A 56,688-nucleotide genomic window follows, 5' to 3' on the forward strand; every position below is an offset into this window, starting at 1 on the left:
CGAAAGATCAACAGACCCTAGTTATCGCAAATATGACTACACTTTAGTCAGTGACTTAAGACCTTATTGGCAAGCCTATGTCGTTGCGTGAAACCAAAATCACCAACCCTTGTGTGCGAAATTGTTGTCTCGATGACGATGATGTTTGCCTTGGCTGTTTTCGTACCCTAAAGGAAATCTTGGGTTGGAATCAGATGACTCAGGCTCAACAAAAGCACACCCTGTCTTTATGTCGACAACGACGTCAAAAATCACGCCCTTTCTCTTAGCCTACTGTGACGATGTCGCCGCCAACAAAAAAGCAAAATAACGCTTTACCTAAAGTTAACTTGAGGTTTTATCCTGTTGTTAAATCAACAAGGAGTGAGAATTATGCAGAACAATTATGTAAAAGAGTTGGCGATCAAGAGCTATCAAGAAGAAGCGCAAAAAGAGTTCTATCGAACATCCTCGGAGTCCTTTCATACCCCAAGTTTTATGATTGGAATTATAGTTAGCTCGATACTGATGGGTTGGTATTAATCTGATTTGCGTAGTTTCTCTACATCCCTGACTTTCTTGGGGTGTTGCACTCAATAGACACTTCTATTAATCTGGAAATATACGATTATTTGGAGTGACTATGGAACTCGACGCTGTCGCGAAAGCATTAAAAGAGCTGGGCCACCCAACGCGGCTATCTATCTATAAAACCGTCGTCAAAGCAGGCCATCAAGGTGTTGCGGTTGGTGCAGTGCAAGAAAAAATGGCCATTCCAGGCTCTACCCTTTCCCATCATATCTCGAGTTTGGCGTCAGCGGGTTTAATCAGCCAGCGTCGCGAAGGTCGTACCCTTTATTGCGTTGCAGAGTATCAATGCCTTGAGGGTGTGATTGGCTTTTTGCGCGCCGAGTGCTGCGCCGATGCAAAAGGAAAGTAACCCCTTTTAGACAACGGTGGAAACAGGCAAGTATTTGATACTTTGTGGCACTGAGTGTGATTAGTTTAACAAGCTACCCAGTAACGCCTCGCTGTTCAGCGAGGCGTTTTTGTGATTTATTGGACACTCACACAACAGAGGACGTTGACCATGGTTACAGCACTTTACGCTTCAATATTGGCTGGTTTGATGATTTGGCTTTCGATTGAAGTCATCAAACAGCGTCGCAAAGCACAAATAAAATATGCCGATGGCGGTGTGGATGCGTTGCAAGTCGCACGCAGTGCTCATGGCAATGCGGTTGATTATGTTCCCATTACCTTAATACTGATGGCTATGGTCGAATACAATGGGGCGTCTGTTTGGCTCATTCATCTATTTGGCACGCTCTTCATTATCGGGCGCATCCTTCACGCGAAAAGTATTCTTGCCGACAAATTGAAAGGACGCATCACTGGTATGAAGCTCACCTTTCTTGTCATTGTCGGCTTAATCATACTTAACTTAGTCTACTTGCCATATGAGCGAATTATCTAAGTAACCAGCGATAAAGCGGTGTTTTTGATAAGCCAACCACCAAAATGAGCGTTGTGATGAGCGTCCCGAACAGCACTAAGCCATCTTTGGCAAGGTCGGTAATCTCATAGTATCGTGCAACGTTCATCATCAAGATTATGACAGGTAAGTGCGCTACATAGATGGGCAGTACGAACTTTGACAGCGACGTGATACGTCCATCTTTCCCAAGCTCAGGCTTTGCCAATAACCAAAGAAAACAGCCTGTTCCCCACAAAGCTGTACCAAAAAGAAAATCGTTGGCGTTGAACGGTTGATCAAACTGATAGAGCCACGCTGCCTCACCAAAATGAATCATCATGCCGACAAATGCCAAAAAGGCGGCGTGTCTTGCGCTAACGGATATGCTGTGTTGACGGATGGCAAAACCAATGGCGAACAACAATGAACTAAAGAATGGGCCGTTACGAGTAAAGAACGGGGTCCATAGTTCGGTCAGGTTTTGATAGCTACCGCCGAGCACGCCATATACGTAAAGGATTGCGCCGATCGGCAATAACCACGTCGTTTTGTTTAACTTGGCGAGTACACCTGCGATAAGCGCGGCAAACATAAGAGCAGGAATAAACCACAGGTGAACCAATCCCCCTTCCAAAACAGAATTGAATGGCGTTGCCGCTAAAAATTGCCAATACCCTTCACGCTCTGCTAGATAGCCTTGCTCTGCGACTAGCTGAAGGTTGAACGGCATCAGCAAACAAATGATGCTCCAAACAACAAAAATCCTCAGTAATGGGGCGAGGTACTGTTTCAACGTCGAGATAGGGTCTACGATTAACTTAGGTTGAATCAAGTAGCCAGAAATTAGAAAGAAAAGGGGTACCGCAAATCGAGTGGTTTGGTTGAAGATGAAGCCCAGCCAAGGTGTGCCGTCAAACTGCCAATAAGTGAGAAACATTTGGCAGTGCATTGCAACGATCGCGAGTATAGCGACGACGCGGCCAAACTCGATACTGATGATTTTATCGTTATTCATAAGTGACTTTTTATGGAAACAGAGTGGCGAAAGATAACAACTCTTTTGCCGAAAAATCATGATTTGGATGAGGTTTTATGTGGATGCAAACAGCACTTCTTAGCGGATTTGAGAGGCGTATCCCTTTTTTGTAACCGACCTCATTATCAATAAAATATTGTTGTTAATCATTGTGATAAGTGGCGTGAATGCTTTTGTTGAAGGTATTCATTAATTGGTGGGGTTGACATAGGAAAAGGCAACTTGGAGAGCAAGATGGTAAACGGAATTAAGATCAGTACAAAAATCATCATCGCGTTTTTGGCATGTTTTATCTGCTTTGGTATCTCGGCGTATGTCAGCTATCAAGGCATGCAAAATGCCAGTTCAAGTTTTAAAACCTTTAGCAAATTATCGAAAGAAACGACACTCATTGGCCAAGTCCAAGCGAATATGTTGCAAACGCGCCTAGGGGTGAATGAGTTTCTTGCAACCCACGATGATAAGTACATGCAGGCATTTAACAAACGCTTGGATCGGACCAATACTCTGCTTTTTGACTTGGAAGCGTATCTGCATGATGAAGAGAGCTTGCGCCATTTAGCAAAAATTAAAGTCGAAGTGGCGGATTACGCCCGTAACTTCGATCTGTTGCAGAGGGAAGTCCATGAGTTTGATGTTTCTTTGAATGGCACGATGCGTGAGCAAGAAAAAGTGGCTCTCATTGTCATCGAGTCGTTGCTGGAAGACGCGCACAACAGCGGTGATGCTGATATTGAGTATTACTCGGCGATATTGATGGAGACCTTCTTGTTCGCCAAAATTTCCGTATCAAACTTCCTTCAAGATCCGCAAAAAACACCGTTAGAGACTCCTCGTCGTTTTCTTAATCAGCAGCTCCCTGAAGCGGAGGCCGCGCTCAAAAAATACTTAGTGACCGACAAGCAGCAATCGTTATTGTCTACTTATCAGGACGAGCGAGAAAAATACAACCAAGATTTTGAGCATGTCGTGATGCTTAAGGAGCAAGAGCAAGTCTTGAGTCGAGCATTGATTCAACTCGGAGAAGATATTTCGCAAGAGCTTGAAGAAATCAAATACACCGCGATCGCTCAGCAAGATAAGCTCATCCCTCAATTGCAAGAGCGAAAAGAGCAGACAGTGACAGCGATTTTCCTCGCATCTGCCGCTGCCATTATGATTGGGGTGGCGTTTGCTGTGTGGGTCCGTCACTCCATTTTGCAAGGCATTGCACGGGTGAAGGTGGTGTCTCAGCACTTATCCAATGGCAACTTGGCGATTAAGATAGAAAGCAATAGCAAAGATGAGCTCGGCGAATTGCTCAATGATATGCAAGTGACGATCCTCTCGTTGCGAGACATCATCAGCGAAGTGGCGACGTCTAGCAGTCGCGCGGGTGTTATGTCAGAGGAGTTATCCCAAATCACCAGTACCACGAGTGAGTCTTCTCAGGCATTGAAGCAGGAGATGGATTCAATCGCGACCGCAGTGGAGCAACTGTCCGCAAGTACGCTAGAAATATCAACCAGCGCACAGGGCGCCGCAAACTTTACCCAGCAAGCCACATTTAATGCCGAAGAGAGTTTGAGTGTCGTCGGGCAAACCTTGCAAGATATTCGAGTCATAGAGAACGAAATGACAGCAAGTGTTGAGCAGATTCAAGGGCTCTATCAGGAGTCAATCAATATTGGCTCGATTCTCGAAACGATTCGAGGCGTTGCTGAGCAAACCAACCTGCTTGCATTAAATGCTGCTATTGAAGCCGCGAGAGCAGGAGATCAGGGAAGAGGTTTCGCCGTTGTTGCAGATGAAGTTCGAACGCTGGCGCAGCGCACACAAGAAGCGACCCATCAAATTGAAACTTTGATTACCAACTTGCAAGCGGGTGCAGAATCCGCGACAAATTCGATTACGGGCAGCCACAATCGAGTACTTGAAACGTCTCAGCGTGCGATTTCAGCGACCGACAAGCTCCAAGCGATCAAAGACTCCATTTTTGAGCTTAACGAGCTGAACTTACAAATTGCGGCGGCGGTTGAGGAGCAGAGCTTGGTGGCGAACAATGTCAGTGGCAGTGTGCAAGAAACCAATGAAATATCCACTCAGAACAGCCAATCAGTGGGGGAAGTGTCGGTGGCCGCCAACGAGCTAACGGAAGTGGCGCAGAATCTCGATCTGCAAGTGAAACGCTTCACGCTAAACTGAGTTGGGTGTATTCAGGCTATTTGGTTTTCGCTGTTGGAAAAAAAGTACGAGTGTGCTAAAAAGAGCAAGTGGTTGTGTAAGAGTGTTCTATGAGTAAAGGCAAAGTTACCCGAGAAAATATTTTGACCAAGGCGTTTGAACTGGCAAGTGAGAATGGTTTAGAGAGTCTAACGATTGGTGAATTGGCCAAGCAGTGCGGGATGTCGAAAAGCGGTCTGTTTGCTCATTTTAACTCTAAAGACAACTTGCAGATTTCGGTTTTAGAGCATGCAAATCATATCTTTACTCAGAGAGTGATTGCACCGGCGAGAGAGCATAACGCCATATCGATCGAGCAGAAATTAAAGATGCTGCTTGATAACTGGCTAGGCTGGAATCACTCTTTTCAAGGCAGTTGCATGTTTCTCGATGCATGGAAAGAAACGGGGTGCGAGACACCTCCGACTCAACAAGTCCTGAAAAAAACCATCGCGACGTGGGTTGAGTACTTGCGTATTCAGGTGGCGAAAGGGGTGGAGAATGGTGAATTTGATTCGCAATTGGATCCTAAACAAGCCACCTTTGAACTGTATGGGTTGTATTTAAGCGCTCACCTTTTCTACTCATTGCACGGAGAAGAGGCGAGTTATCAGCATTTCTGGCAAGGCGTTAACCGTCTGATTGAAAGCTGGAAATAGAACAAAGTAAGCTGAGTATTTCTACTTGGCTTATTATTTAACTAAAAATAGCACGGTCGTTCGCTTTTGCGAGAGGTAAGGACTGGCAACGAAAGGAAAACAAAATGAGTGAGAAGATTTACTTTAACACCTCGCAGAAGTTCAGCGTCAAAAAGAGCCTAGTCAACTTGACCACCCGTCTGCATCATACGTTGGCGCCAAGTCATGCAAAAAATACCGCGCGCAAATTGCTGCTTACTCCTGCTCGCACGCAGCCAAAAAACGCAGAGCCAACGGGCTTAGTTAAAGGCGAAGTCAGCTCAAAAGAAGGTGTGCTCAAGACGTATCAGCTTGGCTCTGGGCCTGTGTGGGTGTTGACTCATGGTTGGTCAGGCAGTGCGAGCCAGTTCTACCCATTAATGGAGCACATCGCCAGTCGAGGCTATACCGCATTGGCTTATGATCACCCGGGCCATGGGCAAAGTGGTGGTGTTTATGGTCATATCCCCGCTTTTGTTCACGGCTTGGAAGCGATACTGGATAGCGTTGACGAAGTTGCTGGGTTAGTCGGCCATAGTATGGGTACCGCTTCGTCGATTGAATGCCATCACCAGAAGTTGGCAGATAAGCCATTTTTGCTGATCGCACCTGTCCTCGACTATCTGGATAACCTATTTGGCAGCGTCGCTCGCTCTGGCTATTCAATGCGCTTGTTCAATGCGGTGGTTTCTGAGGTGGAAGAGGAATATCGCTATCCGATTCAATCAGTCGATCCTTACAACAAACTCAAACTTCGCTCTGCATCGACTATTATTGTTCATGATGAAGGCGATAAGTTTACCAAGTTCTCGGTCTCTCAACGCGCCGCTGAAGAGATGCCAAATGTCACATTAGTTGCAACCCAAGGTCAGGGCCACGGCAGAGTGATGAAGTGTGCAGAAGTGATGCAGAGTTTTGATAAATTGAACGGTATTTAATCAACAGAATTGATGGGAACTTATCAAGTGTATTCATTAACTTAACATTGTTAACCATGATTTTGATGTGGTTAACAAATTCGCAATAAAAAATATTTCCGAGCAGGGTTGTGTGGGATCATTTGCTATGCCACAAGGCCCTCATAAGGAAATATAATAATGAATAGAAATGATAGTGTCCCTTTACCTAGCAATACCCGAGAATGGTTTTTTAACCGCAACAGCATGATTATTTTGGCGAATATCGCGTTGTTTGCGGTCATGTATTTTTCCCTCCCGTTTGATCCCCAAGTGGTACTTGGGATCTGCATGCTGACGTTTGTGGCCATTTTGTGGTTGACCGAAGCCTTGCATGTCACCGTCACCGCTATCCTAGTTCCCATCATGGCGGTATTGTTTGGTGTGTTTGATACCCAAACTGCACTGAACAACTTTGCCAACTCGATCATCTTTTTGTTCCTTGGCGGTTTTGCTCTCGCTGCGGCTATGCATCGCCAAGGGCTCGACAAGGTGATTGCTGACAAAGTACTCATTCTTGCCAAGGGTAAGATGAGCGTCGCGGTATTTATGCTGTTTGGTGTCACCGCTGCGCTTTCGATGTGGATCAGCAACACTGCAACCACGGCGATGATGCTGCCACTGGTATTAGGCGTATTAAGCAAAGTGAATTCAGAAAGCGGCCACAAGACCTATGTGTTCGTGCTGCTTGGTATTGCTTACAGCGCCAGTATTGGTGGTATAGCAACTATCGTTGGTAGCCCACCAAATGCCATTGCTGCTGCTGAAGTCGGCTTAACATTTACCGAATGGATGAGCTTTGGTGTGCCGACAACATTAGTGCTCTTGCCTGTTTCGATTGCGGTGCTGTTCTTCGTACTCAAGCCAGATTTAAATGGCCAGTTTGAACTAAACCGAGAAGCGGTCAACTGGGATAAGGGCAAAGTGGTGACCTTAGCGATCTTCGCTGCGACCGTATGTTTATGGATTTTTAGTAAGCCAATTAATGCTATGTTGGGCGGCTACGCCAAGTTTGATACCGTTGTGGCGTTAGGCGCGATCGTAGCGGTGAATTTTGCACGCGTTGTGCACTGGAAAGACATTGAAAAAACCGCTGACTGGGGTGTGTTACTGTTGTTCGGTGGCGGTATCTGTTTGAGCAACGTATTAAAAGCGACAGGAACCAGTGTATTTTTGGCGAATGGCTTAAGTGAAATGATTGCTCACTTAGGCATCTTCTTTATTATCGCGGTCATCGCTGTATTTGTCGTCTTCTTGACCGAGTTTGCTAGTAATACTGCCAGCGCAGCATTGCTGATTCCGGTATTCGCAAGTGTCGCTGAAGCTTTCGGCATGTCGCCTGTGGTCCTATCGGTATTGATCGCTGTTGCGGCGTCGTGTGCCTTTATGCTGCCCGTTGCCACACCTCCTAACGCGATTGTGTTTGGCTCTGGTCACATTAAGCAAAGTGAGATGATGCGAGTCGGGATCATTTTGAACCTCGCGTGTATTGGCGCACTAACCTTCATCGCGTTGAGTTTGTGGACTTAACAACACGCAATAAAAACCAAAGCGAGGCAAATGGCCTCGCTTTTTTACGATTAGATTCGTACGATGGCTCAATGCAGTTGTCGCAACGACAAAGATAACGGGTTAAGGAAAGCCAATGAAATGGAGTGTAGGGATACTGGTCGCGGTTTGGAGCAGTTTGCTGTTTGCTGAAGTGGTAAAAGAGGAGCCGGCTGAGTCGTTCATTAAGGTCAACATGACGCTAGAGCTTGATGGTGTTGAACGGTCGATTGATCAAACGCGTGAATCGCTGGACCAAATTGGAGTGGCGCTCGGCCAAATAGCTCAAAGTGACAACCTTAACGCGGATCAGCAGCGAATGCTGGGCGATACGATTGAAAATCTAAATCACTTGGTGCACTTATCGAAAGCGTCGGTAGAGTCATTGCCTCAAGCATTTGAGCGATCTAAACAGACGATCTCTGATGAAAGTAAGGTATTTATGGATGACCTGCGCTTTAAGGTATTGCTTGTTGTCGCGGCGATCGGATTGGTGGTTGTATTAGTGATTGCTGCGATAGGCTGGTTTATTCTGCGGCCGATGCAGTCGTCATTGGTTGCGGTGACTCAGAACATCGCTTCGATGGCGGGGGCAATCAAAACCACTGCGGATGCGCTAGACTCCATCTCCAACCAACAAGGAGAGATTGCAAAGCGGTTAGAGCGTCATGTTGATTCCGCCGACAAGTCTTGATGATGGTTCGAGCGCGCCAAAAACAAAAAAGCTGACGTATTAACGTCAGCTTTTAGGTTGCAAGGGATTACTCGCTTTCTCGATTAAACGCCCAAGCGTACATCAATTCCAACGCGATGGTGGCGCCTGCAAGCGCTGTAACGTCGCTGTGATCGTACGGTGGTGAGACTTCGACAACGTCCATACCCACAATGTTAATTCCGGCAAGAGCACGCAGTATTTTAAGTACCTTGTCCGAGTTAAGGCCGCCGCAAACAGGAGTGCCAGTGCCCGGCGCAAACGCTGGGTCCAGACAATCAATATCGAAGGTGACGTAAACAGGTTTGTCACCAATGATGTCTCGGATGCGTGCCACGATATCTTCAGCGCTTAGCTCGTTCGCTTCCATCGCATTGATCACGTTGAATCCGTGTTCGTCGCGTTTGTACTCTGTACGAATACCAATTTGCACTGAATGTTTTGGTGAAATCAGCCCTTCATTTGGTGCATGGTAAAACATAGTGCCATGATCGTAACTGCTGCCATTGGCATAAGTATCGGTATGAGCGTCAAAGTGAATCAACGCCATTTCTCCATGATGTTTCGCGTAGGCGCGCAAAATAGGCAGGGTGATGAAATGGTCACCGCCTAACGCCAGCATGGTTTTACCGCTTTTCAGGATTTCACTGGTGGCCGCTTCTAAGCGGTAAGTGAAATCTTCGGCATCACCACAATCAAACACCAAATCGCCTGCATCAATGACTTTTGCTCGGTCGAATACGTTGAAGTCCCATGGAAATTTCTTTCCTTCCCACGCCAAGTTAACCGAAGCGCGGCGGATCGCATCTGGCCCCATACGCGCGCCAGGGCGACCTGATGTTGCCATGTCGAGTGGCACGCCAAGTACCACGAGATCAGCGTCTGATGAGACAGGGTTGCGCAGATATGGTCTGCGCATAAAACTCATGGAGTTTGAGTAGAGTGAATAATCAGTCTTGGTAAACAAATCATTCATTTAGAAATCCTCTAAGTAGGTGTAACCAGACAGGCCACCCTCTAATTCTTCAAGTATGGTTTGCTGTTCGCTTGCGTCAACACGTTCTGCCACCAGTTCGCGGTAGTTGCTGCGAATATTATCTACATCAATGTGCACGTAACGCATCATGTCTTCTACCGTGTCGCCTTCATCGATGCGTTCGATGATCGCTTCTCCGCTCTCATTGACGGTCACCACAGCACTATGGGTATCACCAAATAGGTTGTGCATGTCACCAAGAATCTCTTGATAAGCACCGACCAAGAAAAAGCCCATTAAGTACGGCTTGTCTTTCGTCCAAGCGGGTACTGGCAATGTGGTCTCGATACCTTGGCCTTCAACGTATTGCTCAATTGCACCGTCGGAGTCACAGGTGATGTCGAGCATCACAGCGCGGCGATCTTCCACATTTTCCAACCCTGACAGTGGCAACACAGGGAAGACCTGATCAATGCCCCATGCGTCTGGAAGCGATTGGAACAACGAGAAGTTAACGAAAAACTTGTCGGCTAAACGCTCGCTCAGCTCATCCAAAATTGGACGATGGAAACGGTTTTTTGCGCTGAGTTGTCCACTCAGCTCGTAGTAAATACGCAGCGACAGTTGTTCTGCCCACGCTCGTTGGTACAAGTTCAACAATCCCATTGCGAACTGAGAATGCACCTCAGCTAAGTCGCTTTGCGTGTCGTTGTAAATTTCAATCAGTGCGCGTGCATTACTGTCATTTTGTAACGTTTCCCAGTTCGACCACATGTTTTGTAGCAAAATTGGGTCATGGGCGTCAGGTGCACTCACACTTTCAGGATGGTACGCCTCTGTACCGATAACGTTTGTGATCAGTACAGCATGATGAGCAGTCAAAGAACGGCCAGACTCAGAAATAATGACTGGTTCTGGTTGCTCATACTGCTGACACACATCGCCCACGGTACTGACGATATTGCGAGCGTACTCAATCAAGCCGTAGTTCATTGAGTTTGATGACTGGCTACGAGTGCCGTCATAATCAACCGCAAGACCGCCGCCGATATCAAAGAACTGGATGTCGGCGCCCATGCCACGTAGTTCGCAGTAGAATCGTGCAGACTCATTCACACCATTGCGAATATCGCGAATGTTGGCCATTTGAGAGCCTAGGTGGAAATGCACTAACTGCAATGCATCGAGCTGGTCTTCTTCTCTTAAACGGTCAATAACAGTCAGAACTTGAGACGCGGCCAAACCAAATTTGGATTTTTCACCACCGCTGGATTGCCATTTCCCTGCACCTTGTGACGCAAGGCGAATACGAATCCCCATACGCGGTTTCACGCCTAGGCTTTTCGCTTCTTTAAGCACAAGATCAAGCTCGGATAGCTTCTCAAGCACGATAAAGACCTTATGACCAAGCTTTTCACCAATCAGCGCCAAGCGAACATATTCACGGTCTTTGTAACCGTTACACACGATGACGGAGCTCGCTTTTTGTGCGAGAGCCAATACCGCGAGAAGCTCAGGTTTGCTGCCTGCTTCCAGTCCTAGCTGTTTGGTTTCTAATTGTGCTTGGCTTTCCAAAATCTCATCGACGACTTCTTTCTGTTGGTTCACTTTAATTGGGTAAACCAGCAAGTAGTTATTCGTGTATTGATACTCGTCGATCGCTTGGTTAAACGCATCACAAATGCCATGCACGCGTTGGTGCAAGATCTGAGGGAATCGAACCAGTACAGGCAAGTTAAGTTGCTGCTCTTCCAGCTTTGAAACGATATTACTGAGCGGAATCTGGTGCGATTGGTCGCAACGAGGCGATACATACACTTCGCCCTGATTATCAATGCCATAGAAGCCTTGGCTCCAGTAATGTACGTTGTAGTCCGCGCGAACACGATCGAGTTTGGAAATATTTTCCACGTCTAGTCTCTCAAAGAATAAGGAGAGTGAAACATGAATCAGAAGAACCTGAAGTCATACCTAACACGGCAGGAGTCATGGGACGCTTTTGGCCGGGTTGAGCGCATTAACGGACAAAAAGCCGTCAGAGTCTAACAAATTAATTTTGTCGAAAAGATAGCCAAGCTTATATAGATAAAAATTATGATTGAATCGGCATAAATCAGAGGTGGGAATGCGGCTATCAATCTTTATTTGCGTTAGTTGAACCGCTAAAATGGACGCAAATTGATTACCTTTGGAAGAACCATGGCAAAACTGACACTTCAAGAGCAGATGCTAAAAGCAGGCTTAGTGAACGAGAAAAAACTCAAAAAAGCGAAGAAAGGCTCGAAGAAATCTCGTGTCCAAGCGCGCGAAGTTAAAGCAGCTGTTGAAGAAAACAAACGCTTACAGCAAGAGCGTGATAAGGCGCTGAGTGAAGAGCAGAAAGAGCTGCGTCTATCCAAAGAGATCAAAGCGCAAATTAAACAGCTTATCGAAATGAACACCATTGAACAGAAAGAGGGTGAGATCAAATACAACTTTACCGATGGAACACTTGTGAAAGCGCTTTACGTTGAGCCATTGACGCGTGATCAGCTAGCGAAGGGCATTCTATCGATTGCGCGTACAGACGATACCTATGTCGTTATCCCTAGCAGCGTAGCGAAGAAGATTGCTCTGCGCGATGAGAGTGTGATCATCGAGCAAAACGCCCCAGCGGAGGATATTCCTGCGGAAGATGACCCGTACGCAGATTTCGTCGTGCCAGATGACCTGATGTGGTAATAGCAGAAAGATAGGTTTATACAGCGCTCTGCATTGGCAGGGCGTTTTTTTTGCCTAAACATGGATAAAGTGGAGCGAGGGATATGAGCTAGAGGTTGGTAGAATGCAAAGCATAAAAAAACCAGCCACTTGGCTGGTTTTTGAAATCTTAGAAAATTGACGCTTGAGTCAATCTAAAATTATAGTACTTCAACGTTAGCAGCTTGAGGACCTTTTTGGCCTTGCTCAACTTCGAAAGCAACCTTTTGGCCTTCAGCTAGAGTTTTGAAGCCTTCGCCAGTGATAGCGCGGAAGTGTACGAATACGTCAGCACCGCCGTTTTCTTGAGTGATGAAACCGAAGCCTTTCTCTTCGTTAAACCATTTTACTGTGCCAGTAGTTTTGTTAGACATGATGTGTCCCTTGTATAAGTTTAATTAAATGTTTGGTGCGCTGAAAAATTGAACTATTAAATGTAACTATGAAGCTAAGGGAAAATCTAACTGTACTGCAGCAGAATGCGAACATTCTGAATGATTTACTTTTACTTGAGTTTCACTAATAACCCTGAATAACAGAGCGACGCAATAGTATGTCAGCGCCTCAGAGGAGTAAAGGCTTATTTTCCAGATTGACCATATTCGTGATCGAATTCGGTAATAAGCCCCTTCCTCTATAAGTACGTCATCAATAAGAAAAAGTGAGCTATCACGCTAACTTTTTAAAGATGATAGACGTATTAATACCACCAAAAGCAAAATTATTGCTCATGAGGTATTCGACCTCTAATTCGCGGCCTGCACCTGTAATATAGTCCAAATGACCGCATTGTTCATCCAATGTTTCGAGATTTAATGTTGGGCTAAACCAACCTGTGTGCATCATCTCTAGGCTCAGCCATGCTTCGATTGCGCCGCAAGCTCCCAACGTATGGCCAAAATAACTCTTCAAAGAGCTGATTGGTACTTTACCTAGTGCATTAGCGGTGGCATTGCTTTCTGCAATGTCGCCACGATCGGTTGCCGTGCCGTGGGCAGAGACATAATCAATTTTTTCAGGTTCGATGCCCGCATCTTGTAGCGCCATTTCCATACAGATTTGCATGGTTTCCATTTGAGGCTGTGTCACGTGGGCGGCATCGCAATTGCTGGCAAATCCGACGATTTCAGCGTAAATCTTTGCCCCGCGCGCCACGGCATGCTCATATTCCTCGAGCACTAAGGTTCCTGCGCCTTCACCAATCACGAGACCATCTCGACCTGCGTCGTACGGACGTGGGGTCGACTTTGGAGATTCGTTTTTCAGGCTGGTAGCAAACAGCGTATCGAAAACGGCAGATTCTGTTGGGCAGAGTTCTTCGCCACCGCCGGCAACCATCACCGTTTGATAACCGTGTTTGATCGCTTCATACGCGTATCCAATGGCTTGGCTACCAGAGGTACACGCGCTGCTGGTCGGAATCACTCGGCCTTTTAGACCAAAGAACAAGCCAACATTCACCGCGGTCGTGTGCGGCATCATTTGTACGTAGGTCGTTGCGGTGATTGCTTTGGTGGTTTTCTCATTGAGCATGACACCAAAAGCGCCGATCGCATCGGTACTGCCCGTTGATGAGCCGTAAGCAATACCCGTTTGGCCATTGGTTAGCACGTCGTGACCGATTAACCCTGCTTGGTTCAGCGCGTTTTCTGTCGCGACGGTTGCGAGTTTAGAAACGCGCCCCATTCCACGGACTTGTTTTCTTTTGTAGTGTTTAGGAAGCTCAAAGTGGTCAATGGGGGCAGCCAATTTGGTGTTTAAACCTTCGTACTGCTCATAAGAGGGCATGTATTGAGTGGCATTTTCGCATGCGCGCAGCTTTGGCTCGATGCTGTCCCAATCATTACCGAAGGCCGTGACGCCCGACATGCCTGTCACTACTACGCGACGACTCATACTAAGCCTCCATTTACAGAGATGACTTGGCGCGTCACATAACTAGCAATGTCAGACATCAAGTAGCTCACAAGGCCTGCGACTTCTTCCGGCTCGCCCATTCGACGAAGCGGGATTTGCGGCATTGCGTGTTCTTTGACATGCTCATCGACCATTCCCGTGTCAATGAGACCGGGTGCGACGCAGTTGACGGTGATTTTGCGTTTAGCCAACTCTAGGGCGAGGGATTTGGTCGCACCGATGACACCGGCTTTCGCGGCGCTGTAGTTGGTTTGACCACGATTGCCCATAAGACCAGACACGGACGCAAGCGTCACGATTCGTCCGCCTTTGCGTTTTTGCACCATTGGCATTACGCATGGGTGTAAAACGTTGTAGAAGCTATCCAAGTTGGTGTGGATCACGCCATCCCACTCTTCTTCTGTCATCGCTGGGAAGGCGGTATCACGGGTAATGCCTGCGTTGTTAACCACACCGTAGTATGCGCCATTTTCTGCGATGTCTGCTTCTAGCTTTTCGCGGCACTCTTCACGGTTGCTGATATCAAACTGAATAAGACGACCGCTACCGCCATTTTCAATAATGGTATCTAAGGTCTGCTGCGCACCTTTCTGGTCGCCCATATAATGAACTGCAATAGTAAACCCATCCTTTGCAAGTTGGATGGCAATTGCCTTGCCGATACCTTTACTGGCACCGGTGACTAAGACATTTCGGGTCATAATTGACTCCTAGTTTTCATTTCTTCTAATTTTTCTTGGGATGGAACATAAACGTTAAGCTGACAACTGGCGACAACTTGGCTGTCGATTTCTATACGAGCGGAGAATACCGCCATGCCGTTGTCTTCCATCAATTGCTCAGCGTACATGTCCAAACGTGAACCTGCTTGAAACGTGTCACAGTGAGAGGTGTAGCGACGGCTGCCGAGTAAAAAACCGATCGGCGGTTGCTCGCCTTTCTTCATGGCGTGATATCCAGACCATGCGGCGATAGACTGCGCCATAAACTCGATACCAACATAAGCTGGAACCGTCTTTGACTGAGTATCAAAGAAGGGATTTTTCGGTCCAATGTCAACTTGGCAATGAATGGAGTCTTGCTGAATATCGATAGCCTGATCAATCAAGATCATGGGCTCATCATGTGGGAGTAGTTGCGAGATACAAGGATAGCTAGTCATGGGTGTAACCGAATATGAGACTAATATTGTTACCGCCAAAAGCAAAAGAGTTACTTAAGATGGCTTTGCCTTCGAGTTTAGCCAAACTTTCGACCAATGAAACGTCGATATCGGTGGCTTTGTCTTGGCAGTGCTGTTTTGGCAGTGGTAGATCGTATTTTAAAAGGTGCCATGCGATGGCGGCTTCCGTTGCACTTGCGGCGCCTAGAGTATGGCCTGTCAGCGGCTTGGTGGAACTCACCGGTACCGATTGGCCAAATAGGCGATAGATGGCTTTGCTTTCCATGCTGTCATTGAGCGGAGTCGCTGTGCCGTGAGCGTTGATGTAACCAATGTCATTGGGCGTAAGTCCTGAGTCTTTTAGGGCTTTGCTCATGGCTTGTTCTGCGCCATTGCCTTCTGGGTGCGGCGCAGAAATATGGTGAGCATCAGAGCTGTCACCGACGCCAAGTAAGGCGATGTCTGTAGGTTGGCGACTTAGCAATATAAAGGCCGCCGACTCTCCGATATTAATGCCGTTACGCTGCGCATCAAATGGACGACAAAGTTGGTCTGACAGCGCTTCTAGACCATTAAAACCGTTTAAGGTGAGTTTGCAGACGGTATCGACACCACCGACGATAACAGCATCGACAATGCCGCTCTCAAGCAGTTGTTTTGCGCTGATGAAGACGCGGCCACTCGACGAACACGCCGTAGAGATCGAGTAGCATGGGCCTTCTAAACCAAAGTAGCGCGCAACAAAATCACTGCTGTTGCCCAGCTCTTGTTGGCTATAGTGGAAATGGTCTGGGAACTTGCCATGTTGCCCTTTATGCGCGATTGCCCTTTCACCGTCTGAGATGCCTGATGTACTTGTGCCCACCACCACGGCAACTCTTTGCTTGCCGTATTTCTCAATTGCGCGTTTGACACTTGGCTCAATCTGCATAAGCGCAGAGAGGGCGAGACGGTTATTTCGAGTGTTGTATGTGCACAGCGACTCTGGAAGGGGCGGAAGCGACTCTGCCACTCGTCCTACGTAGGTTGAGCGTTGAGTATTCAGGATGTCGTCATCTCGCACCATATTGGACGCTCTTTCGCCCAATAGACACTGGTGAATGTGCTGGTGCTCACTTCCCATCGCGGAGTGGAAGCCACAGTCTTGAATATAAACAGGTGAGGAAGCGCGTGTTGTCATGCTAACTATCTATGGTGTAAATGGCGTTTTGCGGTATTGCAGCGTTTTAATGATGATGGTGTAGTCGTCAGATAACTGATGGAATCGGATGTCTCCATCAAGCCGTTCGTCACTGCCATATTGAATATCAATGACTTTTTCACCTTGGCTATTGAAGATGCTTCTTGAATTGCCCTTATCAATAAGCTGCCACCTTACCTCATTTAGAGGGCCTTCCCAAGCAGAACCCGGCCAGAGCGTGATCATCAGGTTAAAAAGCACCTGTTCAGGCTGAGGCAGTACGCCTTGTAATCCTGCAAGCACATCGGTGGTGATCATCTCGGATTGATAATTTAACGACAAAATTCTGGTGCCCCAAGATGAAAATCCGGCTAACACTAGCTTGTCTTGATCAACTTGAAGTTGAACGGGCAATTGTTCGCTGCGCGCAGAAGTGGATGTGGTCCAAGTGGCGCTGATTAACTGACTCGCGCTTAAGGTGTAGCCCAGTTGTTCTGGGGTCGGCAAGGTCACCGCAATCTCATCACTGATTTGGACTTTTGGCGTCACTTCTTTTGGCGCAGATGCGCAGGCGGTAAGCACCAAGGCGATGGCGAAACTGCTGGCCAACTGTTGAAACGATCGAACGCTCATTGTGTCTCATCCTTTAGGTTGATGGCTAGTGGTGAGAGTAGCCAAGCGACAAAAATACCACTCAGCACGGTAATCCCAAAGCTATGAATCGCATGGGTGTCACTCAATGCCAATAATCCAAACGAGAGCAGGGTGGTAATGGCTGATAAGGTAATGGCGAGCAAGGTGCTGTGGCTGCGTGATTTCTCGGCAAAAAACAAGGTGTAATCAATGCCGATACCGATGATTAAAATTAGCGCCAGTAGGTTGAATAAGTTCAGTGTCGAGCCCAGAGCCGATGCTGCCGCGAGCCCTGCAATACAGGCGATCAACGAAGGCAATACAATTCTGATGGCATGTTGAAGGCCGTAGCGTTTGATAAGCAGTGCGCTAATAATGATGATTGCGAGGGCAAGTAACTCCATCACATGGGTTCGATACTTGGCAAACAACAAGGAGATCTCTTGCGCCTTATTGAGATAACTGATGTTGTTATTCTCTTGCGCCCAACTCATCACAAGCTCGGGATTACTGAGCTCGGTTAAGACAATCACACTGGCGACGCTGTCATCGAATTGGCCAATGTAGAGGAAGCGGATTGGCTCCGAGACAGGATTTGCCAAATACGCCTGGAGCGAGATAGGCGAAAATTCCGCTGCAAAATCAGGCGTCTCGACTAGCCCCAAACTTGCGGCTAAGGTCTTCGCTTGAGTCTTATACAACTGCGCGATCAAGGTGAAATCTTGCTGCTGCAACAGCTCGGAGCTGAGAAATTGGTTCAAACTTTGATACTGCTTTATGACGCCTTGTTGTTGCCACTTGTCGAGTTGAGGCGTAATCGCTTCGAGTTTTTGCATCAAAGATTCATCATCATGCGCCGTTACCACAAGCATCTGCTGAGAAGACTTTAATCCACTCACTTCGCTTATTTGCTGCTCTTGTTGCTTTAATGAGTCAGGCATGGCTTGAAGTTGGCGAATATCATCGTCGTAGCGAAGTTGGCTTAACGGATAGGCCGTGGCCACGAGACAAACAATCGGTAGCGCAATGCGATAGGTCGGTTTAGACCACAGGTTGAGCCACCACCGCCAAAGGGACTCTCCGGGCAATGGACGTGAAGGGCTGGTTTTTTTCGCCAGAATTGGGTACCAAGCGACGACGGTAATGTAGGCGGCGATCAATCCAATGGATGAGAACAGCGCAAGTTGCTGTAAGCCAGGGAACGGTGCAATCAGCATCCCCAAATAGCCAATCAAGCTGGTTGCCAGACCCATGGTGATGGCGGCAAAAATGTGGGTGAGACCTTTGCGACTGTCCCACTGCTTGCCCTCCGCTAAGCGCTCAGTGAGGTAGTGAAACGCGTAGTCAATCGACACCCCAATCAAACTTGCACCAAACACAAGACTAAACAAGTGAACGCGTCCAAACAGCCAGGTTGTGACGGCCAGCGCGGCAAGCAGACCAATAGAAATTGACAATAGTGCCAAAGCCAAGGGGGTGACGCTGCGAAAGACAACGACAAACAAGCCAATGACGCCTAGCAGTGAGAATAGGCCGATGGTGCTGATCTCTGATTTGGCACTTTCTGTGCCAAACTCGGCGTAAAACAATACCCCCGTGTGGTGGATGGTTGCTTGGAAAGTCTCTTCGATTTGCTGTTCAATCTGTTTGATGTCAGCAACGCCCTGCTGCGCCGCCAAACTGTATGGGGAATCCGTCAGCGAAGCGGTGACCAGCACATACTCTTGACCCTGAAAATTGGTCGTTAGGAAGCCATTTTTTAATGTGAAGGCACTATTTTGCGCAGACACTTGGGCTAAATAATCACGAAACAGAAGAAAAGGGTCATTTTTCAGCTCTTGTCCTGTCACGCCAGAGAAAGGGTTGTAGATGGACTGAACCACAAGCTGTACTTGCTCTTGAGGCGTGTTGGTCAGTCGTTGCCTTTGTTCAGGGGTTAACTGCTGGTAACGGTGTTCAAAGTAGTACGATGCCCACTGTTTTTGTTGTTCTGTGCTGATCTTGCCTGTCACTTGATCAAATAGCTGCGTGCCTTGTAAAGCCGTTGTGAGTTCGGTGGCTGCGGAGAATACAGAGTCCTCTTCCGGCGCCGTCAGTAGGAAGACAATTTTATCGCTCATGCTGTTGGAAACGGTTTCGAACGCTTGTTCAGCCACAGGGTTTTGTTGGTTTTTGGGCAACAGCTTAAGAATATTGGTTTCTATGGGCGCGTGCTCTGAGTAGAGCCATTGCTTGCCAAGCATAGCGACGAAAAGGGCAACCAATACCAACCAAACCAACGCGATAGCACGCTGGTTCAGTGTTAGATTAGAAATTAAATTGCGCTTGTTCAGCATCGGTCAGACCTTGTGGCTCTGAGGTTTGGTTCGAAAAGAAGATGTCCGTTTTGTCGCCGCGCAGCTCTTGCAACTCTAAATGCTCGATGTCGTCGAGCCCTGTCAGTGTAATTTGCTTAAATACGGCGTTCAGTGGCGCCTTACTTGGGGTGAGCGCAATCGTCCAGTTGCCAGTCTCCACTTTGAAATCGATGGTGAACTGCTCCTCAAGCGCGGCGGTATCGCCATGAAAGACGGCTAAGAACACGTGGCTAAAGTAGAACGCCATCGGGTTATCTTTTGCGGTAATGGTCTGGGGCGCTTGGCCAGCAAAGGTTTGGCGTAACTTATCTTCGGTCAACACTAAGCTGACGGGAAAGGGGCTCGCTTGTTGCCACAGCAATCCACGAGATTTGCTCAATGTAAACTGACCTTGCGAGCTTAGCGGTTGGTCAAACATCTCTAGGTGGCGTGACTGAACAAAATCGCCACGTACCGTTTCATTTTTCGCTAGCTGCTGTTGCAGTGAGTCTAGGTCTGTCACCTGCGCGGTAACGAACGGCGAGCAGATGAGTAGCGCAGCGGATAAGCACTTCTTAATCAATGTCATGCGAGCTTCCCATGTTGATGCCACTGGTTGACCTTATCGATAAACACTTTAGGAGAAGCAAAGCACATCTCTTGCTCTTTGATAGAGACCGCAACTTGGGTGGTGTGAGCCTTGCACATCCTTTGGTTGGTTTGGGCATCATAGATGATGTAATCGACACGCAGGCGGTTTTCCCACTCGGTCAATTTTGCATGGACACGTATTTGATGATTGAAAGGGATCGCTTTCACATACTTCACGCGCGTGTCGATGATAGGCCACATGTAGCCTGATTCGTTCATCTTGAGGTAGCCGTAATCAATCTTGTCCATTAACACTCGGCGAGCTTCTTCAAAAAAGCGGAAGAAGTTACCGTGATAAATGACGCCCATAGGATCGGCATCTTGGAAGGAGGTGATCAGTGTCACCTCCGATTCCAACGCAAATTGAATCTCTGGATTCATTAAGCCTCCGCGTAAAGTGGCCAATGACGCTGTTGAATACGACCGATAAAGTGACGTAAATCGTGCTCGAGAGGGCGATCCTCCGCGACAAATTCAAACTCACTCAATACGGCATCACGAATCATCTTGAGGTTGTCACTCATATGATGTTCATCCAGTTCGTTATGACGACGACGGATTTCGATTGCCTGAACGCTTGCCAGTAGGGATGCCGCTGCGACTTGCTCCGTCAGCTCCAAAACACGCAAACAATCACGGGCTGCGATGGTGCCCATGCTGACTTTGTCTTGGTTATGACACTCAGTTGAACGAGAAAACACGCTAGCAGGCATGGTGTGTTTCAGCGCTTCTGCTGTCCAAGCGGAAATACCAATCTGAACCGCTTTAAAGCCGTGATTGATAGGTTTACGTTCGCCTTCAGCGCCAGTCAAGTTGAAAGGTAAGCCATTGTTAAATTTGTAGTCCATCAGCTGCGCCATTTGACGGTCAAGAAGATCCGCCAAGTTAGCGATACCGGTTTTCAGTGTGTCCATCGCCATCGCGATATGGCCGCCGTAGAAATGCCCCCCGTGCAGTACACGTTCGTTATCGCCATCGATGATTGGGTTGTCGTTCGCACTGTTTAGCTCGTTTTCAATCATTGAACGTAACCAAGGCAGTGAGTCTTGTACGACACCAATAACGTGTGGTGCACAGCGCAGCGAGTAGCGATCTTGCAGGCGATCGCTGTTGCGTGGTGGGCGCTCTGCGTTGAGGTCATCGCGCAACCAAGCCGCAACTTGCTGTTGACCAGGGTGAGGTTTCACAGCAAAAAGCGCTTCATCAAAGTGGAAGTCGTTGCCATGCATGCCCACAGAAACCATCGCGGTGATCTTGGTACACAATTGAGCAAGGTATTCCGCGCGTTTGTATGCCAAACAAGCAAGAGCTGTCATCACAGATGTGCCATTCATCAGTGCCAAGCCTTCTTTCGGCTTTAGTTGAATAGGGTTGATGCCAAGCTCGGCATACACTTCCGCCGTTGGGCGTACTTCACCTTTGTACAGCACGTCGCGTTCGCCGATGAGTGCGGCTGCTAAGTAGGAAAGTGGTGTTAAGTCGCCACTAGCACCCACAGAACCTTCTTGAGGGATACGCGGCGCAATGTCTTGATTGATCAAGGTAACGATTTGATTGAGCAAATCGTGAGTGACTCCCGAGACACCCTGAGATAAAGAGCAAAGGCGAGTCGCAAGTACGGCTCTTGCTTGTTCATGGGTCAGAATGTCACCCAAGCCACAGCCATGGAAGCGGGTTAAATGTAACGGCAACTCATCAACCAGCTCTGGTGGAATCGCAACGGTGCAGGAGTCGCCATAGCCCGTCGTCACGCCGTAGATAACGCCTTCTTCTTTAAGCAAGCGCTCAAGAAAAGCGACACCACGATCAATTTTCGCGGTAAATTCAGCGGAGTTATTAAGTTTTGCGTTCGAGCCTTGCGCGATGGCTACAACGTCTTCGATCGTTAATGATTGCGCGCCGAAAGTAATGGCGTTATTGGTTTGCGTTGTCATCTTGCTGATTACTTAGAGTCCAGAAATTGAAAAAATTATACCACTGCAAAGGTGCTTGCAGGGTGTAGTGTTCGAGTCGGTTTGCGTAGTTCTGAACAACCTGTTCTAAAGCGTGTTGGCGCTCCTTGCGCGGCAGAACGATCTTGTCGCTGAAATGCTCGAAATAGACGTTAAAATGCGGTGTCTTGCTGGTGTCATCCCTTAGCCCGAAGAGTAAGTACACTGGCGCTTTAAGCACAGAAGCCAGCATAAAAGGACCTTGCGGGAAGGGGGCACGCTTACCAAGAAAGTCGGCCCATACCGAACGGCTTTCTTTGCTGGTGGAGGTTCTGTCACCGACGATGACCACCCACTCACCTTGTTCGATTTTTTGCTGCAGCAAAATGGCCGTATCTGGCCCCATCGAACTGACTTGAATTAAGTTGAGTTCTGAATTTGGGTTGACCGCTTTCATGACCGTATTGAAGCGTTCGGCATGCTCTGTAAACACCAGCGCATTGATTTTGACATGCTTATGGCGTCGGCCGAGTGCACGGCATAGCTCGATGTTGCCAAGGTGAGAGCCCAAGATGAGTACACCTTGCTTATTGTCGACCATGTCTTGAAATTGGTCTTGACCGTGAATGGTTAGGTTATCGACGTTAAAGTCGCCTTTCCATGCCGCCAGTTTATCTAACATGGTATGGCCAAAAGAGAGCAAGTGTTGGTAGCTATCTAGGTTTGATGGCAGTTCAATCTTTTGTTGTTTGGCGTAGCTTTTAAGTTGCTGCAGATAGATCTCGGATGCTTGTTTTGCGTCTTTGCCTGTGTAGTGGTAGTAACGCATGACCAGCTTCAAAATGAGGTTAAATGCGCCCCGACCCAACAGGCTATAGACTGCCAACATCAGCTTAATGCCAATGATGGTGCCTTGCTCCTGACGTTTAGACCAGTGAGCGTTTGAATTACTGCGTTTCTTTCTTGCGATGAGCTTCGGAATGCGCGGCAACATGCCAAAGAATAAGCGTGTATGCATCCAACTGATTTTAACGTTGTCCCATAAGGCATCGAAGTGAGAAATGCCGCCCTCAGGGTAGATAACGCGAGTTTCCACAAAATCGATTTCGACACCTTCCCAGTACATCCGCACCAGAATTTCGATGTCAAAGTCCATACGTGTACCAATGCGGTACTGGTTGAGCACCTTGATGGTGGCGTCGACAGGGTAAGCCCTGAAACCACACATGCTGTCCTTGATGGCAAAAGAGAGAGTTTCAATCCAAACCCAAATATGAGTCGCGTATCGACCATATAAACGAGATTTAGGCACACTGTCATCGTAAACCGGTTGACCTGAAATAAGGTGAGTCGGGTTTGCCTGTGAGGCTTCAATCAGTTTAGGCAGAGCGTCCACATCGTGTTGGCCGTCTGCATCGATTTGGATGACATGGCTGTAGCCAAGCTCGTGGGCTCGGCGGATACCCGCCATGACGGCGCCACCTTTGCCTTGGTTTTCTGCCAAGCTAAGTAGTGTGACACCTTGGCAATCAGAGAGGTCGTTTAGCGCTTGTTTGGTTTGGTGATTGCTGCCGTCATCTACAATGATAAAAGGGATGTCAAAAGGGGTCAGAGACGACACCACGGCTGCGATGGTACTGCCGTGGTTGTAGCAAGGAATCAGGAAGCAGGGTTGGTAACTACTCACTTTTTTCACCCAATTTCATCTTGCCAGAAGAGTGAACAATGGTTTGTTCATCTCGTGTCGAAGCGTACTTAAAGGCAAGTTTTTGTTTCGCGCTATCCCATGTTAACTCGAGTGTCACTAACATGTTGGGACGAATGGGCTCTTGGAATTTGATCACTTCCATGCCTTTAAATACCCTTGGCGCATTGAGTGTTTCAATGGCGTAATGCAGCGCCCAATCAATCTGAGTCACGCCTGGGAGCAGGGGAAAATGAGTGAAATGCCCCTGAAAATCTAACAGATCAGCATCCACCTTAAGCTCGAGAGTCGCTTGGTGCTCTTTGATATCCGTGCGGATGATGGTTGGTTTTCTTTTTTCCATATAACGGTCAAACTTGCTTATTGGAATTGTTTTTCAATCTCGGCAACCTGTCGTTTGCCTTGGCTGTTTAATGGTATCTCTTTTACCAAGCGAAACTTTCTTGGAATTGCAATGGGTTCGAGCCAATCACGCAGTGCTTTACGCAATGCCAGCCAAAACTTACCCTTGCCCAGTCGCTCGATTTCCATTTCGCCAGATGCGGTCAAGACGATGACGGCATACAAAGAGAGGCGATTTCCTTCCGTCATAGTAATGACAGCGCTTTCACTGATCCAGTTCAGCTGATCTAAACGTTTTTCAACTTCGACTAATGAAATTCGTTTTTCTTCGACTTTAACGACTCGATCGGTGCGACCCAGTAATTCGAACGTCATACTATCATGAAAGCGACATTCATCGGCGGTTTGATACCAGTTGTCCCCGTCGATGTGTGGTGACTTAAGTCGTAGGCAGCGTTCACTGTTTAGTTCAGCTGTAACGCCGGGAAAAAGCTGCCATGGCGTCGAAGCGGACAGCTGCTGACGGTGAGCGATGCCCCCTGTTTCTGTGCTGCCAAACACCTCAATCGGACGTTGGTTGAACAAAGCTAAGCAATGCTCAGCAGCGGTCGTTGGCAAGGGGCCACCTGATGAAAACACCACACGTATCTCGGCGCTCTGGTGCTCTTGAGTCAGGCGCTTTAACAGGGCGGGGCTGCTGATTAATGTGGTATTTGGACTCGCGTGATGAACAACTTGTTCCGGAAACTCTAAGTTGCGCGTCGCAAAAGGGCGTCCTGCGCACAGTGGCCATAGTACGCGAAACAGTAATCCATAGATATGCTGATGAGAAACCGTGCTTTCGATGTTTGACGCCGCCAGCTTTTCACCCCACAAAGAGTCGAGTATCGCTACTTCGGTTTCCAGTTGATGCAGGGTCTTCGAGATCGCTTTTGGTTGACCGCTTGAGCCAGAGGTAAACAGCACCAAGGCGATTTCTTCGCTAGCTAGGGTTGTTTTTTCTAGCTCGACATCAGTGGGTGCAGGCTCGATTTGGCTTGTCTCAATCCCAGACTCAAGGGCAATCACATCATCGTGTAATAAGAGATCAAAATGCTCGCTGAGTTCGCGTACTGCTTCTGGCTGGTAGTTTCCTGGTAACACGAGAGATTTGTTCGCCAGACACGCGGCAAAAAAGCCAACGGCGAATAGATAGCTGTCTTCGAAGCACAGAGCGATGCGTTGAGCACGGTTGGCTTTCATTCTTGCGCTGTTGTACGCAACATCACTGGTGAACGTCTGCCAAGAGATCGCGCTGTTAGCCGTGAAAGCCACTTTACTACGGCCGCTTCTATCGGTGGTAAAAAGATCGCTAATGGAGGTAAATGATGTGGCGTTTAAGCTCATTAACTATGGATTCCTACGAACAAACTGGCGAACGATCCACTCGACGACAAACAGGCTGCCTGCAAGTAGGTAGCTGATCAATCCGTTGTACAGCGTCCAAATCTCCAGTGGCTGAAAACAGGTGTAAAGTGCGATGAGTGCATTGAATGCGAAAAAGACGCACCATATCTTTGTCACGCTGCGTGTATAGCGCACCCCACTTTCTGGTAAATCTGGCTCTTGGAGTCGAGCCAAGCGCTCAATCAGCGTTTGAGGCTGTCTTAAACTGCCAGCAAACAAAACAAGCATACACACGTTGACCACAACAGGGTAAAACGTTAGCCAGCCGTGCTGCCTGAACACAATGCCCAAGCCGACCAAAATGATCCCAGTTACGGCGCTGATCTGTGCGATTTGCTTGAGTTCTTTGACTTTGCTTCGTTGAGCGGTCAGTACCCGCAAAAGTAAGGCGGAGATAAGTATTATCCCCACCAGAGAGAGCCCGAATTTATCGATGCCGAAGTAAACGGCGAATGGATAAGCGAGTAAGACAACTGCAGACAGAGCTGTCAGCAATTGGCGCATTATGCTTCCTTAAGAAGCTCTGCGACTGCGTTTACAACGTCATCAACGGTGCGTACGGTGCTAAATTCTGCAGGCTTAATTTTTTTGCCAGTTACATTTTGCAGGTGTACGACAAGATCAACAGCATCGATGCTATCTAAATCCAGATCTTGGTAAAGGTGCGCTTCTGGAACAATATCAGCAGAATCAATCTCAAATAATTCTTCAAGTGCTTCTTTAACTTGGTTAAATACTTGTTCTTTGTTTAAATCTGTCATGAGAAAGTACCTAAGAATTACTCGCTAACTTGCGAAGAGATGTATTTTGCTAAATTGCTTACGGAAGCAAAGTGTTCACGCGTATTCGAGTCATCCGCGTCGATCACAATATTGTATTGCTTTTTGATAGCTAAACCCAGTTCTAGCGCATCAATCGAATCCAGACCTAAGCCATCACCAAACAGCGGCGCTTCAGTCTCTATATCTTCTACGGTGAGATCTTCAAGATTCAATGCATCAATAATAAGTTGTTTAATTTCGTTGTGTAATGTTTCCACTGGGACCTGCTTGTAACTATTGGTTTTCTGGGAAGAGAGCTTCGCTTAAATGTTGCTGCAAACGTCGTGCAGCAATATTAGGGGACGTAGTTTGCTCTATAAATGGCTTAACCTCAACTTTATCCTTAACTTCGACAAGGAAAAAAGGTTTAGTTGGGGGAACTTGATACCACTTTTTCTCTTTTGTGAGAAAACTAGGAGTTACCGTAATATGTACTAGACGTAGGTCCGTTTCTGTTCTAACAGCAATTTGGGCAGAACCGCGTTGTAATTTGGATGCTTTACCTGGCGTAGTGCGTGTGCCTTCGGGAAATACCAACAAAACGTTGCCTCGATCAAAACGCTCAGAACACATCGTGAGCAAATCATCAGGTGTTTCGTTAGGGATATAGCCCGCCGCTTTGACAATGTGCTTCATAAAAGGATTGGACCAGATGGCCGATTTTACTAGGCAGTCGCAACGTTCGAGTTGAGAAGCGATTAGAACGTAGTCTATTAAACTGGGGTGATTGGCAACGATGAGGCAGTTGCGGTCAGCCTTGAGTTTTTCAGCGCCCACGATTTTGTAGTCGATAGCGCCCGTAAATTTCATCAGACGGCAAAAAAGGTCAAAACTACGCTGAATGGCCCCTTGAACTCGGTACTCTCGCTCAATTTGGTTTTTACTTGTTAGGCGGATGTAGGGATTGGCTAAAAAACTGAGCCCTAATCCACCTAAACCAAAGACCGAAAAACAAAAACCAGTAGCGACGACTCGCCAATATTGATTCAGTTTGTTCATTATCGCTGCCACACCCAAGATTGAGTCCGCGAGTGGGTCTGCCATGATGATTCATCAGAAACATAGTGCCGGATAAAGTCCAGAGCCTGCGGAAATTGTGGCTTAAAGTCTGAACCTGATTGACCTGCCACACGAATCTCATCGCCAGCAGAGAGGATTAAACCTAACGCGTAGCCTCGGTATTCAAACTCTTCATATTGATTGTAAACCTCTGGCAGGGGTTCATCGAAATCAACCAACATCACCTTATGCTCTGGATTGCTCTTCAAATACACCCAAGCTTCTAACAGGGCACTTTGAAAGGTATTGTCGCCAGCGGCAATGGAGGTAAGAGGAATCGGCTTTTTGGTTGCAATCGTCGCAAGGCCGGCCGCTGTGTTGTGCACTGACTGCGAAAACGCCATGGGTGAGGCTTCTTCTCCCGCCACCACGTCTTGAATGAGTTGAGCGCTTCGTGTGAGTTCTCCATGACGGCTAGCAAAGACAAGGTAGTCCACTTTGTGTTGCTCTAGCAGTTCGATACTGGTTTGCACTGCGAGTTTACTCAAGCTGCTCATGCGTCGTCGCATCATTGGCGGAATTGCGTTAACTGGCGCTTTACCATCTTCGGGCCATGCGAGTGTTTTTGACCACTGCTGCCAATCGCTGGGCTGAGAAATGCCATCGGAATGGGCAAGCCATGCATCGATGTTAAATGAAAGAATTATGTTTGAATCGGGCATAAGATATTGAATTGTTGTTGTTGCAGCGAAATACTAGTACTGAACTACACATAAATTAAAGGAAACATTACTATGTCACCATTAAAATGGCTAAGCGCTTCGTTGTTGGCACTATTACTTGTTGGCTGCGGCCGTGTACAACCTGTATTGAACGTCGAGGATACTCCAGTTGGGTATAATCTTCAAAGTAAACAAGTTAAGTTGGCAATTATGCAAGCGGCATCCAATCGAGGTTGGGTCATCGAAGAAATCAGCCCAAGTGAGCTTAATGCCAAATTAACGGTACGTAGCCATTTCGCTGAAGCAAAAATTACATATAACGACAAGTTTTACTCCATTACTTATCTCAACTCAGTAAATTTAAAAGCGAGCGATGGCAAAATTCACCGCAACTACAACCGTTGGGTGAATAACTTAAACGTTGATATTAAACGTCAACTGTCTGTTATCGCTGCGGCGCAGTAATTTTTACTCTTACTATTAATTAGGAATTAGGTTTTTTCCGTGTTACATAAAAATAATGACCCGTTTAACGCTCTAGAAGCGAAAACAGAAGCTCAAAAACTCTCTTTTGCACCTATCGTATTTCATACGGCACGTACATTGCGTGATTTGGGTGTATTAGCTGTGTTAGATAAAGCTGGAAAAGAGGGCTTGAGTGCACCTGAAATTGCAGAGCAAACAGGGGTGTCTGAATATGGCGTCAAAGTCTTGTTAGACATGGCGATTAGCGCGCATATTGTGATGTGGGAAAAACCTAATTATTCACTTGCGAATCTAGGCTTCTTTTTGCTCCACGATGGCATGACCCAAGCGAACATGGATTTCACTGCGGATGTTTGTTACGCCGCGATGATGCACCTCACAGAATCGATCACGGAGGGAAAACCTGCCGGTTTGAAAGAGTTAGGTGACTGGGAAACCATCTACCAAGGGTTATCTACTTTGCCTGAGAAAGCAAAAGAGAGCTGGTTCAAATTTGACCATTTTTACTCGGATCGCTCTTTTCCGATTCTGCTAGAAGAAGTGTTCAAATCAGAGCCAAAAACGATCGTCGATATTGGTGGCAACACCGGCAAATGGGCGATGCAGTGTTGTGGTCATAATCCGGATGTTGAGATTACGATTGTTGATTTGCCGCAGCAACTTGAAATGGCCATGCAAAACGCGAAGGAGAAAGGCTACGCGGATCGTGTCCACCCATACCCTGCCAACATGCTGGATAAGTCTCAATCGCTTCCGGAACATGCCGATGTCTGGTGGATGAGTCAGTTCCTTGATTGTTTTTCACCGATGGAGATTCTGAGTATTCTGAAACGCGTGAAGCAACAGTTACGCGCGGGTGATGCGGTCTACATCTTGGAGCTGTTCTGGGACGCACAAAAGTATGACGCCGCATCATACAGTTTGAATGCGACATCGCTTTACTTTACGTGTTTGGCGAACGGAAACAGCCGTTTCTATCGCAGCGACGATTTCTTAGAAATTATCGAAGCCGCGGGATTAGTGATTGAGGAGCGAACCGATAACATCGGCCTAGGTCACACCTTACTTAAACTTAAAGCGCAATAGTACGCAGAAAGAACAGTCATCATTATGAAAACAGAATCTACTCAAGTTGTTGTCGTTGGTGCGGGCCCTTCTGGCTCGACGGTCTCTGCGCTATTGCAAGCACAGGGTGTGGATGTGATCGTGATAGAAAAGGCAGAGTTTCCGAGGTTTTCTATCGGCGAGAGCCTGTTGCCGGCGTGTATGGAAGTTGTAGAGCAAGCTGGGATGACGCAGGCCGTGGCGGAACACGGTTTTCAGTTTAAAGATGGGGCAGCGTTTCGTCGCAATGGCGTATACACCCAGTTCAACTTTACCGATAAGTTCACACCAGGCCCGGGGACAACTTATCAAGTACAACGTGGCCATTTTGATAAAGTCTTGGCTGACAGCGCGGCGCAGCAAGGTGTTGAAATTCGTTACCAGCATGAGTTGATCGATTTAGCTTTTGTCGGTGAGCGCTCTTTGCTAACAGTGAAAGACGCACACGGTGAAATCTACCAAATTGATGCAGCTTACGTGTTAGATGCCAGCGGTTTTGGTCGAGTGTTGCCTAGAATGCTGGATCTGGAAGAGCCGTCTTGCTTGCCTCCGCGAAAAGCGATTTTCACGCATATTGTCGACAACATTGATGGTCAATCGATCCACTACGATCGCGACAAGATTCTGATTTCGGTCCATCCGACTAACCATGATGTGTGGTACTGGTTGATCCCTTTTTCCAATGGCGTGTGCTCACTGGGCGTGGTGGGAGAGCCTGACTTCTTTGCTGATTACTCAGGCGACAAACTGGATGTGCTAAAGCAGATTGTGAATCAAGAGCCGGGCCTTGAGCAACTGCTCGCAAACGCAGAGTACCCGAACCCCGCAGGAGAGCTTGGCGGTTACTCTGCTAACGTAAAACACCTAGCCACAGCTCATTACGCACTGCTTGGCAATGCGGGCGAGTTTTTGGACCCTGTGTTTTCATCTGGAGTCACGATTGCCATGAAATCTGCTCAATTTGCGGCACAATGCGTGGTTAAGCAGCTTGAAGGAGAGCTTGTGGATTGGCAGAAAGAGTATGCCGAGCCATTGATGGTCGGCGTGAACACTTTCCGAACCTATGTAGAAGGCTGGTACAAAGGTACTCTACAAGACGTCATCTTCCATCAAGATCCGAATCCTCGTATTAAAGCGATGATCAGCTCTATATTGGCCGGTTACGCATGGGATACAACAAACCCATATGTTAAAAACAGTCAGCAACGATTGAACACTCTGGCTGAGGTGATTCGAGCAGAAAAAACTCACGCCTAGTTTGATGTTTCTCAAAGGGAAAAGTTGGCTAAATCGTCGCTCTCTGTTCATACTTTAAGAAAGTTGACGAGGAGTGTGAGCGATGAAAAACGAACTTGATCCGACCAAAGTGTTGCAGGCTTACGAAACGGTCATGGCAAAAGGAACGCCTACTGAGTACGGAAAAATGTATGAAGGGGTTGAAGCGTTTGCTGACTACGATGGGTACAACGTCTATATGCGTGGGAATGGGGTAGAGCTCAAAGTCGGCTTCCACAACACCTATCACCTAGACTATGACCAAGAACATCTGCGTGACAGCTTTTTAAAGAAAGTGGCATCCTTAGCAAAATAATAAAACAGAGCCCCTGGCAAACGCGAGGGGCTCTATTTTTTAATTAATCTTCTTCAGCCATTACCGAATCTTCAGAGAAGTCATCGGTAGCCTCTGGCTTGTTGCGACCATTTAACGTATGGAAGCGTTTACGGCCACGGGCAAGCTGGACGTATTTTAGCCAAACTCTTTCAAGTTTTGTCTTCGCTTTACCTGGGTTTTCCAGTACTTTAACGAAGTGTTTCTCTTCCGAGTTGTCCGGAACAATTTCACCAGATTCTAGACCTAGCATGGTGTCGCCATAAAGCGTTAGAATTTCTTCTTCTGCAAGCGTAAAATCACCAGACTTCGCGAAGCCTCTTGGAAACTTAGTGTTGTCGTAAAAACGTTTTTTGCCGTGACGAAATTGTGTGTCAGACATTATAGTAGCCTCTATAACCTACATTGATGAAATACCCAGAGCGGTACAAAGCGAAAGTTAGGCGTAAATTTAACAAAAGAAAAACAAAACCTTTTTATCGTGACTATTGAACAGTTTTATGAAACTTAGGTAACAATTTGTTTAATGTGAACTACGTAATTTTTCAGTTTTTGCTATTGTGAAAGATTACACCTAGAGGAAATTAGATGGACGTAAAAGTCTTTAGAACGTTTTTGGAATTAGCCAACGTTCGCCACTTCGGCCGTGCCGCTGAGAACCTTTACATCACTCAAGCTGCGGTAAGTGCCCGAATCAAGCAGCTTGAAAGCTACTTTGATACGCAATTGTTTATTCGCGATCGAAACAACATCAAACTGACCTCTGCCGGAGAGCGTTTAATTGGCTACGCTGAGGTCATGGTAAGCACGCTGCAGCAAGCCAAGCTCGAACTCTCGCTTGAAAGTGGAAAAGCCCTGCAGTTGACTCTGGGTGGGACGCCAAACGTATGGGATGCTTACTTACAAAACTGTCTAAGCCTTGTCACTGATGAGTTTGAAGGTTATGGCTTTATGGCCGAGATTATGGGCCGTGAAGCGTTAAATCGCAGCTTGCAAGAGCGCACCCTCGACATGGCGTTTGCGTTTGACCAAATCAAAGCCGATGAACTCAACTGCAAAAAAGTGGCGGATGTGGTGTTGGTTCTTGTGTCTACAGAAGAGCAAGACCTAGAGCACGTGTTCGAAGATAAGTACGTTTACGTTGACTGGGGGACGAAATTTGCCTCAGAGCACGCTGAGCGTCACCCAAAAATTCCAGCCCCTTATTTGCGCACATCTACTGCGCGTATTGCGTTGGACTTCATTTTGGAGAAAGGCGGTAGCGCTTACCTTCCTGCGTCGATGGTTGAGCCATTTTTGACCAACGAACAGCTTTATAAAGTGAAAGGCGTCGAAGATTGGTGTCGCCCGATTTATCTTAGCTATCGTAAGGCAAGTACTTCGATTGAAGCGATCGAACAAGTTGAAGAGTTAGTCAAACATATCGATCCTGTCACTGCCTATACATTGCAGCAAATGGCGGATTTTCCAGTGGAAGAATAAAAAGAGCCTCTCAAACGAGAGGCTCTTTTTTTATAGGTTCATTAAACTCTCTATCGACTCTTCAATGCTTAAATGGTGGAACGAATGAACATTCTGACCATCGGTCGCATCAATCAGTATTCGGTTGATATTGGATGCGCCATGCTCATCAATAATGCCTAGTGTTTGTTCGACGTTATCACACGTCATTACCACATTGTCACCAAGGACAAGGGTGCAAGAGTGCAGGTTCATAGCCAACTTCCTTATTATTTATCATCTGCATTTTTTAATTTAGAAGAGTTTCAACAGATCGCAAATTCATTGAGTTCCGAAAATGGCTAGTATTGTGCCGAGGGTGATTTAGACTGGAGGCATCATAACGATTCAGGACGAGAGTATGAGCGGTTTAGCTACCTTATCGACGTTAGAATGTCAGCGAGCTCGTATGGCTCGAGATGCGCGATTTGATGGTCGATTTTATGTTGCGGTAAAAAGTACTGGGATATTTTGCCGACCGATATGCCCTGCCAATCTCCCCAAGGAAGAAAACGTCGAGTATTTCATCGACAAAGCGCAAGCACTGCAAGCAGGCTATCGACCTTGTTTGCGATGTAAGCCAGATAGCGCTCCGAGCTCCTGGGCATGGAAAGGGGTCGAAACCACTCTCTATCGAGCGTTGCAGCTTATCGAACAAGGAGAGTTGCAGAGTCGCAGCTTGGCGCAACTTGCGACACGCTTGGGTATCAGTGATCGCTATTTGCGTCAGCTATTTCAAACCCATTTGGGGATGGCGCCAAAGCAGTATGCGCAGTACCAACAACTCATGTTTGCTAAACACTTGCTTCACTCAAGCTCAATGAGCGTCACAGATATTGCCTTTGCGAGTGGTTTTAATAGTGTGAGACGTTTTAACGATGCGTTTAAACAAATATTGAAGCTAACCCCGAGCCAAGTACGCAAACAAAAACAGGAAAACATGGACACAAACTACATTGATCTCGCCTACCAAGGGCCCTTAGATTGGCCAAGGATGCTTGATTTCTACCGCTTGCGAGCAATCGAAGGGTTAGAGAAGGTTGACGACACAAGCTACGAACGCGCATTCTTGCTGGACGGCTGCGCGGGCTGGTTTCGCATTTCCCAACACAAAGTGGGGGTGATGCGAGTCGAGTTCACCCTTGAGGACACCAAGCTGGTAAAAAAACTGGTTAATCAGCTAAGGCGCATGTTTGATTTGGACAGTGATGTGTTGAGTATTGAAAACCAGCTTCATCAACTCGATGCCAATTTCGTTCAGCACTCTGGCATTCGTATTCCGGGGGTATGGAACTGCTGGGAAGCGGGGGTTCGAGCCATTCTTGGTCAACAAGTGTCGATAAAAGCGGCGATCGGGCAGCTTAATTTATTGGCTCAGACATTGCAGCCTGAAGGGGTGACTCACTTCCCTACCGCGCAAGACATTGCTGGTGCTGATTTGAGTTTTTTACGTATGCCACAAAGTCGAAAAGAGACCTTAGCGCGCTTTGCCCAAATCATGAGTCAAACACCGGATATCGCTCTGGAAGAGTGGCTAAAAATCAAAGGTATTGGCCCTTGGACGGTCAACTATGCTCGTCTACGCGGCGCATCTGAGCCAAACTGTTTTTTGGAGGGAGATTTGGTGGTCAAAAAGGCGCTGGTCCATTTTCCCTCGATCACTAAAGAGATGGTCTCACCTTGGGGCAGCTACGCCACTTTTCACTGCTGGAGTCACGCATGAGCACTTACTACACTGTTTTTACCACGCCACTAGGAGAGATGACGCTGCAAGCGGACGCTGACGGTTTACTTGGCGCGTGGTTTGAAACTCAGACAACACAACCAAAAGAACTCGGACAATACACAGAATCTGATTCTATACTTAATAATGCAATCAAACAGTTACAAGAATACTTTTGCGGTGAAAGAACCGAGTTCAATTTGCCTTTGTCTGCCCGAGGTACGCAATTCCAGCAACAGGTTTGGCATGCCTTAACCACCATCCCTTACGGAGAGACGTGGAGCTATCAAGAGTTGGCAAATGCGATAGGCAATCCGAAAGCGGTGAGAGCTGTCGGCTTAGCCAATGGTAAGAACCCGATCTCTGTGATTGTTCCGTGCCACCGAGTGATTGGTAAAAATGGTAAGTTGACAGGGTATGCCGGTGGCGTCGAGCGAAAGGCGCAACTGTTGAAGCTAGAACAAAAGGAGTAGTCAATGGCAACCGAGCGTTTTGGAATCATCTTGTCCGTTGTTGGCATCAGTGCGTTGATGCTGCTTGTTGGCTGCTCGGAAGAAAAAGCGGTACGCATGCTCAATAAGCAGACCTATGAGTTTACGGGCACTTTTGAAAACCAATACAACCAAGATTTGCTGAAGTTTTCGGACGCTCAAGTCACGTTTGTTCGTGAAGGTGAACTCAACTTGACCAAGCCCTTTGAAGTGAAAGGAAACGATCTGACCATCACGATGCGAAATAGCTCGAAAGAGAAACGAGAAGACATCGTGATGAGGATTCACGGCCAGAACGAGTTGCTTACATGTAGCACATGTGCCAAGTATCAACTGGCTAGTGTCTGGCAAAAGCGCGATTTCACGCCTTTGCCAGTGGAATCTAATTAAGTAAACAGGTGGGTGTTGAGCATCATATGGACGAGGATACTTGCGGTGTATCCAAGAGCGATGACGGGCATCCATTTTAGGTGACCAAAGAAGGTGTATTTGCCATGAGCCGCGCCCATCAACGCTACGCCTGCAGCAGAACCAATCGACAGCAAACTGCCTCCTACTCCGGCAGTGAGTGTGACTAACAGCCAGTTCCCCATCGACATTGTCGGCTCCATGGTAAGCACAGCAAACATGACTGGAATGTTATCTACAATCGCGGACAAGATGCCCACCATCACATTCGCCCACACAGGATCCCATTGGGTGTACATGACTTCTGAAATCAAGCCTAAATAACCCAACAGGCTCAAGCCTCCTACACACATAACCACGCCGTAGAAAAACAGTAATGTATCCCACTCGGCATGGGAGACTCGTCTAAATACATCAAACGGGACAACAGACCCAAGGCGTTTTAACGCATGGTCATCACGGTTAGCAATGGCCATGGCCGCTTTTTTATGCAGCGATGCTTTAAGTGTTCTGCGTAGGAAAAACCCAAAGAACTGCAAGTAAGCAAGCCCCATCATCATGCCAATGACAGGCGGGAAGTGCAGCACCGCATGGAAGGCGACGGCCGTCGAAATCGTGAGGATAAACAAGGCGACAATTCTGCGCGCTCCGCGTTTAAGTTCAACATGCTGGTGGACCACATTCGGCTTAGTGTCCGGAACAAAGAATGACATGATCAAAGCAGGGAGCAGGTAATTGACCACTGAGGGCAAAAAGAGCGGCATAAACTCTGCAAAGGAGACATGACCCGCTTGCCAAACCATCAGCGTTGTAATATCCCCAAACGGGCTAAACGCGCCTCCGGCATTGGCGGCGATAACAATGTTGATGCAGGCAAGATTGATAAATCGAGTGTTGTCTCCAGCAACTTTCATCACCACAGCGCACATCAGTAATGCAGTCGTCAGGTTATCGGCAATTGGAGAGATAAAGAATGAGAGAATACCCGTCAACCAAAACAGCGCGCGAAAGTTGAACCCTTTGCCGACCATCCAAGCCTGAAGTGCATCAAACAGTCGCCGCTCTTCCATCGCGCTTATGTATGTCATGGCAACCAGCAAAAACAGCAGTAATTCCGCGTATTCGAGCAAGTTGTGTTCTAAGGCGGCTTTAGCAACCTCTATTTGATCATACTGAGAATAGACGTAGCCAATCATTGCCCAGATGATGCCCGCTGCAAGAAGAACGGGCTTTGATTTTCGCAATTGCAAATACTCTTCGAGCATGACCAAGGTGTACGCAATAGCAAAAATGAGCAACGCGGCATAGCCGATGGTAGATTGGGTTAGGGGCAAAATCTCACCTGAAGCGTTGGCAGCAAAGGCGGTGAGGGGGGATAGCGTTAAAGCAATAAAGACTGACCACTGCAGTTTCATACTTCCACTCCTTTGAAAGATGATTGTTGTTATACCCAAGTAACCTCACGTCTGCGCGCATTTAGAAGTCACTTGGGTATAAGCAATGGCCTCATAGTCTAATGGGCTTTTGCCTATTGGTTTGTGAGATAGGTTTGATCTGTTTGAATTTGCATCATTTTTTAACGATTGGTGAAGAATTTATGAACTCGAGTGATATGCAATGTTGATTTATGTGGTTGGAAAAATCTGCCATTTACGCTCATTATCACAAAATATAATAGCAAGTTAAAAGATATTAATAGTTCGTTTCACTATTTGATAAGGATCATCCTAACGCCATACGATTTAATTCAAGATCCTATGCGTTCTGTTCCACATAAACTAATGCATAGGTGATTTATGTCTGATTCAAATCAAAAGGAGCGCAAAGTCACGTGGGGTTGCTACGTTGCTTTGGCGTTCGCCGTTGTCTTTTTTTCCGGGCTGATGAAGTCCAATGACTGGTATGGTGTGCTTGACTTTACCACGCTGAATGGCTCTTTCGGTAAGGTCGCTTACGACGTCACAGAAACCGCTGAAGGCGTAGAAGCAGCAACCACATCCCTGCGCGGTAAAGGTGGCAGTGGCGCGCGCGATGGTTTTATTTTCGCATTGACTCTGATCCCAACCGTTATGTTCGCATTGGGTGTGATCAATGTGCTTGAGCACTACGGTGCGCTGGATGCCGCGCGCAAACTTCTGACGCCTCTTCTTCGCCCGCTGATGGGTATTCCTGGCAGCTCCGGTCTTGCGTTGATTGCTTCTTTGCAAAGTACCGATGCAGGTGCCGCCATGACCCGTCAGCTCAAAGACGAAGGTAGGCTGACTAAGCGCGAAACCGACGTATTCACCATGTTCCAGTTCACCGCTGGCGCGACCATTGTTAACTTTTTCTCGTCGGGTGCGGTGCTGTTTACCCTAACGCTGGCTGATGGCTCTTTGGCTGTGACTTCTTCGATTGGTTTGGCGGTTGCCATCATGTTTGTCTTCAAATTTGTCGGGGCGAACTTATTCCGTATTTACCTCAACATCACGGAAGGCAAAGAAGACAAGCAAGATAAGCGTGATGCGCAAAACCTAAAAGAGGAGACAGCATAATGAGCGAAGTAAAAGCAAGAAAGCCAATGGTGACGGACATCTTCGTTGAAGGCGCAAAGAAAGGTTGGGTAATTGCAACGACCTCTACCGTACCGAATGTCTTGATGGCGTTTGTGATCATCAAAGCGCTACAGATTACGGGCGCGCTCGACATGATGGGCACAGTATTTGCGCCGATTATGGCTGTTTTTGGTTTGCCGGGTGAGGCGGCGGCTGTTTTGATTGGTGCATGGATGTCGATGGGCGGCGCGGTAGGCGTTGTGATCACGCTGTTTGACCAAGGTATCTTAAATGGCGCGCATATCGCTATCTTAGCACCTGCTATCTACCTAATGGGCTCTCAAGTTCAGTACATGGGACGCATCATGGGCCCGATCGGCACTGAAGGTCGCTACATTCCTGTGATGATCGCGATTTCAGTATTGAACGCTTTTGGCGCCATGCTAGTCATGAACTTGTTTGTATAGGGCTGAATGATGACGTTTTCACTGAATGACTACCTCGAAGAGCTCCGTCCGCTGATTGATGTCGACTGTGGTACCTACACGGTCGAGGGGATCGAATGTATCGCCACTCAATTTGAGCGTAAGTTTCAACAATTGCAAGGTTGGCACGTCAAACGCGTCGATTGTGGTAAAGCTGGCGTTGGTTTAGAAATTCGCAACAAGCCAGAGGCATCCGATATTGATGTTATGCTGATTGGCCATATGGATACGGTCTTTCCTGTCGGGACTGCAGAATTGCGCCCAATGACAACCGATTCTGATAAAGCCTACGGTCCCGGCGTGTCTGACATGAAGTCTGGTTTGCTCAATATCGTTTATGCGATGCGCAATTTGGATCGCAGTGTCTTAGATTCGCTCTCAATCTGTATCTGCATGAACCCAGACGAAGAGACCGGCTCTCTTGACTCTGTCGATTGGATTCAGGCCACCGCCAAACAAGCAAAACACGTTCTGGTGGCAGAGGCAGCGCGTGCGGATGGTGGCTTGGTCAAGGCTCGCAAAGGCATGGCTCGTTACAAAATCACCTTTGATGGGGTCGCCGCACATGCAGGTAATGAGCCGGAGAAGGGCCACAGTGCAATTACCGAAATGGCCAATTGGATCCTAGCCATCAACGCGATGACCAACTTTGACTCTGGCACAACGCTGAACGTGGGGATTGTGTCGGGTGGTGCGGGAGCCAATATTGTCCCTGAACACGCAGAGGCTATTGTTGATGTCCGTTTCTGGAACAACGGTGAATACGATGATGTCGATACCGAGTTAACGGCTCTATCTCAGCAAGCGTTTGATGCAGGTGTGCGCATTACGTTAGAGCGCGAAGCGTACAAACCTTCTATGGTGCCAAGCGAGCAAACCGAAGCGTTAATGGCACTAGTCGAACAGGCAGCCGATGAGCTTGATATTGACATCAACTGGAAAGAAGTCGGTGGCGGCTCAGACGCGAACAACACCGCGATTCTAGGCGTACCTACATTGGATGGCTTAGGGCCAATCGGTGCGGGTTTCCACAGTGACCAAGAGTACTTGTTACTTGAGTCGATTGAACCGCGTATTCGATTGTTGATGCGAGTTATCGAGAAAATTGCTCAGTAACCAATGCCTTCATTTTAAAACTAAGCCCCAAACTTTTGGGGCTTTTTCTTATTCACTGACAAAGTAAGACTTAAGTTTCTCTCTTAGCCACAAATTCGCTGGGCTGTGCCTCATGCGATTATGCGTTAACAGTCGGTACTTAACTGGGATGCTGGTAAATGGGGCGTCGAGTACTTGTAGATCGAGTCGGTCTGCAAACTGATTCGCGATGCTTCTGACCATAGCAGCAAGGCAATTGGTGTTGGCGATCATCGTCATTTGCGATACCAGAGAATCACACTCTGCCGCGACTTTCCGTTCGCCTATGGACTCTTCGGTAAAATAGTCAGCCAGATAGGCATCTTCGCGTCTGAGTTTGAGCGTGACGTGCTTTTCGTCGTAGAACTGCTCAAGTGTCAGGGAGCCCTTAACTCTTGGGTGATCTTTGCGAGCAATAATGCAGATTTCGTCGGTACAGAAAAATTCTGAGAAGAAGGAGGGCGCGGAGTAGTTAGCAAAGTCGATGGCAAGATCGGCTTTCTGTTGGTTGAGGTTATGGATGAGCTTTTCTTCGCTAGACAGTGTCGGATGCAGTTCAATTTCAACATTGCCTAGAGTCTGATCCGCTTCAATTTTTGGTAGCAACATCAGCATCATAGGCTCGCTGGTGTACACCACAAAGCGGCGAGAATTGTCGGTACTGAAGCGTTCGATCCCTTCGATGGCATTGTGAATTTGGTTGAGCGCTGGCTCGATTTGGCGCGCTAATTCATGGGCTTGGTGGGTTGGCGCGATCCCTCGGCCGGAGCGAATAAAGAGTTGAACCCCCAACTGTTGCTGAAGCCGCTTTAAAACGCCGCTTACGCCGGGTTGCGTTAGTCCCATTACGTCGGCGGCAACGGTGATTGAACGATGCTGATAGACGTTAAGAAAGACTTTAAACAGATTCAGATCGATGGAGGCGTCATTCATACTTCTTCCTAATACATAACATTTCGCGATGTTTTGTATAAATTCTCATGTATATATCCTGATGTGTCAAATGAGTACATTAGTCCTGTACCCAATAAAGAGACACTACGAGGCTCCCTATGACACACCGTTTTGCACCTTCAGCCATTTCACTTGCACTTATGGTTTCATTCTCAGCATCGGCAGATTATGCCAGCCTAGAGACTTACCAAGGAAAGCCTGCGACCACGCACACTCAACAAGCGAATGCGACACTCGCTAAATCGCTACCTTGGCAAGATGTCAGTGCATTTGAGCGCACGCAAAAAGGATTGATTGCGGAGTTTGGAACCCATGAAGCCGGCGAGCTAAAAAATCGCTTTGAATACATGGCTGACATGAGCGTCAACGAGCTGCCAGCGTCGGTTAACCCTTCAATTTGGCGTCAAGGGATGCTGAATTACGCAGCAGGCGGTTTATACCAAGTGACTGATGGTGTGTACCAGATTCGTGGCGCAGACCTGTCGAATATGACCATCTACCGTACTGACAATGGCTACGTGATTCACGACCCACTGCTTTCAAAGCAAGCGGCGGCGGCGTCTTGGGAGTTTGCGAAAATGCACTTACCTAAGATCAACGGTGAACATAAGATTACGGGCATGATTTATTCGCACATGCACGCCGATCACTTTGGTGGCTCACGCGGGATTTTTGAGTCTGGTGACTTTGTCGAAGGGGCTCCAATCTACGCACCAAACGACTTTATTAAAGAGCTGGCCGATGAAAACGTCATTGCAGGAGCTGCGATGGGACGCCGTGCCAACTACCAGTACGGCACAACACTCGACAACAACACGCAAGGCATTGTTGATAACGCGCTAGGTCTGGGTACCTCTCGTGGTGAAGTTACCTTAGTGGCTCCGACGCAAGAAATTGAAGAGCGAGAGAAAGTCATTACCATTGATGGCTTGGAGTTCCACGCGATTAACATGCCTGGCGCGGAAGCTCCAGCTGAGATTGTGCTTTACATTCCAGAGTATCGCTCATTGAATACCGCAGAGCTCACCTACGATGGCATGCACAACATCTACACCTTCCGCGGAGCGAAAGTGCGCGATGCCCTGGTGTGGACGAAATACCTAACTGAACTCAAGCTGCGTTACGTTGATAGTGGTTTGGTTGATAACATTCATGCTGCGCACTCTGCGCCGGTTTGGAATGACGCCAACACCAAGACCAATGAAATTGCGGACTACATGACGCTGCAACGCGACAACTATGGCTTTATTCATAACCAAGCGATGCGCTTAGCCAATCATGGTGTGACCATTCATGATGTGGGTCGTGAGATAGAGAAGATCATTCCACAATCACAAAAAGAGACATGGCACACCAATGGTTACCATGGTTCATACAGTCATAATGCTCGCGCGGTTGTGAACCTGTACTTGGGCTACCACGACATGAACCCAGTGAACACGAATCCACTGCAAACCAAAGAAAAGTCGTGTGTTTATGTGAAAGCCGCAGGCGCAGAAACACTGTTCAAAGCGGGTAAAACGCACTTTGACAATGGCGAATACCAAGAGGCATCACAACTGTTTAATGACCTTGTGCAGTGTGACCCAAGCAACATCAACTATCGTTTTGCGTTGGCGGATAGCTTTGAACAGCAAGGCTACCAATCGGAAACCATGGCTTGGCGTAACTCTTACTTACAAGGTGCGGTAGAGCTGCGTACTGGCGAAATTCAGCCTTCGATTAAATTGGCGTCGGCAGATGTTATCGCAAACACCCCGACTGGCATGTTCCTCGACTTCTTGGCGGTGAGATTGAATGCAGAAAAAGCAGAGCAAGCGGGTCTCGACTTTAGCTTCGGTATTCATCACCCTGACTTGAACGAGTCTTACTTTGGTGAAGTATCGAACTCAAATATGGCGAACATTGAAGTGGAAAGCCTACCAAAAACAGACGTCACGTTGGAGATCACCAAAACTGATATGACGGCGATGGTGCTAGGTCAAACGACCTTAGAGAGCTTGGTTAAATCAGGCAAAGCGAAGTTAACGGGGGAGGCTAATTTAGTTACCCAACTTGCGGCAACGCTAGATGACTTTGATGGTATGTTTGAAATATTGCCAATGCCAACGAAATAATTAAGGCGCTTATTCGATGCCCTTCAGTGTGACACGCTGAGGGGCATTTTTCTTTTTTTTACAAACCATTACGCTCGCTACTTTGACAACAAACTTATCCCTGCTGTATGGTTCGACTCGCCCAAATACGTAGGAATCATCATGAAGTTAAAACAGGTAAGTATTATTGTTGGTGGTCTGGCTCTATCTTGCGCCTCTCATGCCAGTAACAAAGAGAGTTGGGAAACGTTCAGTGATGTGGGCGCCTATGGATTGGTGGGGATTGCCGCCGCTGTACCCCTTTATAAAGGCGATTGGGAAGGCTTTAAGCAGGCAGGTTTTAGTATCGGTACGGCTTCTGGGATCGGTTTGATCGGCAAGAACACCATTGATGCCGAGCGACCTGACGGTAGCGATAATAAGAGTTTCCCGTCCAATCATACGGCGAACGCCTTTGCTTCGGCGACCACCTTGCACTTGCGCTATGGGTGGGAAGTGGGCTTACCTGCTTACGGCATTGCCACTTTGGTGGGCGTTGGTCGAGTACAAGCGGATAGACATTATTGGCGAGATGTCGCCGCGGGTGCTGCGCTGGGAATGGTGTCAGGATGGATCTTTACCGAGTCCTACGACAGTTCGGTTCAAATCCTTCCTTGGGTTACTAGCAATGGCGCAGGCGTCAACGTTGCCTTTGCTTGGTAGTTCACTCAGAGACCGAGCGTCACTTCCATCCTTGTTGCCATTTGCTGCTGTCTTTGAGCTCTCTCCAGTTTATTTCGTACTCGTTTTTCGACATGACCGCTTCTAAGACGCAGCGACTAACGCTGCCGTCTTCGTCGAACTCAACCTCGGAAATTAAAAAGTGTTTCTCTTTTCGTTGTGGCTTTACTGCTGTCCACTTGCTGTGATGGAGCTTGGCGGGATTGATACGATGCATAGTGACCTGACCTAATGAAATTTAACGGGTTTTACGAACGAGCCATCATTTAGTTCAGATAGAAAAAAACCAGCGACGTGTGTCGCTGGTTTTTTTGTTTTCGTGGGAAGTGAGCGGGTTACGCTTCTTGGCGTTTTAGATGCACTTCTTCTTCCTCGACACCGGCCATTGGATCGTTGAAACGCTCTTCGTTCAACGCACCTTCTGACTTAGCAACAATTACAGTTACTGCGCTATCACCGGTAATGTTTACCGCGGTACGAATCATATCCAATAGGCGGTCAACACCCATGATAAGCGCGATACCTTCCAGCGGCAGACCCACTTGGTTCAACACCATGGCCAACATCACTAGACCAACACCAGGAACACCCGCTGTACCGATAGACGCCAATGTTGCTGTTAGGATAACCATCAGGTAGTCACCCATAGTGAGGTCAATGTTGAACGCTTGAGCAATGAAGGCTGTCGCCACACCTTGCATGATAGCCGTACCATCCATATTCACTGTCGCCCCTAGTGGCACGGTAAATGACGATACGCGGTTGTCTACGCCCATACGGTTCTTCGCTGTTTCCATCGTCACTGGAATCGTAGCGTTAGATGATGCGGTCGAAAACGCGAACATAATCGCATCTTCCATCTTCTTCAAGAAGGTGATTGGGCTAAGACCAGTGAAGCCTTTTAGCATCACGCTGTAGGTCACGAGACCATGAAGAACCAAGGTTCCTGCCAGTACCAAGAAGTACTCAGCTAGGTTGACGATGGCGCTAAGACCAAGGCCGGTAAACAGCTTCGCCATTAGGAAGAACACGCCAAATGGGGCGAGGTTCATCAAAATCGCAACCAACTTCATGATGACTTCGTTTAAGTCAGAGAAGAACGCGGCGATACGTTCACCAGGTTTACCCGCGGCACTGATTGCGATACCAAACAAGACCGCAAACACGATAACTTGAAGGGTTTTGCCTTCAGCCATCGCGCTGATTGGGTTGGTTGGGAACATATCGATGATGACTTGACCCAGCGACGGTGCTTCCGCCGATTTGAATGAGCTTGCTGCAGTTAGATCAGCCCCTGCGCCTGGTTGGAACAGATTGCCCATGGTCAGTGCTAGCGTGATAGCAACAGCCGTTGTTGTGACGTAAAACGCGAGAGTTTTACCGCCCATTCGACCAAGTGTAGAAAGATCTTTTAGAGAGCTTGTACCGCAGACTAGTGAAACAAACACCAGTGGTACGACAAGCATTTTTAAGCTGGCAACAAATATTTGCCCACCAACTTCAAACAGTCCATTGACGATGTATGTGTCGACAAATCCGTTGTCGGCAAAGAGGGTGCGAATTGCAAATCCTGTCAAGATACCCGCGACCATACCCAGAATTACTCGAGCTGTCAGCGACATCGGTTTCTTGGTATTCATAGTGAACACTCCTTATAGTTATGCACCTTGAGATCACTTCAAGGCGAGCAGGAGGTTATCAGGCGAGTCGATAATTCAGAAATCAAAAAAGCGTTATCGATTTATAGATGTGATCTAGATCACTGCTATTTTGTGGTATTTAACAGTTTGATAACGGTATTGTTTAATTAATTATTCTGCTTTCTATCATATTTAACATGTAAAATGCTGCTCATTAATACTTTGTTACTTCTCATTACTTGAGAAAGTGAGTGCATATAACGATGTCATTCGACCCAAAGTGCATATATAGTCAGGCGTTATGCAATTGGCTTTGGCATTTTTTATTAATAGGTTTCCCCGTATAACAGTGCTCAAGGTTTACGGTTTTATCTTGTGCGCTTGAATCCCCAACTTGATCATGGCGTTTTTATCGACTTGCTCTGCATAGTTTGCGAGTGATTGAAAATCCTTACTCGACCATGAAGACTTGGTTCGGATAGCACTCGGCAGTTTATCAAACGCGTCTTCTTCGTCTGCCGCGATGAAGCTGACTGAGAGCCACTGCTCTATGGGCTGGTTATTGTCAAAGGTCTCACTCAACTGCAGGCGGTGAGAAGCCGTTGGATAATTGGGCATCAAGGACAAGGACAAATGGTAGTCACGATAGATAAGTGCCCACTTGTTTGGCAGGCGTTTGCTGCTGTCCCACCAAATGCCGTCGAGCTGTTGGATTTTCTCCTTGGTGACCGATTTCGTTACCGCGTTGAGCTCGGATAACGCCGTTTCTAGTGCGTAGTCCATGGCCGCTGAAAACTGCTTGGTGTTTAGCGTTGGGGCCGCGATTAATATCTGTTTCGCGAGATGGGCGCCAAGCATGTTGGAGTACAAATCTTCCGATGAGAAAGCCGAAGCGAGCTCATCAAAACCGCCGACAGAAACCATACCAAACCATTGCGCAATTTCGTGCCATTGCGCTAAGCGAAAGGCGGTTAATGCGGCGGCCTCGGCACTGTAGGTGATTTTCTGCTCTTTACTCAGTGGCTGCGTTTGCGGGTGCCAAGTTACGCGGCGAAGTCTCAATTCTGCAGGTAAGTCGATGCGATGAGACGTACCCAAATAGCCTTGGTTGAGCTGAAAAATGTAGTAAGTGTAGTCAGCTGTATCACGAACATGCGCCGTGTCGATAAAACCGCCCTGCTTGGTAAACACAAGCCCGTTGGTTTCATCCGCTAGCCCGAGCAAACTGCCGGAGATAGAAGCGCTGCCATCATTGTAGTGATGGTCGCCGACACTGCCTTTATCGACGACATTCTCTAGGGAGAAGAAAGGCACTGGCACGCTACCAAGTTGAGCTTTAAGATCCACACCGAATGCGCAGCACGGTCGAACACCGACAGGCGCGTTAAGCTCGTTTGCGTGAACGTTAAGCCCCATGACCGCAATCACGGCAAGGAGGATAATTTTTAATCTTCCCACGTCTAAAATGCCTCATTGACTTGAAAATAAAATCCGCTGCTCTCTTTGCCAACACCTAAATCAACACGGACGTTAATTTTGGCTTTGAACGCAAATCGATAGCCGACGCCAATAGACGGCAACCAGCGATCTTCAAACAGGGCTTGATAGCTTGGCGCCACATTCCCAGCCCCCAACCAAGCAACCATACCGTGTCGGCCAGTCAGTGTTCGGCGCAGCTCGATTTGCGTCGATAACTGATGCTTGTCGCGATATTGGCCTTGGTAATAGCCACGCATACGTTTGTCGTCGCCAAGCTGGGCATAGTCAAACCAAGGGGCGTCGCCAAAAATGGATTGTGAATAGACTTCCATCGCCAACACGGTGTTGGCGTCGAATTGAGCGTAGTGCCTTGCATTGATGGTGAGGTGATCGTAGCTTTGCTCGCTGCCAACGACGCCACGGTTAGCTATCCATTCAATATCGATAAACTGTCCGCGACTTGGGTTTGGTTCAAAGTCTCGGCTGTCAAACTCCATCCCCAGCACAACCCCGCTGCTGGTGGCGTCTTTAAGGCCGGGTACCAGTGGTTTGTTGTCCACCTCTTCCATATGACGATAAGAGTGCCATTTGAAACCTGCCTTGACGTAAACATGGTCTGCGACTTCTAAAGCCAACTTTGGGTTAATCAGTAACTTTTGACCTTGATACGGGGTTTTGTTGGCATTGTCCTGCGCTGATTGCTTGCCGATTCCCCAATAATAACCGGGCTCGTGACTGATCCAGGCTTCACCAAGCAGTCGCAGCGAGTCTTGTTGCAAGTATGTTCGATTGTTAATGCCCAGCCCGTATGAACCAGACGTAGAGCCGTATGACGTCACAGTTAACGTTGAATAGGGAACACCGGTTTGCCAATCCATGGGGCGATAAAGTCCGACGGCGGCCACGCCAATACCCAGCCCTTGCTCAGGGTTGACGAATGGACCGGGCAGTACGCCCCAATCGATAAGCTTAGTGTGATCGACCGTTTCACTAGAGCCTAGCTGAGTAAGCAGCGTGTCTATCCAATCGTTGTCTTCCTCGTTCGCTAGGCTGGCTGGTACAAACAGTAGCGCCGCAATTGCAAGGGTAAGTTTTGCTTTCATATCGCCTCCTAGAATCGGCGATCCAGTGAGAGGAACACACTTTGCCGTTCACCAAAGCCCGCTTCACCCAAAACGTACCAGTTGGGAGACAGTTGATATTGAAAGCCTGCCAATGTGTTCCAAGGAGAGGTTAAATGCTGTTTGACTTCGAATTGGCCTTGTAGACCGCTGAAGTTGCCACCGAGATCTGCGATCGAGCCGGTTAAGTATTGTTCGACATTTTGGTACATGCCGCCCACCCAAACGCGCAGTGGAACGCCCGTGTTGTGGAAGTCGTAACCGATACGAGGAGAGACCACTATGGCGTCAATGGTGCCATCGACAACCGTCAAAGTGGTTTGGGTATAACTTGCATCAACCAGTGAAAACCAGTTGTCCACTCCACCCGCAAGGACCATCCCAGCGCCAAAGGTATAGCCGTCGAGATCCAATCGGAAGTCATTAATCTTGGTATTGAGCAAAGGCTTCTCGGTGTTTTTTATTCCCACCGAGACGTTCACATCCGTTTCAGAATAGCCGTCTAACTTCCCCGCCAATGCATACAGGTTAAGGAATGGGAATAGCCAGACATCCGCTCGGAGAGTGACGACGTTGGTGACCTGTTTTCCGGGCTCGGCTTCCATTTGGATATCTGCGTACTTGTCGATCAGCTTGTCGAGCAGGGGGCGACCCACCTTTAAATTGTTTAAGCCGATGGAGTCAACGTTGATGCCTTGTTGCATCCCCATGTAACTGAGATTGAAACCAATAGGCTTTGGTAGCTCATAGCCTAGAGCCTGTGCTTGCTCCTTCCAAATAGGAAGTGAAATCGAGTCAGCGAAAGCGTAAGAAGAGAATAGGCTGCAAGCAGTAAGAAGAAAGAAGCTGCGTTTCATAGTGTCGTCAATGCGTGTAACGAGGACTCTGCGGGTCAGACCCGTGCTTATACGTGAGCCGTTACGAAGTAATCAAGCCGCCAAAACCGTGTTTGGACGATCCTAGGTGAGCCAGCAAGGCGCCGACTCGATAAAAAGTGAGCGCATCATACTCCTCAAATCAAAAAAGTAAACTTTAAAGTATACTTTTAGTTGTTCTCGCTTATAATCCGCGCTCTTTGAGCTGAAGATGGAAGAATCTGCCCATGAAATTGTCCGATAGAAAGCGACTCGCGTTGATTGAAAGTGCGCAGGCGGAATTTATCGAGTTTGGCTATGCTGCCGCGAACATGGATCGTGTTTGCGAACGCGCTCAAACGTCGAAACGAACCCTTTATCGGCATTTTTCGAGCAAGGAAGTGCTGTTCTTTGCCGCGGTCAAATCGGCGCTCACGGCCCGTGATGACGCGTTGGCGCTAATCTACACCCCGTCGATTTCTGTGGAGCAACAACTTGCCGACTATCTCTTACAAAAGCTGGACTTCCTCTACCATGATTTTGGTATGCCATTGGCAAAGATGGTGATAGGCGAATTTATTCGAGCGCCAGAATTGTCGGAAAAGTATCTTCATCAACTGCAAAACCACGACGATAAGCTCGAGCAGTGGTTTGCCGATGCCATCGAAGATCGCAAACTCAAAATGCAAGATCCTGCCCAGATGAGCAGTATGCTAATGTGCCTATTGAACGGGAATTTCATGTGGCCTCAGTTGGTCGCGAACCAAGAGATTCCGTCTCGTGAACGTAGAAAACAGATCATTGCGGATATTGTACAGCTGTTTCTCGATGGTTATCGCTGTCATTAACTCCGCCAAGATAAGGAAAAAGTGATGATTAAAACTACAACTTCAGTCGTGGAAGGAAAGCCTGTACAAGATTATTTGGGTGTGGTTGTTGGCGAAGCCATCTTGGGCGCGAACATTTTTAAAGACATGTTTGGTGCCATTCGTGATGTGGTTGGCGGACGTTCAGGTGCGTATGAGCGGGAAATGGGCCGCGCACGTGAAATTGCGTTCCAAGAAATGGAAGAGCAAGCTCGCTCAATGGGCGCGGACGGCATTGTCGGTATCGATATCGATTATGAAGTGATTGGCAGTGGCGGCAGTATGATGATGGTCAGTGTCAGTGGTACTGCGGTGAAATTTAAGGTCTAATACCGCAATTAATGTGAAGCTAGGAATAGAACTATGAAAATTTGGGTTGATGCGGATGCGTGTCCTGTTGTGGTAAGAGATATTCTATTTCGAGCTTCTGAGCGAACTGGTGTGGAGGTGACCTTGGTGGCGAATCAGTTCATCCGCACACCAGCCTCACCAAAAGTAACCATGCTGCAAGTTCAGGCTGGCTTTGACGTCGCCGACAACGAAATTGTGAAGCGGTGTGAGCCGGGTGATTTGGTGATCACCAGTGATATCCCACTGGCGGATGAAGTCATCACCAAAGGTGGCCACGCGTTAAGTTCTCGTGGCGAGATGTTCACCAAAGAGAACATCAAATCACGGCTCAACATCCGAGACTTTATGGAAACTATGCGCAGCAGTGGCATTCAAACTGGTGGCCCAGCGCCGTTAAGCCAAGCGGATCGCCAGCAATTTGCCAATCACTTGGATAAATGGTTAGTGCAGTGGCAAAGAGCCCAAAAGTAACGAAGATAATAACGAAAGGACGCACAGCGTCCTTTTTCTTTATCACTCTATTTATCGAGTATCGGTAGCGTGTACAGCCATATTGAACTTGGATCTAACCCTCAGTTTCATTAAATTCAGTTAACAAAAATGTAACGTTTGGCCTTTTGGAACTCAAAGTACTACTTCTTGAGACTGGAAAATTCGCCAGTTTCACTCCTGATTTTTAACGCTTAGATTGAAAATGCTTGCTGAGTTTTTGCTCAGTGATGCGGCCGATACTGGAATCCAGTATTTCAACAAATCAATCAAGAGTTATTAAGATGGAACTTAGAAAAATAACAGTTGCAGTGATTGGTGCACTTTGCACTGCGCCCGTATTTGCTGTCAGTGAACCGACGCCTCAAATTGTCGATAGAGCCGTTCATTTTGATCATGACCACGAAGTTCAGCACGGTATTGAGGATCATAAACCTCAATATTCTCCGCAAAAGAGCCTGCCTCTGAAACCAAAACCTGAACCGACCATCGAGGACGTGTCTCCCTTTAATGCGTTGAGCGCAGGAACCTCAGCGTTGCAAGGACCAGAGGTTTCATCGGCGTTGCCTTGCGATGTGAACGCTTTTAATACCAGTAACAGCTCAACACTCATTACGCAAATTACAGGACAAGGCGCTCAATGTGTAAATGAGTTGTTTTCAGCGTCTAGCGACATCCAACGCGTCGCATTCAGTTCGAGCAATATGTACCAAGTAGCGAAGCATACCTCTTCATTATCTCGATCGTATCGAGGTGGTGGCAGCGACGATCTCGAAGCGTTATTTTTATATCTGCGAGCAGGCTACTATGCCGAGTTTTATGACAACAGCATCAACTTCGCCTCTTGGGTTCAGCCCGCGGTAAAAGAAGCGGTTGATTCATTCGTGAACAGCGGCAGCTTTTACGAAAACAGCGATCCACACGGCAAAGTGCTTGGCGAAGTGATAACCACGATGGATAGCGCCGGTCTTCAGCATGATTACTTGGGCGTTGTCACTGAGTGGTTAAACCGCTGGGACAGAAGCTATGCGCAAAACTGGTATATGCGCAATGCCGTCAACGGAGTCTTTACGGTCTTGTTTGGCGGTCAGTGGAATGATCAGTTTGTCAGTCAGATTGGATCTCAAACGGGTTTGGTTGAGGCACTGTCGCAATTTGCATTGAATCGAAACTCAATTGGCCAAGCCGATGAATTTATGACGGCGAATGCGGGGCGAGAGTTAGGGCGTTTAACTCAATACAAAAATACCAGCATCGCCCCGTCTGTCGTGGGTAAACTGCGTCAAATATTTGATCAATACCAAATGTATGGTTACGGCGATAGTGTTTGGCTCGCGACCGCGGATTCCTCTTCTTACTATGTCGACTGTTCAGAGTTTGGGATTTGTAACTTTGATCAAGAGCTGAAGTCATTAGTGTTATCGCAAACCTACGTGTGTAGCGACACGATACGTATTCTTTCGCAAAACATGACGCCAGAGCAGCATCGAGCCGCGTGTAGCAAGATGGGGTACGAAGAAGGCTATTTCCATCAACGACTTGAAACGGGTCGTGTTCCTGTACCTGACGATCACAATATTCAATTGCAAGTGAACATTTTTGATAGCGATGACGACTACGGCAAATACGCTGGGCCAATCTTCGACATCGATACCAACAATGGCGGGATGTACTTAGAAGGCGAGCCCGGCACACCCGGCAACATTCCTAACTTTATTGCCTATGAGGCGTCTTACGCCAACGCGGATCATTTTGTCTGGAACTTAGAGCATGAATATGTCCACTACCTCGACGGACGATTTGATTTGTATGGAGGGTTTAATCATCCGACAGAGAAGGTCGTTTGGTGGGCTGAGGGCGTCGCAGAGTATGTTGCGAACGAAGATAACAACCCGAGAGCCCTCGAAACCATCATGGATGGTTCGACCTACACCCTAGCGGAAATATTTGAAACCACGTATGACGGGTTCGATGTTGATCGCATCTATCGTTGGGGCTATCTCGCGGTGCGATTTATGTTCGAGCGCCATATGAACGAAGTGAATGCAATGTTGGCGGACACTCGTCAAGGAAACTGGTCGGCATACAAAGCGACCATCACTCAATGGGCGAACCTGTATCAAAGTGAGTTTGAGCAGTGGCAACAGCAGTTGGTCAACGGTGGGGGCGGTGCACTGACGCCTCCTACCGCGGCAATCTCTATGGTTAGCGAGGGGAAAGTGAATGAAACCATTACATTCGGCAGCTCACGTAGCACGGACTCAGACGGTCAAATTGTCCACTACTTCTGGGAATTTGGTGACGGCGCGACAAGTACCGAGGCCAATCCGACGCACCAATTCAGCCGTGCGGGTACCTACACGGTACGTTTGACCATCACAGATAATGACGGTTTGACGGCGAGTACCTACGCGAGCATCACTATTACCGAGGATCAGGCTGGCGGTAACAACCAACTGCCACAAGATTGTGCCGTTCGTCCTAAAGTGGGTGGTGGGCAGCTAACGGCTGGAGAACCTGTCTGTTTGGCAAGTCAATCAACTATTTGGCTAGCCATTCCAGCGGTGAACGAGTATCGCTCAATGTCTATTACCTCTGCCAATGGAACGGGTGATCTGAAGTTGGAATACAGCAACTTTAGCTGGCCAAATAGCTACGGCTCGAATTTGCACGGCTGGTCGGCGAACCCGGGCAACAGTGAATGCATTACGATTGTTGGCCAAGCAAACTACTGGGGCTATTTAAAAGTTTCCGGTGAGTTCGACAATGCCGCCCTGGTCGTTGATTTTGATAGCGAAGGCTGTCGTCACTGATTGCTTTACCTCCTTACGGATAGCCCAGCTTCTGTTGGGCTTTTTTTATTAGCCAGAAGGGGGCGTTTAAGCAAGTCACATATTTGAATTTACAATGTAAAGCGGTGGTTGGCGGGCTTTATAAAGCAATCGCTTACGTCCCTTACAAAATTCAACTTTATAAATGTCTCTCGCTTACATGGCCTTACAGTGTAAGGGGGGATTTATTGATACTATTATCCGCGTTGATACTTTGCCTCACCGAGAATTGCTGAGACATGAAAACAGTTGATGTTCCAATAGGAGCGAGATAGCTGGAGAAATGTGGATTTGATTCAGGTAGCGCGATTATTGTTCAAAATGTAATTTACCGTTGGTAACTTCTCTTTGTGGGCAAGGATGCCCCAAGGTTTTATGGAACTTGGAATCCGTTTGAGTGTTTAGCTCAATGGCCGATTGACTATTCTGTCAGTCAATCGGCCATGATTTTTCTCTTCTTTCTTTACTCTACTGTTAACGCAACATAGTTGGTCACAAACGGCTGAATGGTTATTTCGTTCGCCACGTAGTAGCTGTCACCCGTTCCTTTTGATTTCATCTTGAAATAGTACGTACCTGAAGCAATAGAGATATCTTTGTTGTAATTGGTGTTAAATGTGATCGGTTTTTCGACTAGCCAGCCCTCTTTTGTCACTTCAAAGATAAAGCCCTCACAGCCGATAGAGCCGATACGCGGATGAACACAGCTCTCTAAGACAAGCTCTGTTTTTGATTTTGGGTTCTTTTCGGTTCTCGTGAGCTCAATGTTGCCGTAGTTTTTCTTCAAGCGTGTTGCTTGTGTGGTGTACATGCTCTCTTTCTCGACACTGTAGCTCTTACCGTTTTTGACGACGGTACCGTTACTGCTGCTGACGGAGCCCAAGACTCCGTTAATTGCGCCATTGACGCCGTCGCTGACGGCATCATTGATATCGTTACTTGAACAGCCTGCGAGTGTCAGTGTGGTTGCAAATGCCAACGCGAAATGTTTCATGAAATTATCCTTATTTGATAGGCGTTTACCAACAAGCAGAAACAGTGAAATCACCATTTAGCTCGGTCGGTTGACTTACTTTTACTATTATTTTTAGGAATGTTTTGATGGGTATTTATAAAATAGAGCGCGATTAAAATCTCACCGGATAGCAAGAAGTTTGAGATTGATTCTGATTATTAGATTCTGTCTCAGTTATAAGAGTGGTTATCATTAGGATACGAGTCTGCATACGTTTAAACGGACCAAATGCACAATGGGCATTTGGTCCGGTGCTGTTAGATGGCGAGTGTGGCCTGTTTAAGCCAGCGTTTCTCATCCTCGTTCAGGTCAACGCTAAGCTGTTGCCAGCAGCGTTTATGGTATTGATTGAGCCACGCGATTTCGCTGCGTTCGAGCATGGATTTATCAATCATGTTTGTCGCGATTGGGGCAAGGGTTATGGTCTCGAATCCATAGAAGCTGCCAAATTCATTCTGTTCGATCTCAACTACCTTCATGATGTTTTCTATGCGAACGCCGTGCTCGCCTTCACGGTAAACGCCGGGTTCGTTGGTGATGACCATGCCGGGTTTTAAAGGGACTTCTGCGGGATTTTGCGAGAAGTTTTGCGGACCTTCGTGCACGTTTAAGCACATGCCGACACCGTGGCCAGTTCCACATTTGTAATCAATTCCGTGTTGCCAGAGTACGCCGCGAGCCATGATATCGAGGTTCGCGCCTGTTGAGCCTTGTAAAAATCGAGTCTGCGTTAAGCGGATCACTGCTTTAAGAACCAAGGTATAGTCGTGCTTTTCATGGCGGCTAGGTGAGCCAAAATGGAATGTTCGGGTGATGTCTGTGGTCCCGCCGAGGTACTGGCCGCCAGAATCGACCAACAAGAAACTCGACTCGTCTATGGGATAGCTGCTCTCACTGTCGGCAGCATAGTGCATTTTAGCGCCGTGCTCGGCAAAGCCAGCAATGGTGCGAAAACTCTCGCCCACATAGTCGTCTATCTGTTTCCTGTACCCCATTAACGCTTGCTCAGCGTTGAGTTCGGTGACTTGGCCGCTTGGCACTTGCTCATCGAGCCATTTCATAAACTTCACCATGGCGACGCCATCTTTGCGTAGCGCCTCTTCCATACTTTCTAGCTCTGTAGGATTCTTCTGCGCTTTCATGTCTGTCACGGGGCAAGGCGTGTCGATTAGAGTGAGCTCGGGTTTGAGTTGGCGCACGGTCAAGCTATCGCAATACTTGGCACTGTATAGCAGAGTAGTCCCGGCGGAGAGCAAGTTCAGCGCGGTACTCAGATGGTCGTAATCATGTAAATGGATTCGATGCTGAGTCAGCGCGGCAACGACCTCAGGGCTTAGCTTGTCGCTATCAATAAATAGACGACTGCTGGTCTGTTCAATGAGCAAATAGCTCTCTGAAATTGGGCAGTATGAGGTGTCTGCGCCGCGAATGTTAAGTGTCCACATAACATCATCAAGGGTCGATACCAGCAGTGCATTGGCGTCTTGCTCTGTTAAATAGCGACGCAAGTGAGCTATCTTCTCGCTGGTCGTTTGGCCAGCAACGTCAAGCGGATGAGTAAACAAACGTGCCTTGGGGCGACTTGGTCTATCATCCCAGATTGGGCTAATAAGATCGTGCTCAACGACCAACCGGATCGACTTCTTGGCAAAGGCTTGGGTGAGTTGAGTGTAAAACAGCTGGCTGATGCTGCGTCCATCGACACCGACTACGGCATGCTCCGGTAGCGTTTGGGCTAACCACTGGGCAATGGTGGGGGTCTCTGGTAGACGCGCTTTGAATAGGTCGAGTCCTGAACCTTCTAGCTGCTCGACCGCTTGTATGTAGTAGCGGCCATCGGTCCATAAACCGCCGCCGTTTGCCGTGACAACCACATCACCCGCAGAGCCAGTGAACCCAGAAATCCACTGGCGAGCGAGCCAATAGTCCGCGGAATATTCACTGGAGTGAGGGTCGTTATTGGTGACGATATAAGCGTCCAATTGATGGGCTTTCATGCCATCGCGAAGCGCCGTCAAGCGCTCGGAAACTGAGGTTATGGTCATAGTGGCTGATTTCCTAGCAGGGTATGTGTACAGAAAATATGGTGGTCTGCGTGACCACTTCGGGTGGGATTTTGCTCGCCGCATTGCTCAGTGGCACTTGGACAGCGAGTTCGAAATACGCAGCCACTGGGCGGGTTGATCGGCGAGGGCAGATCCCCCGGTAGAAGTTGAATATCTCGATTGCGAGCCAATGTTGGATGGGCGATGGGCACCGCCGAGAGGAGCGCTTGCGTATAAGGGTGCTGGGCGTTATCGAATACGTTGTCATAACGACCGACTTCCATCGGTTTGCCTAAGTACATCACCATGACGCGGTCACTGATATGACGCACAACACTTAGGTCATGGGCGATCATCACCAAGGTTAGTCCCATCTCTTGCTTCAGGTCATCCAGCAAATTGATCACTTGCGCCTGAATCGAGACATCCAATGCACTCACGGGTTCATCACACACCACCAAGTCAGGTTTGAGAATCAAGGCACGAGCAATGCCTACGCGTTGGCACTGTCCGCCCGAGAACTCATGGGGATAGCGGTTTCGTTGGCTCGCGAGCAAGCCGACTTTGTCCATCATGGCGATCACGCGAGATTCGATTTCCTTGCGA

At 47.8% G+C, this 56,688-nt stretch carries 60 protein-coding genes (1 of these 60 only partly in view); 27 read left to right on the top strand and 33 right to left on the bottom strand.

All coding sequences use genetic code 11. From position 1 onward, the window contains the following. Positions 1-77 precede the first annotated feature (77 nt). The 4 genes from RJ47_RS20855 (at position 78) to RJ47_RS11410 (ending at position 1,456) form a co-directional block, all read left to right on the top strand. Complete coding sequence (locus RJ47_RS20855; RefSeq protein ID WP_072036325.1) at positions 78-269, top strand: DUF1289 domain-containing protein; 192 nt, start codon at positions 78-80, stop codon at positions 267-269. A 103-nt stretch (positions 270-372) separates the two neighbouring features. Beyond that, positions 373-522, top strand: coding sequence for a hypothetical protein (locus RJ47_RS21425; RefSeq protein ID WP_197058137.1), 150 nt, complete (start codon positions 373-375; stop codon positions 520-522). A 100-nt stretch (positions 523-622) separates the two neighbouring features. Further along, entirely contained in the window at positions 623-919 is a 297-nt protein-coding gene (locus RJ47_RS11405) for an ArsR/SmtB family transcription factor (RefSeq protein ID WP_005473959.1), read from the top strand. Between the two features lie 150 nt (positions 920-1,069). Beyond that, complete coding sequence (locus tag RJ47_RS11410; RefSeq protein WP_039483880.1) at positions 1,070-1,456, top strand: MAPEG family protein; 387 nt, start codon at positions 1,070-1,072, stop codon at positions 1,454-1,456. On the opposite strand, the gene RJ47_RS11415 is transcribed toward RJ47_RS11410, so the two are convergent. Then, positions 1,449-2,471 (bottom strand): acyltransferase, encoded by a 1,023-nt coding sequence (locus RJ47_RS11415; RefSeq protein ID WP_039483882.1) that lies wholly within the window; start codon positions 2,469-2,471, stop codon positions 1,449-1,451. The genes RJ47_RS11410 and RJ47_RS11415 overlap by 8 nt on opposite strands. A 255-nt stretch (positions 2,472-2,726) precedes the next feature. Between RJ47_RS11415 and RJ47_RS11420 the strand changes: the two genes are divergently transcribed. The 5 genes from RJ47_RS11420 to RJ47_RS11440 all read left to right on the top strand — a co-directional run bounded on the left by RJ47_RS11420 (position 2,727) and on the right by RJ47_RS11440 (position 8,569). Next, a complete protein-coding gene (locus tag RJ47_RS11420; protein WP_039483884.1) occupies positions 2,727-4,676 on the top strand; it encodes a HAMP domain-containing methyl-accepting chemotaxis protein in 1,950 nt (649 codons plus the stop codon). A gap of 89 nt (positions 4,677-4,765) precedes the next feature. Then, positions 4,766-5,353, top strand: a complete 588-nt coding sequence (locus RJ47_RS11425) for a TetR/AcrR family transcriptional regulator (protein ID WP_005473968.1) — start codon at positions 4,766-4,768, stop codon at positions 5,351-5,353. A gap of 104 nt (positions 5,354-5,457) precedes the next feature. Further along, positions 5,458-6,309, top strand: a complete 852-nt coding sequence (locus tag RJ47_RS11430) for an alpha/beta fold hydrolase (protein ID WP_039483886.1) — start codon at positions 5,458-5,460, stop codon at positions 6,307-6,309. Between the two features lie 159 nt (positions 6,310-6,468). Continuing rightward, entirely contained in the window at positions 6,469-7,857 is a 1,389-nt protein-coding gene (locus tag RJ47_RS11435; protein WP_038135823.1) for an SLC13 family permease, read from the top strand. Between the two features lie 115 nt (positions 7,858-7,972). Then, positions 7,973-8,569 carry a hypothetical protein gene (locus tag RJ47_RS11440; protein WP_052237942.1) on the top strand — a complete coding sequence of 199 codons (597 nt, stop codon included), beginning with the start codon at positions 7,973-7,975 and terminating at the stop codon, positions 8,567-8,569. Between the two features lie 67 nt (positions 8,570-8,636). Here RJ47_RS11440 and speB read toward each other — a convergent pair whose 3' ends face one another. Further along, positions 8,637-9,563 carry an agmatinase gene (speB, locus tag RJ47_RS11445; RefSeq protein ID WP_038135828.1) on the bottom strand — a complete coding sequence of 309 codons (927 nt, stop codon included), beginning with the start codon at positions 9,561-9,563 and terminating at the stop codon, positions 8,637-8,639. Next, positions 9,564-11,474, bottom strand: a complete 1,911-nt coding sequence (gene speA / locus RJ47_RS11450; RefSeq protein ID WP_005474003.1) for an arginine decarboxylase — start codon at positions 11,472-11,474, stop codon at positions 9,564-9,566. It abuts the gene before it with no gap. A 288-nt stretch (positions 11,475-11,762) separates the two neighbouring features. Here speA and RJ47_RS11455 point away from each other — a divergent pair, with 288 nt between their 5' ends. Further along, positions 11,763-12,284: a DUF2058 domain-containing protein gene (locus RJ47_RS11455; RefSeq protein ID WP_039475105.1), complete on the top strand. Its 522-nt coding sequence runs from the start codon at positions 11,763-11,765 to the stop codon at positions 12,282-12,284. A 179-nt stretch (positions 12,285-12,463) separates the two neighbouring features. Here RJ47_RS11455 and RJ47_RS11460 read toward each other — a convergent pair whose 3' ends face one another. The 18 genes from RJ47_RS11460 to RJ47_RS11545 all read right to left on the bottom strand — a co-directional run bounded on the left by RJ47_RS11460 (position 12,464) and on the right by RJ47_RS11545 (position 28,147). After that, positions 12,464-12,676 (bottom strand): cold-shock protein, encoded by a 213-nt coding sequence (locus tag RJ47_RS11460; protein WP_005473978.1) that lies wholly within the window; start codon positions 12,674-12,676, stop codon positions 12,464-12,466. 295 nt (positions 12,677-12,971) lie between these two features. Further along, positions 12,972-14,198 (bottom strand): beta-ketoacyl-ACP synthase, encoded by a 1,227-nt coding sequence (locus RJ47_RS11465; RefSeq protein WP_039483888.1) that lies wholly within the window; start codon positions 14,196-14,198, stop codon positions 12,972-12,974. Then, positions 14,195-14,920 (bottom strand): 3-ketoacyl-ACP reductase FabG2, encoded by a 726-nt coding sequence (locus tag RJ47_RS11470; protein WP_039483890.1) that lies wholly within the window; start codon positions 14,918-14,920, stop codon positions 14,195-14,197. The genes RJ47_RS11465 and RJ47_RS11470 overlap by 4 nt, the downstream gene beginning before the upstream one ends. Next, entirely contained in the window at positions 14,917-15,381 is a 465-nt protein-coding gene (locus RJ47_RS11475; protein ID WP_039483892.1) for a hotdog family protein, read from the bottom strand. Before RJ47_RS11475 ends, RJ47_RS11470 begins: the two co-directional genes overlap by 4 nt. Further along, positions 15,374-16,561 (bottom strand): beta-ketoacyl-[acyl-carrier-protein] synthase family protein, encoded by a 1,188-nt coding sequence (locus tag RJ47_RS11480; RefSeq protein WP_039483894.1) that lies wholly within the window; start codon positions 16,559-16,561, stop codon positions 15,374-15,376. Before RJ47_RS11480 ends, RJ47_RS11475 begins: the two co-directional genes overlap by 8 nt. A 9-nt stretch (positions 16,562-16,570) precedes the next feature. Further along, positions 16,571-17,194 (bottom strand): DUF3261 domain-containing protein, encoded by a 624-nt coding sequence (locus RJ47_RS11485; protein ID WP_039483896.1) that lies wholly within the window; start codon positions 17,192-17,194, stop codon positions 16,571-16,573. Further along, entirely contained in the window at positions 17,191-19,530 is a 2,340-nt protein-coding gene (locus tag RJ47_RS11490; RefSeq protein WP_039483899.1) for an MMPL family transporter, read from the bottom strand. The genes RJ47_RS11485 and RJ47_RS11490 overlap by 4 nt, the downstream gene beginning before the upstream one ends. After that, entirely contained in the window at positions 19,502-20,119 is a 618-nt protein-coding gene (locus RJ47_RS11495; protein WP_039483900.1) for an outer membrane lipoprotein carrier protein LolA, read from the bottom strand. The genes RJ47_RS11490 and RJ47_RS11495 overlap by 29 nt, the downstream gene beginning before the upstream one ends. After that, positions 20,116-20,562, bottom strand: coding sequence for an acyl-CoA thioesterase (locus RJ47_RS11500; protein WP_039483903.1), 447 nt, complete (start codon positions 20,560-20,562; stop codon positions 20,116-20,118). The genes RJ47_RS11495 and RJ47_RS11500 overlap by 4 nt, the downstream gene beginning before the upstream one ends. Continuing rightward, complete coding sequence (locus RJ47_RS11505; protein WP_005473872.1) at positions 20,562-22,115, bottom strand: HAL/PAL/TAL family ammonia-lyase; 1,554 nt, start codon at positions 22,113-22,115, stop codon at positions 20,562-20,564. The genes RJ47_RS11500 and RJ47_RS11505 overlap by 1 nt, the downstream gene beginning before the upstream one ends. After that, the gene (locus RJ47_RS11510; RefSeq protein ID WP_082016335.1) at positions 22,096-23,799 is read right to left on the bottom strand and encodes a glycosyltransferase family 2 protein; all 1,704 of its coding nucleotides are present in this window, start codon (positions 23,797-23,799) and stop codon (positions 22,096-22,098) included. Before RJ47_RS11510 ends, RJ47_RS11505 begins: the two co-directional genes overlap by 20 nt. Beyond that, the gene (locus RJ47_RS11515) at positions 23,792-24,160 is read right to left on the bottom strand and encodes a 3-hydroxyacyl-ACP dehydratase (protein ID WP_005474013.1); all 369 of its coding nucleotides are present in this window, start codon (positions 24,158-24,160) and stop codon (positions 23,792-23,794) included. The genes RJ47_RS11510 and RJ47_RS11515 overlap by 8 nt, the downstream gene beginning before the upstream one ends. A 17-nt stretch (positions 24,161-24,177) precedes the next feature. Next, positions 24,178-25,545, bottom strand: a complete 1,368-nt coding sequence (locus RJ47_RS11520; protein ID WP_039483908.1) for an AMP-binding protein — start codon at positions 25,543-25,545, stop codon at positions 24,178-24,180. A 3-nt stretch (positions 25,546-25,548) separates the two neighbouring features. Further along, entirely contained in the window at positions 25,549-26,109 is a 561-nt protein-coding gene (locus RJ47_RS11525) for a septation protein IspZ (RefSeq protein ID WP_039483910.1), read from the bottom strand. Then, positions 26,109-26,366: an acyl carrier protein gene (locus RJ47_RS11530; RefSeq protein WP_005473975.1), complete on the bottom strand. Its 258-nt coding sequence runs from the start codon at positions 26,364-26,366 to the stop codon at positions 26,109-26,111. The genes RJ47_RS11525 and RJ47_RS11530 overlap by 1 nt, the downstream gene beginning before the upstream one ends. A 17-nt stretch (positions 26,367-26,383) precedes the next feature. Next, positions 26,384-26,644 (bottom strand): phosphopantetheine-binding protein, encoded by a 261-nt coding sequence (locus RJ47_RS11535; protein ID WP_005473995.1) that lies wholly within the window; start codon positions 26,642-26,644, stop codon positions 26,384-26,386. Positions 26,645-26,660: 16 nt separating this feature from the next. Beyond that, positions 26,661-27,425: a lysophospholipid acyltransferase family protein gene (locus RJ47_RS11540; protein WP_005473943.1), complete on the bottom strand. Its 765-nt coding sequence runs from the start codon at positions 27,423-27,425 to the stop codon at positions 26,661-26,663. After that, positions 27,425-28,147, bottom strand: a complete 723-nt coding sequence (locus RJ47_RS11545) for a beta-ketoacyl synthase chain length factor (protein ID WP_039483911.1) — start codon at positions 28,145-28,147, stop codon at positions 27,425-27,427. The genes RJ47_RS11540 and RJ47_RS11545 overlap by 1 nt, the downstream gene beginning before the upstream one ends. A 72-nt stretch (positions 28,148-28,219) precedes the next feature. Here RJ47_RS11545 and RJ47_RS11550 point away from each other — a divergent pair, with 72 nt between their 5' ends. From RJ47_RS11550 to RJ47_RS11565, 4 genes are all read left to right on the top strand, one after another. Then, positions 28,220-28,612 (top strand): hypothetical protein, encoded by a 393-nt coding sequence (locus RJ47_RS11550; RefSeq protein WP_005473881.1) that lies wholly within the window; start codon positions 28,220-28,222, stop codon positions 28,610-28,612. Positions 28,613-28,651: 39 nt separating this feature from the next. Further along, positions 28,652-29,719, top strand: coding sequence for a methyltransferase (locus RJ47_RS11555; protein ID WP_038135872.1), 1,068 nt, complete (start codon positions 28,652-28,654; stop codon positions 29,717-29,719). Positions 29,720-29,743: 24 nt separating this feature from the next. Then, a complete protein-coding gene (locus RJ47_RS11560) occupies positions 29,744-30,994 on the top strand; it encodes an NAD(P)/FAD-dependent oxidoreductase (RefSeq protein WP_039483913.1) in 1,251 nt (416 codons plus the stop codon). A gap of 82 nt (positions 30,995-31,076) precedes the next feature. Then, positions 31,077-31,328 carry a DUF3081 domain-containing protein gene (locus RJ47_RS11565; RefSeq protein WP_005473996.1) on the top strand — a complete coding sequence of 84 codons (252 nt, stop codon included), beginning with the start codon at positions 31,077-31,079 and terminating at the stop codon, positions 31,326-31,328. A 43-nt stretch (positions 31,329-31,371) separates the two neighbouring features. Here the strand turns inward: RJ47_RS11565 and RJ47_RS11570 are convergent, their stop codons facing one another. Next, positions 31,372-31,728, bottom strand: coding sequence for a DUF413 domain-containing protein (locus tag RJ47_RS11570; protein ID WP_038135878.1), 357 nt, complete (start codon positions 31,726-31,728; stop codon positions 31,372-31,374). A 206-nt stretch (positions 31,729-31,934) separates the two neighbouring features. Between RJ47_RS11570 and RJ47_RS11575 the strand changes: the two genes are divergently transcribed. Further along, on the top strand, positions 31,935-32,828 hold the full coding sequence (locus tag RJ47_RS11575; protein ID WP_038212383.1) for a LysR family transcriptional regulator: 894 nt from the start codon (positions 31,935-31,937) through the stop codon (positions 32,826-32,828). Positions 32,829-32,858: 30 nt separating this feature from the next. On the opposite strand, the gene RJ47_RS11580 is transcribed toward RJ47_RS11575, so the two are convergent. After that, positions 32,859-33,062 (bottom strand): hypothetical protein, encoded by a 204-nt coding sequence (locus RJ47_RS11580; RefSeq protein WP_005469862.1) that lies wholly within the window; start codon positions 33,060-33,062, stop codon positions 32,859-32,861. Positions 33,063-33,207: 145 nt separating this feature from the next. Here RJ47_RS11580 and RJ47_RS11585 point away from each other — a divergent pair, with 145 nt between their 5' ends. Genes RJ47_RS11585 through RJ47_RS11595 form a run of 3 tightly spaced genes read left to right on the top strand, consistent with a single transcriptional unit; the run spans position 33,208 to position 35,450 of the window. Beyond that, positions 33,208-34,569, top strand: coding sequence for a DNA-3-methyladenine glycosylase 2 family protein (locus RJ47_RS11585; RefSeq protein ID WP_039483915.1), 1,362 nt, complete (start codon positions 33,208-33,210; stop codon positions 34,567-34,569). Next, on the top strand, positions 34,566-35,042 hold the full coding sequence (locus tag RJ47_RS11590; protein WP_039483916.1) for a methylated-DNA--[protein]-cysteine S-methyltransferase: 477 nt from the start codon (positions 34,566-34,568) through the stop codon (positions 35,040-35,042). Before RJ47_RS11585 ends, RJ47_RS11590 begins: the two co-directional genes overlap by 4 nt. 3 nt (positions 35,043-35,045) lie before the next feature. After that, on the top strand, positions 35,046-35,450 hold the full coding sequence (locus tag RJ47_RS11595) for a hypothetical protein (protein WP_039483918.1): 405 nt from the start codon (positions 35,046-35,048) through the stop codon (positions 35,448-35,450). Here RJ47_RS11595 and nhaD read toward each other — a convergent pair. Further along, positions 35,447-36,883 carry a sodium:proton antiporter NhaD gene (gene nhaD, locus RJ47_RS11600; RefSeq protein ID WP_039483920.1) on the bottom strand — a complete coding sequence of 479 codons (1,437 nt, stop codon included), beginning with the start codon at positions 36,881-36,883 and terminating at the stop codon, positions 35,447-35,449. The genes RJ47_RS11595 and nhaD overlap by 4 nt on opposite strands. A gap of 381 nt (positions 36,884-37,264) precedes the next feature. On the opposite strand from nhaD, the gene RJ47_RS11605 reads away from it, so the two are divergent. The 3 genes from RJ47_RS11605 to RJ47_RS11615 are packed head-to-tail and all read left to right on the top strand — an operon-like array spanning position 37,265 to position 39,603. Then, positions 37,265-38,002: a nucleoside recognition domain-containing protein gene (locus tag RJ47_RS11605; RefSeq protein ID WP_038135894.1), complete on the top strand. Its 738-nt coding sequence runs from the start codon at positions 37,265-37,267 to the stop codon at positions 38,000-38,002. Further along, positions 38,002-38,469 (top strand): YjiG family protein, encoded by a 468-nt coding sequence (locus RJ47_RS11610; protein ID WP_005469822.1) that lies wholly within the window; start codon positions 38,002-38,004, stop codon positions 38,467-38,469. Before RJ47_RS11605 ends, RJ47_RS11610 begins: the two co-directional genes overlap by 1 nt. A gap of 9 nt (positions 38,470-38,478) precedes the next feature. Beyond that, positions 38,479-39,603, top strand: a complete 1,125-nt coding sequence (locus RJ47_RS11615; RefSeq protein WP_039483923.1) for a M20 family metallopeptidase — start codon at positions 38,479-38,481, stop codon at positions 39,601-39,603. 48 nt (positions 39,604-39,651) lie between these two features. On the opposite strand, the gene RJ47_RS11620 is transcribed toward RJ47_RS11615, so the two are convergent. Beyond that, positions 39,652-40,554 carry a LysR family transcriptional regulator gene (locus tag RJ47_RS11620; protein WP_038135901.1) on the bottom strand — a complete coding sequence of 301 codons (903 nt, stop codon included), beginning with the start codon at positions 40,552-40,554 and terminating at the stop codon, positions 39,652-39,654. Positions 40,555-40,673: 119 nt separating this feature from the next. Here RJ47_RS11620 and RJ47_RS11625 point away from each other — a divergent pair, with 119 nt between their 5' ends. Further along, positions 40,674-42,692, top strand: coding sequence for an alkyl/aryl-sulfatase (locus tag RJ47_RS11625; protein WP_039483925.1), 2,019 nt, complete (start codon positions 40,674-40,676; stop codon positions 42,690-42,692). A gap of 141 nt (positions 42,693-42,833) precedes the next feature. After that, on the top strand, positions 42,834-43,373 hold the full coding sequence (locus RJ47_RS11630) for a phosphatase PAP2 family protein (RefSeq protein WP_038135907.1): 540 nt from the start codon (positions 42,834-42,836) through the stop codon (positions 43,371-43,373). A gap of 19 nt (positions 43,374-43,392) precedes the next feature. On the opposite strand, the gene RJ47_RS11635 is transcribed toward RJ47_RS11630, so the two are convergent. From RJ47_RS11635 to RJ47_RS11655, 5 genes are all read right to left on the bottom strand, one after another. Continuing rightward, entirely contained in the window at positions 43,393-43,608 is a 216-nt protein-coding gene (locus RJ47_RS11635) for a TIGR02450 family Trp-rich protein (protein ID WP_005469558.1), read from the bottom strand. 118 nt (positions 43,609-43,726) lie between these two features. Continuing rightward, the gene (locus tag RJ47_RS11640; protein ID WP_038135909.1) at positions 43,727-45,031 is read right to left on the bottom strand and encodes a dicarboxylate/amino acid:cation symporter; all 1,305 of its coding nucleotides are present in this window, start codon (positions 45,029-45,031) and stop codon (positions 43,727-43,729) included. 360 nt (positions 45,032-45,391) lie between these two features. Further along, positions 45,392-46,447, bottom strand: coding sequence for a DUF4056 domain-containing protein (locus RJ47_RS11645; protein WP_082016336.1), 1,056 nt, complete (start codon positions 46,445-46,447; stop codon positions 45,392-45,394). A 44-nt stretch (positions 46,448-46,491) separates the two neighbouring features. After that, positions 46,492-47,613, bottom strand: coding sequence for a BamA/TamA family outer membrane protein (locus RJ47_RS11650; RefSeq protein ID WP_039483929.1), 1,122 nt, complete (start codon positions 47,611-47,613; stop codon positions 46,492-46,494). A gap of 8 nt (positions 47,614-47,621) precedes the next feature. Beyond that, positions 47,622-48,488, bottom strand: a complete 867-nt coding sequence (locus RJ47_RS11655) for a hypothetical protein (protein ID WP_039483931.1) — start codon at positions 48,486-48,488, stop codon at positions 47,622-47,624. A 245-nt stretch (positions 48,489-48,733) separates the two neighbouring features. On the opposite strand from RJ47_RS11655, the gene RJ47_RS11660 reads away from it, so the two are divergent. The 4 genes from RJ47_RS11660 to RJ47_RS11675 all read left to right on the top strand — a co-directional run bounded on the left by RJ47_RS11660 (position 48,734) and on the right by RJ47_RS11675 (position 53,004). Then, positions 48,734-49,333 (top strand): TetR/AcrR family transcriptional regulator, encoded by a 600-nt coding sequence (locus RJ47_RS11660; RefSeq protein ID WP_038135919.1) that lies wholly within the window; start codon positions 48,734-48,736, stop codon positions 49,331-49,333. Between the two features lie 24 nt (positions 49,334-49,357). Beyond that, a complete protein-coding gene (locus RJ47_RS11665) occupies positions 49,358-49,681 on the top strand; it encodes a heavy metal-binding domain-containing protein (protein WP_038135923.1) in 324 nt (107 codons plus the stop codon). Between the two features lie 33 nt (positions 49,682-49,714). Next, positions 49,715-50,173: a YaiI/YqxD family protein gene (locus tag RJ47_RS11670; protein WP_038212413.1), complete on the top strand. Its 459-nt coding sequence runs from the start codon at positions 49,715-49,717 to the stop codon at positions 50,171-50,173. Positions 50,174-50,475: 302 nt separating this feature from the next. Continuing rightward, a complete protein-coding gene (locus RJ47_RS11675; protein WP_039483933.1) occupies positions 50,476-53,004 on the top strand; it encodes a collagenase in 2,529 nt (842 codons plus the stop codon). 481 nt (positions 53,005-53,485) lie between these two features. Here the strand turns inward: RJ47_RS11675 and RJ47_RS11680 are convergent, their stop codons facing one another. The 3 genes from RJ47_RS11680 to RJ47_RS11690 form a co-directional block, all read right to left on the bottom strand. After that, positions 53,486-54,016: a hypothetical protein gene (locus RJ47_RS11680; protein WP_038212416.1), complete on the bottom strand. Its 531-nt coding sequence runs from the start codon at positions 54,014-54,016 to the stop codon at positions 53,486-53,488. Positions 54,017-54,294: 278 nt separating this feature from the next. Next, the gene (locus RJ47_RS11685; RefSeq protein ID WP_039483935.1) at positions 54,295-56,082 is read right to left on the bottom strand and encodes an aminopeptidase P family protein; all 1,788 of its coding nucleotides are present in this window, start codon (positions 56,080-56,082) and stop codon (positions 54,295-54,297) included. Beyond that, positions 56,079-56,688, bottom strand: the 3' portion of a protein-coding gene (locus RJ47_RS11690; protein ID WP_039483938.1) for an ABC transporter ATP-binding protein. It continues 389 nt past the right edge of the window; the window shows 610 of its 999 coding nt (coding positions 390-999); the start codon falls outside the window, past its right edge; its stop codon occupies positions 56,079-56,081. Before RJ47_RS11690 ends, RJ47_RS11685 begins: the two co-directional genes overlap by 4 nt.

This window comes from Vibrio sinaloensis (genome assembly GCF_000808535.1).
Classification (GTDB): domain Bacteria; phylum Pseudomonadota; class Gammaproteobacteria; order Enterobacterales; family Vibrionaceae; genus Vibrio; species Vibrio sinaloensis_D.

Coding starts and splice junctions, on each gene's coding strand:
- RJ47_RS20855 (WP_072036325.1), top strand. CDS start 78: ATGTCGTTGCGTGAAACCAAAATCACCAACCCTTGTGTGCGAAATTGT.
- RJ47_RS21425 (WP_197058137.1), top strand. CDS start 373: ATGCAGAACAATTATGTAAAAGAGTTGGCGATCAAGAGCTATCAAGAA.
- RJ47_RS11405 (WP_005473959.1), top strand. CDS start 623: ATGGAACTCGACGCTGTCGCGAAAGCATTAAAAGAGCTGGGCCACCCA.
- RJ47_RS11410 (WP_039483880.1), top strand. CDS start 1,070: ATGGTTACAGCACTTTACGCTTCAATATTGGCTGGTTTGATGATTTGG.
- RJ47_RS11415 (WP_039483882.1), bottom strand. CDS start 2,471: ATGAATAACGATAAAATCATCAGTATCGAGTTTGGCCGCGTCGTCGCT.
- RJ47_RS11420 (WP_039483884.1), top strand. CDS start 2,727: ATGGTAAACGGAATTAAGATCAGTACAAAAATCATCATCGCGTTTTTG.
- RJ47_RS11425 (WP_005473968.1), top strand. CDS start 4,766: ATGAGTAAAGGCAAAGTTACCCGAGAAAATATTTTGACCAAGGCGTTT.
- RJ47_RS11430 (WP_039483886.1), top strand. CDS start 5,458: ATGAGTGAGAAGATTTACTTTAACACCTCGCAGAAGTTCAGCGTCAAA.
- RJ47_RS11435 (WP_038135823.1), top strand. CDS start 6,469: ATGAATAGAAATGATAGTGTCCCTTTACCTAGCAATACCCGAGAATGG.
- RJ47_RS11440 (WP_052237942.1), top strand. CDS start 7,973: ATGAAATGGAGTGTAGGGATACTGGTCGCGGTTTGGAGCAGTTTGCTG.
- speB (WP_038135828.1), bottom strand. CDS start 9,563: ATGAATGATTTGTTTACCAAGACTGATTATTCACTCTACTCAAACTCC.
- RJ47_RS11455 (WP_039475105.1), top strand. CDS start 11,763: ATGGCAAAACTGACACTTCAAGAGCAGATGCTAAAAGCAGGCTTAGTG.
- RJ47_RS11460 (WP_005473978.1), bottom strand. CDS start 12,676: ATGTCTAACAAAACTACTGGCACAGTAAAATGGTTTAACGAAGAGAAA.
- RJ47_RS11465 (WP_039483888.1), bottom strand. CDS start 14,198: ATGAGTCGTCGCGTAGTAGTGACAGGCATGTCGGGCGTCACGGCCTTC.
- RJ47_RS11470 (WP_039483890.1), bottom strand. CDS start 14,920: ATGACCCGAAATGTCTTAGTCACCGGTGCCAGTAAAGGTATCGGCAAG.
- RJ47_RS11475 (WP_039483892.1), bottom strand. CDS start 15,381: ATGACTAGCTATCCTTGTATCTCGCAACTACTCCCACATGATGAGCCC.
- RJ47_RS11480 (WP_039483894.1), bottom strand. CDS start 16,561: ATGACAACACGCGCTTCCTCACCTGTTTATATTCAAGACTGTGGCTTC.
- RJ47_RS11485 (WP_039483896.1), bottom strand. CDS start 17,194: ATGAGCGTTCGATCGTTTCAACAGTTGGCCAGCAGTTTCGCCATCGCC.
- RJ47_RS11490 (WP_039483899.1), bottom strand. CDS start 19,530: ATGCTGAACAAGCGCAATTTAATTTCTAATCTAACACTGAACCAGCGT.
- RJ47_RS11495 (WP_039483900.1), bottom strand. CDS start 20,119: ATGACATTGATTAAGAAGTGCTTATCCGCTGCGCTACTCATCTGCTCG.
- RJ47_RS11500 (WP_039483903.1), bottom strand. CDS start 20,562: ATGAATCCAGAGATTCAATTTGCGTTGGAATCGGAGGTGACACTGATC.
- RJ47_RS11505 (WP_005473872.1), bottom strand. CDS start 22,115: ATGACAACGCAAACCAATAACGCCATTACTTTCGGCGCGCAATCATTA.
- RJ47_RS11515 (WP_005474013.1), bottom strand. CDS start 24,160: ATGGAAAAAAGAAAACCAACCATCATCCGCACGGATATCAAAGAGCAC.
- RJ47_RS11520 (WP_039483908.1), bottom strand. CDS start 25,545: ATGAGCTTAAACGCCACATCATTTACCTCCATTAGCGATCTTTTTACC.
- RJ47_RS11525 (WP_039483910.1), bottom strand. CDS start 26,109: ATGCGCCAATTGCTGACAGCTCTGTCTGCAGTTGTCTTACTCGCTTAT.
- RJ47_RS11530 (WP_005473975.1), bottom strand. CDS start 26,366: ATGACAGATTTAAACAAAGAACAAGTATTTAACCAAGTTAAAGAAGCA.
- RJ47_RS11540 (WP_005473943.1), bottom strand. CDS start 27,425: ATGAACAAACTGAATCAATATTGGCGAGTCGTCGCTACTGGTTTTTGT.
- RJ47_RS11545 (WP_039483911.1), bottom strand. CDS start 28,147: ATGCCCGATTCAAACATAATTCTTTCATTTAACATCGATGCATGGCTT.
- RJ47_RS11550 (WP_005473881.1), top strand. CDS start 28,220: ATGTCACCATTAAAATGGCTAAGCGCTTCGTTGTTGGCACTATTACTT.
- RJ47_RS11560 (WP_039483913.1), top strand. CDS start 29,744: ATGAAAACAGAATCTACTCAAGTTGTTGTCGTTGGTGCGGGCCCTTCT.
- RJ47_RS11565 (WP_005473996.1), top strand. CDS start 31,077: ATGAAAAACGAACTTGATCCGACCAAAGTGTTGCAGGCTTACGAAACG.
- RJ47_RS11570 (WP_038135878.1), bottom strand. CDS start 31,728: ATGTCTGACACACAATTTCGTCACGGCAAAAAACGTTTTTACGACAAC.
- RJ47_RS11575 (WP_038212383.1), top strand. CDS start 31,935: ATGGACGTAAAAGTCTTTAGAACGTTTTTGGAATTAGCCAACGTTCGC.
- RJ47_RS11580 (WP_005469862.1), bottom strand. CDS start 33,062: ATGAACCTGCACTCTTGCACCCTTGTCCTTGGTGACAATGTGGTAATG.
- RJ47_RS11585 (WP_039483915.1), top strand. CDS start 33,208: ATGAGCGGTTTAGCTACCTTATCGACGTTAGAATGTCAGCGAGCTCGT.
- RJ47_RS11590 (WP_039483916.1), top strand. CDS start 34,566: ATGAGCACTTACTACACTGTTTTTACCACGCCACTAGGAGAGATGACG.
- RJ47_RS11595 (WP_039483918.1), top strand. CDS start 35,046: ATGGCAACCGAGCGTTTTGGAATCATCTTGTCCGTTGTTGGCATCAGT.
- nhaD (WP_039483920.1), bottom strand. CDS start 36,883: ATGAAACTGCAGTGGTCAGTCTTTATTGCTTTAACGCTATCCCCCCTC.
- RJ47_RS11605 (WP_038135894.1), top strand. CDS start 37,265: ATGTCTGATTCAAATCAAAAGGAGCGCAAAGTCACGTGGGGTTGCTAC.
- RJ47_RS11610 (WP_005469822.1), top strand. CDS start 38,002: ATGAGCGAAGTAAAAGCAAGAAAGCCAATGGTGACGGACATCTTCGTT.
- RJ47_RS11615 (WP_039483923.1), top strand. CDS start 38,479: ATGACGTTTTCACTGAATGACTACCTCGAAGAGCTCCGTCCGCTGATT.
- RJ47_RS11620 (WP_038135901.1), bottom strand. CDS start 40,554: ATGAATGACGCCTCCATCGATCTGAATCTGTTTAAAGTCTTTCTTAAC.
- RJ47_RS11625 (WP_039483925.1), top strand. CDS start 40,674: ATGACACACCGTTTTGCACCTTCAGCCATTTCACTTGCACTTATGGTT.
- RJ47_RS11630 (WP_038135907.1), top strand. CDS start 42,834: ATGAAGTTAAAACAGGTAAGTATTATTGTTGGTGGTCTGGCTCTATCT.
- RJ47_RS11635 (WP_005469558.1), bottom strand. CDS start 43,608: ATGCATCGTATCAATCCCGCCAAGCTCCATCACAGCAAGTGGACAGCA.
- RJ47_RS11640 (WP_038135909.1), bottom strand. CDS start 45,031: ATGAATACCAAGAAACCGATGTCGCTGACAGCTCGAGTAATTCTGGGT.
- RJ47_RS11645 (WP_082016336.1), bottom strand. CDS start 46,447: ATGGGGCTTAACGTTCACGCAAACGAGCTTAACGCGCCTGTCGGTGTT.
- RJ47_RS11650 (WP_039483929.1), bottom strand. CDS start 47,613: ATGAAAGCAAAACTTACCCTTGCAATTGCGGCGCTACTGTTTGTACCA.
- RJ47_RS11655 (WP_039483931.1), bottom strand. CDS start 48,488: ATGAAACGCAGCTTCTTTCTTCTTACTGCTTGCAGCCTATTCTCTTCT.
- RJ47_RS11660 (WP_038135919.1), top strand. CDS start 48,734: ATGAAATTGTCCGATAGAAAGCGACTCGCGTTGATTGAAAGTGCGCAG.
- RJ47_RS11665 (WP_038135923.1), top strand. CDS start 49,358: ATGATTAAAACTACAACTTCAGTCGTGGAAGGAAAGCCTGTACAAGAT.
- RJ47_RS11670 (WP_038212413.1), top strand. CDS start 49,715: ATGAAAATTTGGGTTGATGCGGATGCGTGTCCTGTTGTGGTAAGAGAT.
- RJ47_RS11675 (WP_039483933.1), top strand. CDS start 50,476: ATGGAACTTAGAAAAATAACAGTTGCAGTGATTGGTGCACTTTGCACT.
- RJ47_RS11680 (WP_038212416.1), bottom strand. CDS start 54,016: ATGAAACATTTCGCGTTGGCATTTGCAACCACACTGACACTCGCAGGC.
- RJ47_RS11685 (WP_039483935.1), bottom strand. CDS start 56,082: ATGACCATAACCTCAGTTTCCGAGCGCTTGACGGCGCTTCGCGATGGC.